The organism is Parvularcula sp. IMCC14364, from assembly GCF_030758415.1.
Taxonomy (GTDB): Bacteria; Pseudomonadota; Alphaproteobacteria; order Caulobacterales; family Parvularculaceae; genus Aquisalinus.
In genome coordinates this window covers 2843553-2900896 of sequence record NZ_CP132334.1, presented here as the reverse complement: position 1 = coordinate 2900896, position 57344 = coordinate 2843553, and the positions used below count along the sequence as shown (strand labels likewise).

At 52.1% G+C, this 57344-nt stretch carries 56 protein-coding genes, 2 tRNA genes and 1 pseudogene (2 of these 59 cut by a window edge); 36 read left to right on the top strand and 23 right to left on the bottom strand.

Translation table 11 applies throughout. From position 1 onward, the window contains the following. A protein-coding gene (locus RAL90_RS13540) for a carboxylesterase/lipase family protein (RefSeq protein WP_306251517.1) crosses the window boundary here: on the top strand, positions 1–1315 show its 3' portion. The gene continues 389 nt to the left of window position 1, outside the view; only the last 1315 of its 1704 coding nucleotides appear in the window; its start codon lies beyond the left edge, outside the window; its stop codon occupies positions 1313–1315. A gap of 85 nt (positions 1316–1400) precedes the next feature. Beyond that, on the top strand, positions 1401–2330 hold the full coding sequence (locus RAL90_RS13535) for a GNAT family N-acetyltransferase (RefSeq protein WP_306251515.1): 930 nt from the start codon (positions 1401–1403) through the stop codon (positions 2328–2330). Here RAL90_RS13535 and gcvA read toward each other — a convergent pair. Next, positions 2321–3253: a transcriptional regulator GcvA gene (gene gcvA, locus RAL90_RS13530; RefSeq protein WP_306251514.1), complete on the bottom strand. Its 933-nt coding sequence runs from the start codon at positions 3251–3253 to the stop codon at positions 2321–2323. The genes RAL90_RS13535 and gcvA overlap by 10 nt on opposite strands. 215 nt (positions 3254–3468) lie before the next feature. Between gcvA and cysG the strand changes: the two genes are divergently transcribed. The 12 genes from cysG to RAL90_RS13470 all read left to right on the top strand — a co-directional run bounded on the left by cysG (position 3469) and on the right by RAL90_RS13470 (position 14639). Beyond that, positions 3469–4896 carry a siroheme synthase CysG gene (gene cysG, locus RAL90_RS13525; RefSeq protein WP_306251512.1) on the top strand — a complete coding sequence of 476 codons (1428 nt, stop codon included), beginning with the start codon at positions 3469–3471 and terminating at the stop codon, positions 4894–4896. A gap of 2 nt (positions 4897–4898) precedes the next feature. Continuing rightward, the gene (locus RAL90_RS13520; protein WP_306251510.1) at positions 4899–5240 is read left to right on the top strand and encodes a DUF2849 domain-containing protein; all 342 of its coding nucleotides are present in this window, start codon (positions 4899–4901) and stop codon (positions 5238–5240) included. Between the two features lie 8 nt (positions 5241–5248). Then, positions 5249–5866 (top strand): glutathione S-transferase family protein, encoded by a 618-nt coding sequence (locus RAL90_RS13515; RefSeq protein WP_306251508.1) that lies wholly within the window; start codon positions 5249–5251, stop codon positions 5864–5866. Then, entirely contained in the window at positions 5866–7515 is a 1650-nt protein-coding gene (locus tag RAL90_RS13510) for a nitrite/sulfite reductase (protein WP_306251506.1), read from the top strand. Before RAL90_RS13515 ends, RAL90_RS13510 begins: the two co-directional genes overlap by 1 nt. Continuing rightward, positions 7505–7930 (top strand): DUF934 domain-containing protein, encoded by a 426-nt coding sequence (locus tag RAL90_RS13505; RefSeq protein WP_306251504.1) that lies wholly within the window; start codon positions 7505–7507, stop codon positions 7928–7930. Before RAL90_RS13510 ends, RAL90_RS13505 begins: the two co-directional genes overlap by 11 nt. Positions 7931–7948: 18 nt before the next feature. Then, positions 7949–8683 (top strand): phosphoadenylyl-sulfate reductase, encoded by a 735-nt coding sequence (locus RAL90_RS13500; RefSeq protein WP_306251502.1) that lies wholly within the window; start codon positions 7949–7951, stop codon positions 8681–8683. A 48-nt stretch (positions 8684–8731) separates the two neighbouring features. Beyond that, the gene (rbfA, locus tag RAL90_RS13495; protein WP_306251500.1) at positions 8732–9124 is read left to right on the top strand and encodes a 30S ribosome-binding factor RbfA; all 393 of its coding nucleotides are present in this window, start codon (positions 8732–8734) and stop codon (positions 9122–9124) included. 167 nt (positions 9125–9291) lie between these two features. Next, positions 9292–9894, top strand: coding sequence for a hypothetical protein (locus RAL90_RS13490; RefSeq protein WP_306251498.1), 603 nt, complete (start codon positions 9292–9294; stop codon positions 9892–9894). Positions 9895–10008: 114 nt separating this feature from the next. Next, a complete protein-coding gene (gene truB / locus RAL90_RS13485; protein WP_306251496.1) occupies positions 10009–10974 on the top strand; it encodes a tRNA pseudouridine(55) synthase TruB in 966 nt (321 codons plus the stop codon). 135 nt (positions 10975–11109) lie between these two features. After that, positions 11110–12561: an amidohydrolase gene (locus RAL90_RS13480; protein WP_306251493.1), complete on the top strand. Its 1452-nt coding sequence runs from the start codon at positions 11110–11112 to the stop codon at positions 12559–12561. After that, positions 12558–13856: an amidohydrolase family protein gene (locus RAL90_RS13475; RefSeq protein WP_306251491.1), complete on the top strand. Its 1299-nt coding sequence runs from the start codon at positions 12558–12560 to the stop codon at positions 13854–13856. Before RAL90_RS13480 ends, RAL90_RS13475 begins: the two co-directional genes overlap by 4 nt. 72 nt (positions 13857–13928) lie before the next feature. Then, positions 13929–14639, top strand: coding sequence for a Crp/Fnr family transcriptional regulator (locus tag RAL90_RS13470; protein ID WP_306251489.1), 711 nt, complete (start codon positions 13929–13931; stop codon positions 14637–14639). 38 nt (positions 14640–14677) lie between these two features. Here RAL90_RS13470 and RAL90_RS13465 read toward each other — a convergent pair whose 3' ends face one another. After that, a complete protein-coding gene (locus RAL90_RS13465; protein WP_306251488.1) occupies positions 14678–14992 on the bottom strand; it encodes a polyhydroxyalkanoic acid system family protein in 315 nt (104 codons plus the stop codon). 84 nt (positions 14993–15076) lie between these two features. Beyond that, positions 15077–16441 carry an MATE family efflux transporter gene (locus RAL90_RS13460; protein ID WP_306251485.1) on the bottom strand — a complete coding sequence of 455 codons (1365 nt, stop codon included), beginning with the start codon at positions 16439–16441 and terminating at the stop codon, positions 15077–15079. Positions 16442–16628: 187 nt separating this feature from the next. On the opposite strand from RAL90_RS13460, the gene RAL90_RS13455 reads away from it, so the two are divergent. Both RAL90_RS13455 and RAL90_RS13450 read left to right on the top strand, forming a co-directional pair. Continuing rightward, complete coding sequence (locus RAL90_RS13455; protein WP_306251483.1) at positions 16629–17444, top strand: outer membrane lipoprotein carrier protein LolA; 816 nt, start codon at positions 16629–16631, stop codon at positions 17442–17444. A gap of 267 nt (positions 17445–17711) precedes the next feature. After that, positions 17712–18314: a hypothetical protein gene (locus RAL90_RS13450; protein ID WP_306251482.1), complete on the top strand. Its 603-nt coding sequence runs from the start codon at positions 17712–17714 to the stop codon at positions 18312–18314. A 28-nt stretch (positions 18315–18342) separates the two neighbouring features. Here RAL90_RS13450 and RAL90_RS13445 read toward each other — a convergent pair whose 3' ends face one another. After that, on the bottom strand, positions 18343–19107 hold the full coding sequence (locus tag RAL90_RS13445) for a sulfite exporter TauE/SafE family protein (RefSeq protein WP_306251480.1): 765 nt from the start codon (positions 19105–19107) through the stop codon (positions 18343–18345). 70 nt (positions 19108–19177) lie between these two features. Between RAL90_RS13445 and xth the strand changes: the two genes are divergently transcribed. Beyond that, the gene (gene xth, locus RAL90_RS13440) at positions 19178–19978 is read left to right on the top strand and encodes an exodeoxyribonuclease III (protein ID WP_306251478.1); all 801 of its coding nucleotides are present in this window, start codon (positions 19178–19180) and stop codon (positions 19976–19978) included. 78 nt (positions 19979–20056) lie between these two features. On the opposite strand, the gene RAL90_RS13435 is transcribed toward xth, so the two are convergent. Next, complete coding sequence (locus tag RAL90_RS13435) at positions 20057–20683, bottom strand: MarR family winged helix-turn-helix transcriptional regulator (protein WP_306251476.1); 627 nt, start codon at positions 20681–20683, stop codon at positions 20057–20059. A 254-nt stretch (positions 20684–20937) separates the two neighbouring features. On the opposite strand from RAL90_RS13435, the gene RAL90_RS13430 reads away from it, so the two are divergent. After that, entirely contained in the window at positions 20938–21471 is a 534-nt protein-coding gene (locus RAL90_RS13430) for an NUDIX hydrolase (protein WP_306251474.1), read from the top strand. On the opposite strand, the gene RAL90_RS13425 is transcribed toward RAL90_RS13430, so the two are convergent. From RAL90_RS13425 to ccmA, 10 genes are all read right to left on the bottom strand, one after another. Then, positions 21446–22240 carry an inner membrane-spanning protein YciB gene (locus tag RAL90_RS13425; RefSeq protein WP_306251472.1) on the bottom strand — a complete coding sequence of 265 codons (795 nt, stop codon included), beginning with the start codon at positions 22238–22240 and terminating at the stop codon, positions 21446–21448. The genes RAL90_RS13430 and RAL90_RS13425 overlap by 26 nt on opposite strands. Next, the gene (ftsY, locus tag RAL90_RS13420; protein WP_306251470.1) at positions 22237–23718 is read right to left on the bottom strand and encodes a signal recognition particle-docking protein FtsY; all 1482 of its coding nucleotides are present in this window, start codon (positions 23716–23718) and stop codon (positions 22237–22239) included. The genes RAL90_RS13425 and ftsY overlap by 4 nt, the downstream gene beginning before the upstream one ends. After that, positions 23715–25046 carry a tRNA (N(6)-L-threonylcarbamoyladenosine(37)-C(2))-methylthiotransferase MtaB gene (gene mtaB, locus RAL90_RS13415; protein WP_306251468.1) on the bottom strand — a complete coding sequence of 444 codons (1332 nt, stop codon included), beginning with the start codon at positions 25044–25046 and terminating at the stop codon, positions 23715–23717. The genes ftsY and mtaB overlap by 4 nt, the downstream gene beginning before the upstream one ends. Positions 25047–25100: 54 nt before the next feature. Next, entirely contained in the window at positions 25101–25955 is an 855-nt protein-coding gene (gene dapF / locus RAL90_RS13410; protein WP_306251465.1) for a diaminopimelate epimerase, read from the bottom strand. Further along, a complete protein-coding gene (locus RAL90_RS13405; protein WP_306251463.1) occupies positions 25952–26674 on the bottom strand; it encodes a hypothetical protein in 723 nt (240 codons plus the stop codon). The genes dapF and RAL90_RS13405 overlap by 4 nt, the downstream gene beginning before the upstream one ends. Before the next feature lie 262 nt (positions 26675–26936). Then, complete coding sequence (locus RAL90_RS13400; protein WP_306251461.1) at positions 26937–28475, bottom strand: glycosyltransferase family 2 protein; 1539 nt, start codon at positions 28473–28475, stop codon at positions 26937–26939. 163 nt (positions 28476–28638) lie between these two features. Beyond that, positions 28639–29424, bottom strand: a complete 786-nt coding sequence (locus RAL90_RS13395) for a hypothetical protein (protein ID WP_306251459.1) — start codon at positions 29422–29424, stop codon at positions 28639–28641. A gap of 76 nt (positions 29425–29500) precedes the next feature. Then, a complete protein-coding gene (locus RAL90_RS13390) occupies positions 29501–30004 on the bottom strand; it encodes an invasion associated locus B family protein (RefSeq protein ID WP_306251457.1) in 504 nt (167 codons plus the stop codon). Between the two features lie 109 nt (positions 30005–30113). Continuing rightward, the gene (locus RAL90_RS13385; protein ID WP_306251454.1) at positions 30114–30767 is read right to left on the bottom strand and encodes a heme exporter protein CcmB; all 654 of its coding nucleotides are present in this window, start codon (positions 30765–30767) and stop codon (positions 30114–30116) included. Continuing rightward, on the bottom strand, positions 30764–31429 hold the full coding sequence (gene ccmA / locus RAL90_RS13380; protein WP_306251452.1) for a heme ABC exporter ATP-binding protein CcmA: 666 nt from the start codon (positions 31427–31429) through the stop codon (positions 30764–30766). Before ccmA ends, RAL90_RS13385 begins: the two co-directional genes overlap by 4 nt. A 176-nt stretch (positions 31430–31605) precedes the next feature. On the opposite strand from ccmA, the gene acnA reads away from it, so the two are divergent. The 4 genes from acnA to lepA all read left to right on the top strand — a co-directional run bounded on the left by acnA (position 31606) and on the right by lepA (position 37593). Beyond that, a complete protein-coding gene (gene acnA, locus RAL90_RS13375; RefSeq protein WP_306251450.1) occupies positions 31606–34284 on the top strand; it encodes an aconitate hydratase AcnA in 2679 nt (892 codons plus the stop codon). Between the two features lie 142 nt (positions 34285–34426). Continuing rightward, entirely contained in the window at positions 34427–35158 is a 732-nt protein-coding gene (locus tag RAL90_RS13370) for a DUF1223 domain-containing protein (protein WP_306251448.1), read from the top strand. Positions 35159–35267: 109 nt separating this feature from the next. Then, positions 35268–35666 (top strand): large-conductance mechanosensitive channel protein MscL, encoded by a 399-nt coding sequence (mscL, locus tag RAL90_RS13365; RefSeq protein WP_306251446.1) that lies wholly within the window; start codon positions 35268–35270, stop codon positions 35664–35666. Between the two features lie 127 nt (positions 35667–35793). After that, on the top strand, positions 35794–37593 hold the full coding sequence (lepA, locus tag RAL90_RS13360; RefSeq protein WP_306251444.1) for a translation elongation factor 4: 1800 nt from the start codon (positions 35794–35796) through the stop codon (positions 37591–37593). 3 nt (positions 37594–37596) lie between these two features. On the opposite strand, the gene RAL90_RS13355 is transcribed toward lepA, so the two are convergent. Together RAL90_RS13355 and RAL90_RS13350 are read right to left on the bottom strand one after the other, a co-directional pair. After that, positions 37597–37965: a hypothetical protein gene (locus RAL90_RS13355; protein WP_306251442.1), complete on the bottom strand. Its 369-nt coding sequence runs from the start codon at positions 37963–37965 to the stop codon at positions 37597–37599. A gap of 17 nt (positions 37966–37982) precedes the next feature. Beyond that, positions 37983–39815, bottom strand: a complete 1833-nt coding sequence (locus RAL90_RS13350; RefSeq protein WP_306251440.1) for an MBL fold metallo-hydrolase — start codon at positions 39813–39815, stop codon at positions 37983–37985. A 141-nt stretch (positions 39816–39956) separates the two neighbouring features. Here RAL90_RS13350 and RAL90_RS13345 point away from each other — a divergent pair, with 141 nt between their 5' ends. From RAL90_RS13345 to RAL90_RS13335, 3 genes are all read left to right on the top strand, one after another. Then, positions 39957–40439: a hypothetical protein gene (locus RAL90_RS13345; RefSeq protein ID WP_306251438.1), complete on the top strand. Its 483-nt coding sequence runs from the start codon at positions 39957–39959 to the stop codon at positions 40437–40439. An 82-nt stretch (positions 40440–40521) separates the two neighbouring features. Continuing rightward, complete coding sequence (locus RAL90_RS13340) at positions 40522–40869, top strand: hypothetical protein (protein ID WP_306251436.1); 348 nt, start codon at positions 40522–40524, stop codon at positions 40867–40869. 217 nt (positions 40870–41086) lie between these two features. Further along, complete coding sequence (locus tag RAL90_RS13335) at positions 41087–41452, top strand: hypothetical protein (protein WP_306251434.1); 366 nt, start codon at positions 41087–41089, stop codon at positions 41450–41452. Positions 41453–41463: 11 nt separating this feature from the next. On the opposite strand, the gene RAL90_RS13330 is transcribed toward RAL90_RS13335, so the two are convergent. Then, positions 41464–41730: a hypothetical protein gene (locus RAL90_RS13330; RefSeq protein ID WP_306251432.1), complete on the bottom strand. Its 267-nt coding sequence runs from the start codon at positions 41728–41730 to the stop codon at positions 41464–41466. Positions 41731–41908: 178 nt separating this feature from the next. Here RAL90_RS13330 and RAL90_RS13325 point away from each other — a divergent pair. Then, positions 41909–41998, top strand: a tRNA-Ser gene (locus RAL90_RS13325). Between the two features lie 718 nt (positions 41999–42716). Here the strand turns inward: RAL90_RS13325 and RAL90_RS13320 are convergent. Both RAL90_RS13320 and RAL90_RS13315 read right to left on the bottom strand, forming a co-directional pair. Continuing rightward, complete coding sequence (locus RAL90_RS13320) at positions 42717–44183, bottom strand: cryptochrome/photolyase family protein (RefSeq protein ID WP_306251429.1); 1467 nt, start codon at positions 44181–44183, stop codon at positions 42717–42719. 167 nt (positions 44184–44350) lie between these two features. After that, positions 44351–45069: pseudogene (locus RAL90_RS13315) on the bottom strand (IS5 family transposase); the annotation flags it as partial. A gap of 62 nt (positions 45070–45131) precedes the next feature. Here RAL90_RS13315 and RAL90_RS13310 point away from each other — a divergent pair. From RAL90_RS13310 to RAL90_RS13300, 3 genes are all read left to right on the top strand, one after another. Beyond that, positions 45132–46763, top strand: coding sequence for a calcium-binding protein (locus RAL90_RS13310; protein ID WP_306251427.1), 1632 nt, complete (start codon positions 45132–45134; stop codon positions 46761–46763). Next, on the top strand, positions 46733–47137 hold the full coding sequence (locus RAL90_RS13305) for a hypothetical protein (protein WP_306251425.1): 405 nt from the start codon (positions 46733–46735) through the stop codon (positions 47135–47137). Before RAL90_RS13310 ends, RAL90_RS13305 begins: the two co-directional genes overlap by 31 nt. A gap of 249 nt (positions 47138–47386) precedes the next feature. Then, a tRNA-OTHER gene (locus tag RAL90_RS13300) sits at positions 47387–47458 on the top strand. A 121-nt stretch (positions 47459–47579) separates the two neighbouring features. On the opposite strand, the gene RAL90_RS13295 is transcribed toward RAL90_RS13300, so the two are convergent. Beyond that, complete coding sequence (locus RAL90_RS13295) at positions 47580–49004, bottom strand: MATE family efflux transporter (RefSeq protein WP_306251422.1); 1425 nt, start codon at positions 49002–49004, stop codon at positions 47580–47582. 51 nt (positions 49005–49055) lie between these two features. On the opposite strand from RAL90_RS13295, the gene RAL90_RS13290 reads away from it, so the two are divergent. From RAL90_RS13290 to RAL90_RS13275, 4 genes are all read left to right on the top strand, one after another. After that, entirely contained in the window at positions 49056–50063 is a 1008-nt protein-coding gene (locus RAL90_RS13290; protein WP_306251421.1) for an NAD(P)-dependent alcohol dehydrogenase, read from the top strand. Positions 50064–50120: 57 nt separating this feature from the next. Then, positions 50121–51296, top strand: a complete 1176-nt coding sequence (locus RAL90_RS13285; RefSeq protein ID WP_306251419.1) for a dipeptidase — start codon at positions 50121–50123, stop codon at positions 51294–51296. A 76-nt stretch (positions 51297–51372) separates the two neighbouring features. Next, complete coding sequence (locus RAL90_RS13280; RefSeq protein WP_306251417.1) at positions 51373–51582, top strand: hypothetical protein; 210 nt, start codon at positions 51373–51375, stop codon at positions 51580–51582. A 72-nt stretch (positions 51583–51654) separates the two neighbouring features. Next, positions 51655–52626, top strand: a complete 972-nt coding sequence (locus RAL90_RS13275; protein WP_306251415.1) for an oxidoreductase — start codon at positions 51655–51657, stop codon at positions 52624–52626. 106 nt (positions 52627–52732) lie between these two features. Here RAL90_RS13275 and RAL90_RS13270 read toward each other — a convergent pair whose 3' ends face one another. Both RAL90_RS13270 and RAL90_RS13265 read right to left on the bottom strand, forming a co-directional pair. Beyond that, positions 52733–54931, bottom strand: a complete 2199-nt coding sequence (locus RAL90_RS13270) for a prolyl oligopeptidase family protein (protein ID WP_306251413.1) — start codon at positions 54929–54931, stop codon at positions 52733–52735. 81 nt (positions 54932–55012) lie between these two features. Next, the gene (locus tag RAL90_RS13265; RefSeq protein WP_306251411.1) at positions 55013–55372 is read right to left on the bottom strand and encodes a DUF1428 domain-containing protein; all 360 of its coding nucleotides are present in this window, start codon (positions 55370–55372) and stop codon (positions 55013–55015) included. Positions 55373–55470: 98 nt separating this feature from the next. Between RAL90_RS13265 and RAL90_RS13260 the strand changes: the two genes are divergently transcribed. The 3 genes from RAL90_RS13260 to RAL90_RS13250 all read left to right on the top strand — a co-directional run. Further along, the gene (locus RAL90_RS13260) at positions 55471–55689 is read left to right on the top strand and encodes a hypothetical protein (RefSeq protein WP_306251409.1); all 219 of its coding nucleotides are present in this window, start codon (positions 55471–55473) and stop codon (positions 55687–55689) included. Between the two features lie 232 nt (positions 55690–55921). After that, positions 55922–56347, top strand: coding sequence for a fasciclin domain-containing protein (locus RAL90_RS13255; protein WP_372340480.1), 426 nt, complete (start codon positions 55922–55924; stop codon positions 56345–56347). A gap of 163 nt (positions 56348–56510) precedes the next feature. Continuing rightward, positions 56511–57344 carry the 5' portion of a fatty acid desaturase gene (locus RAL90_RS13250; protein WP_306251405.1) on the top strand. Its footprint extends 39 nt past the window's final position, so 834 of the gene's 873 nt are visible here — the first part of the coding sequence; the start codon lies at positions 56511–56513; its stop codon lies off the right edge, out of view.

The following is a 57344-nucleotide window of genomic DNA, read 5'->3' as shown; positions in this document are numbered from 1 at the left end:
ATCTTTGCCGGTAATGCTCTGGATACATGGCGGCGGCAATGTATGGGGTAGCGCAGAGACCTATGATGGATCCCGGCTCGCAGATAATGAAAACGTCATTGTCGTGACGGTTCAGTATCGGCTGGGCCCGCTTGGCTGGCTGGCCTGGGATCCATTGCGTGAGGCAGCAGCGACTGAAGCTGACCGGGGGGCGAATTTCGCGATCCTTGACCTGATTGCGTCTCTTGAATGGGTGCAGGAGAATATCAGCGCCTTTGGCGGTAACCCCGACAGTGTCACGATATTCGGAGAGAGTGCCGGTGGCCATAATGTTGTATCGCTGCTGGCGTCTCCGTTGGCAGAAGGGCTGTTCCATAAGGCAATCATTCAGTCTGGCAGTTTTGACAGTGTTTCTGTGGCTGAAGCAGAAGGGCTTGAAGGTGATCTGCCAAACCCATCGCGCGATATACTTGGCGGGTTGGGCGTAACAACAGTGGATCAGCTACGCGCGTTGCCGGTGGAAGAATTCCTCGCACCCTACTGGAGTGAGTCGGGCGGCTTTCTGGACGCGCCGCGTATCATTGAAGACGGTGTGGTGCTACCGGCAGCGGCCATGCGCGCCGCTTTTGGCAGTACAGAGAATTTCAATAATGTTCCGATCATGACCGGCACCAACCGGGATGAAATGAAGCTGTTCTATCTCGGAAATGAAGACCTGACCAAAACCATATTTGGTGTTTTCTTTGTTGCCAGAGATCAGGATCTTTATGACGCAGCGTCGGATTATGCCAGTCGTGTCTGGCGTGTGCGCGCAGTGGACCAGCCTGCCAGTCTCATGGCGCAGGCCGGCCACAGGGATGTTTATGCATACCGGTTCGACTGGGATGATGGCGGACGTTTCCTGTTCATGGACCTGAAAAAAATGCTGGGTGCTGCACATGCCATGGAAATTCCATTCGTGTTTAACGTCTTCAGCCTGCTGGGTCAGGCTGACAGCATCATGTTTCAGAAAAAAACCGAAGAAGATCGTCAAAAGCTGAGCCGCACTATGGGCAGCTACTGGGCGTCTTTTGCCCGCAATGGCGTACCTTCTGCAAATGGCGCGCCGGCCTGGCCTGTTTATTCAGCGGAGGGAACAAGTGTTCTGCGCCTTGATGCTGTCAGTGATGGCGGTATCGAACTATTGCGTGAGCCGGACAGTATTGACCAGGTCGTGAATGATCTGCGGGCTGATACGCGTGTCAATGACGAACAGAAATGTCTGATTGGTGAAAGTATCGCGGAGTGGGTTCCAACGCTGGAAACGGAAGTCATGGGCCGCCTCGGCTGCCGTTGATCCGTACGACGTTTTTATCCTCAAGGGCGCCGTGCCGGTCCACTATGGGGGGCGCGGTTGAAATAACATGGCAGGACTGTCACCCATGAAGATCTGCTGGAATGACCTGACGCTGGAGGAGTGGGACGCGACTTTTGCGCGTGTGCCACGCTCCAATCTTTTGCAGTCATGGCCCTACGCGCAGATGATGCGATCGGTCAAACAGATGTCCACCCGTTTCGGCCGACTGGTTGAAGGCACGGAAACGCGGGCTATTTTCCAGATTCACGAAGTGCGCCTGACACCACTCTATCATGTTGTCACGCTTGACCGTGGGCCTCTCTGGTTGGACGACAATGTCACAGAAGAACACTGGCAGGCATTCGTTGATCTGTTCACGGCTGAGTTTCCAAAGCGATTTGGTCGCCGCCGCCGCTTTATGCCTGAACTTTCTGTTCACTTGAATGCAGATTTCACGACGGCCGGTTTCGCCTATAAGGGTGTCGGCTATCAGTCTGTCTGGCTGGATCTGTCGCAGGATACGGATGCGTTACGCAAAAACCTCAAACAGAAATGGCGCAACGCCCTGAACCAGTCAGAGAAAAAAAATCTTGATCTGCGCGAACGCAATGGTCCGCTGAGCTTCCGCTGGTTGATGGAAGCATATAACAAGGACCGTCAGCGTAAACTTTACCAGGGCCCATCCGATAAAGTCCTGAAATCCCTCTACGGATTTTGCCGTCCCCGCGATGATGTCATGCTGCTGGTGGCAGAGCAGGACGGAGCGCAGGTTGCGGCGGTTCTGTTGTTTCTCCATGGCACCAGCGCCACCTATCAGGTTGGCTGGACGGGCCAGAAGGGCAGAGAGGCACGCGCCCATCAACGCCTGTTGTGGGAAGCAGTCTGTCTCCTGAAGGAACGCGGGATAAACTGGCTGGACCTCGGGGGCATTCACCCAGATCAGGCTGAAGGTGTGACAAAATTCAAGCGCGGTCTGGGCGGGGAGGAGTTTCAGCTCTCTGGCGTTTATGCCTGAACATTGCCAACGCCAGCGGCTGCCTGCAACCAGTCGATGAAAGACTTCACATGGGGCAGGGAGGCTTTGGCAGGCGGATAGACAAGATAATAGGCAAAGTCTGTCGGGGTCGAGACATCAAAAGGGATCACCAGGCGCGCGGCCTCAAGGTCGGCCAGGGCCAGCGCATATTTTGTCAGTGTGACGCCCTTTCCAGCAACGGCGGCTTCGATCGCGAGGCTTGACTGGTTGAAGCGTGGCCCGCGTGTGCCATCCAGCGGTTGACCATTCGCGTCAACCGCACCTGCCGCGCGCAGCCACATGGCCCAGGTTGGCGCATCCTGCACCTGATCAGAGCTGCCATCATGCAACAACGTATGCCGGGCAAGATCGGGCAGGTCTTTCAACGGCGGCTCCCCGGTGACAAGGCCCGGCGCGCAAACGGGGATGATGCGTTCTTCCATCAACTTTATGGTTGTCATACCCTCGTAATTACCGGCACCATAACGGATCGCCACATCCACATTGTCAGCCGCAAAATCAACAACGGCCATGTCAGCATGGACATACACATCCACTTCCGGGTTCTCGGTCTGAAATCCGTCAAGGCGCGGCACCAGCCACTTGGATGCAAAAGACGGCGCAACAGAAACCGTCAGTTGGCCACTATTGGTGCCGGAAGAAGCAAGGAGGCTCGCTGCCGCTGCCAGCTTGTCAAAGCCATCCCGCAGGATTGGCAGGCTCGCCTGTGCTTCGTCGGTTAACAGAAGCCCGCGTTTTTGGCGCTTGAAGACCGGTACGCCAATGAATTCTTCCAGTGTTCTGATCTGTTGCGATATCGCGCCGGGAGTCACATTCAGCTCATCTGCTGCCTTGGTGAAACTCAAATGCCGGGCTGCTGCCTCATAGGCGCGCAGGGAGTTAAGGGGAGGAAGTCTTCGCATGATTAGATTATCTTATCCATTTGGCCTTTTCTCATTCTCTGCCGCATCCGAAACACAGAGGCAAGCCCGAATGGCCATAATGGATAGATTATCTAATCTAACTGTCCGTTTTATTCGATTGCAGCCTGATCTTTGGCTGCATAAGTAGGTCAGGCGATCAATTTGACTGCTTTAAGCGCACAAAACTGCGCAGAATATCTAAAGGATAACGCGACATGCGATACTTTCCGGCCTTTTTCGATGTGAAGAACAGGCCTGTTCTGATTGCCGGGGGTGGCGAGGAGGCTTTGCGCAAGGCCAGATTGATTAGCAAAGCTAATCCATCTATCACTTTTGTTGCGCCAGATATTGCGCCAGCCATCATTGATGAGTTCGCTTCGACTGCACACCTGACACAACGGCACTTCAAGGCAAGTGATCTCAAGGGTGATGCAGCCAGCAGGCCTGCGGTTGTCATTGTTGCAACAGGCGATGCGGCAGAAGACGAACGCATCGCACTTAAGGCGCGTGCCAGGGGCATTCCCGTTAACGTGGTTGATCGCCCTGAGTTATGCGATTTTGTCGTGCCCTCCCTGGTGGAGCGCGGAGATCTTGTTATCGGCATTTCCACGGGCGGACAGGCACCGGTGCTCGGTCGCTCGTTGCGGGCGAAGATTGAGGCATTGCTGCCACAGCGCTTGTCAGCCCTGACCGCCTTCGCCAGTGATTTCCGTCAAGCGGTAACGGATGCATTGCCAAAGGAGAAACGGCGCAGTTTCTGGGAGAGCATTTTCTCCGGACCTGTCGCTGATATGGTTCTGGCGGGCCATGAAACGCAGGCGCGTGAGCAAGCGCTGCGGCTGCTCAATCAGCCTGATGCAACTCGTCAGGGCTTTGTTCATATTGTTGGTGCCGGTCCGGGCGATCCTGAATTATTGACCCTGAAAGCCCTCCGCGTTTTGCAGGAAGCGGACATTGTCCTGCATGATAATCTTGTCACAGACGGAATCATGGAACTGGTGCGCCGTGATGCTGAGCGCATCTATGTGGGCAAGAAAAAATCTGACCATGCTCTGCCCCAGACAGAAATTGCCGATCTTATGATCCGGTTCGCTCATGAAGGAAAAAGAGTTGTACGCCTTAAAGGCGGTGATCCGTTTATCTTCGGGCGTGGTGGCGAGGAACTGGATGCGCTGAATGCAGCTGGCGTGGCGGCGGAAGTCGTGCCGGGTATAACTGCTGCAACCGGTTGCGGGGCTGTTGCCGGCGTGTCCCTGACGCACAGGGATCATGCGCAGGCGGTCACTTTTGTGACTGGTCACGCAAAGGGTGAGGCTGCGCCTGATCTGGACTGGGCGGCGTTGACCAGACTCGGCCACACACTCGTCATCTATATGGGGGTTGGCACAGCTGCTCGCACATCGGCGCAGCTGTTACGGGCGGGCATGAAAGTGACCATGCCGGTGGCCATCATCGAAAAAGGCACAACGCCGGAACAAAAGATCGTCCGCACAGATATTACACATCTGCCACGTGATATCAGGCAGGCAGTTATAAAAGGGCCTGCAATTCTCGTTATTGGTGAGGTCGCTGCTAAGGCAACAGGGCGTGGGCTGATTGACCTCACGCGAACACATGAAATGCCGGAAAGGATGAGCGCCTGAAAATGACAGATGCAAAAATAAGTATTGGCGGCGTCAAGAAGGGCCGCAATGAAGGGCTGAAAGCCATCACTGCAAATCGCATCACAGATGGCGTGCCCGTCTGGTTGGCTGCTGATGGCCGATGGGCAGAAAGCCTCGCGGATGCCGCAATATATGAAGGTGCGCGCGCTCTTTCCGCGCTGGAATATGCTGCCGCGCAGGAGGCAATGGTTGTTGGTCCGTATCTGATGGAAATTGACCGGGCGGCAGGCAGTGTCCAGCCTGCCGGACGCACGATCTTGCGCGAAGCGATCCGTAATGCGGGGCCAACCGTTCCTTCTGATTACTCAGTACCAGTGGAGTAATAAAACTGATGGAACGTATAAAGATATATGGCTCAGCTATTAGTGGCAACTGCCTGAAGGTCAAGTGGACCGCTGACCTGCTGGGCATTACCTATGACTGGATCGAGACAGACATCCTGAAGGGCGAAACTAGAACGGAAACTTTTCTGGCGCTCAGCCCTGCCGGACAAATCCCGATTGTTGTGCTGGAAGACGGGCGTGTTCTTGAGCAGTCCTGTGCCATTATGCTCTATCTTGCAGAGCAGTCAGGCAGCAATTTGGTCCCTTCTGACCCGTTTGAAAAAGCGACCATGATAAGCTGGTTGTTCTGGGAACAGAATTTTCATGAATCCAGCATTGCGGTACGGCGTTTTCGCAAGCGTTTTGCGCGATTGAGTGATGACGATATCGACCCGACTTTGCTGACTCGCGGCAATGCCAGCCTTTCCCTGATGGAAAATCATCTGGCGGCGCAGGATTATTTCGGTGGCACGAGGCTCGGCCTGCCGGATATAGCCCTTGTCGCCTACACGCGTATGGCGGGTGAAGGGGGCTATGCCCTTGCAGATTATCCAGCTGTGCAGGCCTGGATTGCGCGTGTTGAGGCAGCCCTTGGTATCCCTTCCTATACCGAGGAGCAGGCCTGATGTATCGCTATGATGAATTTGATACACGCATTGTGCATGATCGCGTCAGTCAGTTTCGCGGACAGGTGCAACGGCGCCTGTCAGGTGACCTGACGGAAGATCAGTTCAAACCCCTGCGTCTGATGAACGGTGTATATCTTCAGTTGCATGCGTATATGCTCCGTGTCGCTATTCCCTATGGAACACTGTCCTCAGACCAGTTACGCAAACTCGCTTTTATTGCGGACAAATATGACAAGGGCTTCGGCCATATTACCACACGCCAGAACATTCAGTTTAACTGGCCGGCGCTGGTAGATATTCCTGAAATTCTCGACCACCTCGCAGATGTCGAAATGCATGCGATCCAAACATCAGGTAATTGTATCCGTAATGTTACTACGGATCATTTTGCGGGCGCGACGGCGGAAGAAGTTGAAGACCCGCGTGTCTGGTGTGAAGTTATCCGCCAGTGGTCAACACTGCATCCGGAGTTCACTTTCCTGCCGCGCAAGTTCAAGATAGCCGTCACGGCCTCAGCGCAGGATCGCGCAGCAATTCGCGTGCATGACATTGGCTTGCATCTGGTCAAAAACCTCGCAGGTGAGACAGGCTTTGAGGTTTTTGTTGGCGGTGGCCTCGGACGTACGCCCTATGTTGGTGATGTCATTCGCCCCTTTCTGCCAAAAGATCATCTGCTCTCTTATCTTGAGGCGATATTGCGCGTCTATAATCTGCAAGGGCGGCGCGATAATATGTACAAGGCGCGTATCAAGATTCTGGTCAACGCTTTGGGTATTGAGCAGTTTCGCGATCTTGTTGAAGCGGAATGGCAGAATACACGCAAGACAAGCGTAGATGTGCCGCAGGAAGAAGTTGATCGCATCAATTCATATTTTGCGGCGCCGCCATTCGAGCAACTGGCAGATGATATGTCTTTCGCAAAAGCGCAGCAAGATGATCCTGATTTTGCACGCTGGGTCAGGCAGAATGTCTCAGCACACAAACAGCCTGGTTATGCCATTGCTACAATATCTCTAAAAGCACCGGAAATGGCGCCTGGTGATATCACCTCCGGGCAGATGCTTCTCGTGGCAGATCTGGCAAAGGCCTATGCCTTTGACGAGATACGCACCACGCATGAACAGAATCTTGTTTTGCCACATGTCCGTCAGAAAGATCTCTACACGGTCTGGCAACAACTTGCAAAGAAAGGGCTCGGGACGGCAAATGCAGGGCTCGTGTCCGACATTATTGCCTGCCCGGGGCTTGACTACTGTAACCTGGCCAACACGCGCTCCATTCCCATTGCGAAGCGCATTCAGGAAAGGTTTTTTGCACCTGAAAAGCAAGAAGAAATTGGTGAGCTGAAGATAAAGATTTCAGGCTGCATCAATGCCTGCGGTCATCACCATGTGGGGCATATCGGTATTCTGGGTGTCGATAAAAAAGGTGAAGAATTCTACCAGATTACGCTCGGCGGTTCTGCTGCTGAGGATGCATCTATAGGTGAGATTGTGGGTCGTGGGCTGTCTACTGATGAAGTCGTCGATTCTATCGATCGACTGGTCGGTTATTACCTCAAAGCCAGACAGTCAGAAGAAAGATTTGTGGATACATATAAACGGCTCGGCAGTGAGCCGTTCAAGGAGGCACTTTATGTTGCTTAAACTGAAAGATAACAGGCTTGAGATTGTTGCTGGTGATGATGCCAGTCTGGTGACGATGGCGGTGCCGAATGATCAGCTTCTGGATGCTGAAACGCTCTTGATGGCCGATATTATTGAGCTCAGGTTTCCAACCTTCAAGGATGGCCGCGCCTATACGCAAGGACGCCAGTTGCGGGAACAAATCGGTTTTACGGGCGACTTGCGCGCGACAGGCGATATTGTCCGTGATCAGATACTTTATATGCTGCGCTGTGGTTTCACGTCTTTCGACGTACCAACAGAAACTGATGTGGATGGCCTGAATGCGGCGCTGTCTGAGTTTTCTGACTTTTATCAGTCGGCAGCGGATGCCGCCCAACCAATCTGGATGCGTCGTCATGCTGTGCAAGTTGAACCTGTGCGCCGTTTTGCCTGATAACCACGGAGACGGACCATGTCAGCGACTGTCCTTCAGTTGAAACCATATGACAATCTTGACCGGCATGATGGTCTTGCATCTTCTGTGCCTGAACTTACGGCTGCGTACCGTGATGCATCGGCCGAAGATGTTCTGCGGGCAGTTCTGATTGACAATGTTGTCGGTGACATTGCGCTTGTCTCCTCTTTTGGTGCAGAGTCTGTCGTATTGTTACATCTGGCAGCGCAAATCAGAGATGATGTGCCGGTGATCTTTCTGGAAACAGGAAAGCATTTTGCCCAGACAATCAGTTATCGGAGGAAGCTGATAAATCGACTTGGCCTCACAAACAATATAGAGGTCAAGCCGACACAATCTGCCCTCGAACAGGCTGACCCTGACGGCGGCCTCTGGCGGCGTGATACAAATGCCTGTTGTAACATGCGCAAGGTGCACCCCCTGCGACACGAGCTCGCAGGGTACGACGCCTGGATAACCGGGCGAAAGCAGTTTCAGGGCGGCGCGAGACTGCGCCTGCCGTTTTTTGAAGAGGCGGCCACCCATATCAAGGTCAATCCGCTGGCGCGCTGGTCGCCGGAAGATGTTGCGGCTTATATGACTGAGCATGATCTGCCGCAGCATCCGCTGGTCGCGCATGGCTTTCCCTCCATTGGCTGCTGGCCGTGCACGTATCCCGTGGCGGATGATGAGGACGCCCGGGCCGGACGCTGGCGCGGGCAGGCCAAAACAGAATGTGGCATTCATCTATAAGGCGGCGCGTGAGTTGCACTCTGTTCAGTGCGGTCTTAAGTGAGCGACATGGCAAAAAGATTTTCATCTTCAAAAGGTCCGTCACAGCGCCAGTTGCGCGCTGGTGAACTGGTGCGTCATACACTGGTCGACATTCTTCAGCGCGAAGAGCTGGAAGCGCCCGAGTTAAAGGGCGAATCGGTAACGATCACGGAAGTGCGCTGCTCTCCGGATTTGCGGCAGGCCACCGTATTTTGCACGTTGCTCGGTGGCGGCAATATCTCCCCGGGCGTTGCCGCATTGAACCGGCTTGCGCCGAAGTTTCGCGGCATTCTGGGGCGCCAGATCGAAATGAAATTCACCCCTGAACTCATCTTCAAAGTCGATAACAGCTTTGAAACTGCAGAGAAAATTGACGCTTTGTTGTCCAGAGATGATGTGCGCCGGGATCTGGATAATTAGGGCCAGGCATGTGACCTGAAAGGCGTCTGTTGCCACTGGGTAACCACAGCCAGACATTACAGCCTTGTCGCACAAATGGGCTGGAAATTTCATTCGCCTGTGCTAGTCTTGATTCCGTAATTGGATTCCTTGGAGAAATTCAGAATTTATAGAGTGGATGGGGTGCTATGAAGTTCTTTCAGTCAAAGAAAAAAATCACGACTCGCGATTTCCGGGCAACACCGGCGGATCCGACGTCAGCCTTGAAACAGGAACTGGATGCGGCAATCGTGCCGACATTGCGGTCACGGGCGAAAACGTCTGACGAAATTTCCGAGACCACGAAAGTGATCAAAAAAGCTGAGCCAGTAAAAAAAGCTGCTGCGGAAGCACCGGCAGAAGCGTCTGCGGCTGTTGAGAAAGCACCAGCGGCTGATGTGAAGACTGAGGCCAAAGGTGACGAGGCCGAGCGGCCTTCTGCCGCCACAACCACAGCTTCAGCTGCACAGATCGACAATATGCGCCTGTTCCCTGGCTTTGAAGACCAGGGTTTTGAGGTTGGCTACGCAGTCTATAATTCACAGTCCTATGGCCTGAGCGAAAAAGCCCCCATGCTTCTGATGCGCTGGAAGTCAGAAAACGCTGAAAGCGACTGGTTCCCGATCCCGCCAATGTTCAACAAGGTTTTGCTGGCCCGTATTCACGAGCGTGACCATGATCTTGATCGCCTGCTGCTTGATTACGGCTACGACGCCGACCAGCTGGCGTCTGCACGCAAATCACAAAGCTGAACACCGGCTTTAAGGCGACTCTTGACCATCACGCTCTGTGATGGTTGAACCTCGAAATTCAAATGGGCACCATCGTCCGAACCGGTGGTGCCCTTTTACGTTCTGAGGTGATATATGGGCAGACGCCGCAAGTCCGGCCGTGATGTACACGGCTGGCTCATTCTTGATAAACCATACGATTTTGGCTCAACGGAAGCCGTTTCCAAGCTCCGCTGGCTCTATAATGCCAGAAAAGCCGGACATGCGGGCACGCTGGACCCGCTGGCGACGGGTATCCTGCCCATCGCCTTTGGGGAGGCGACAAAGACAGTGCCTTTTGTGCAAGATGGATTGAAAACCTATCGTTTTACAGCGCGATGGGGCGAATCAACGTCAACAGATGACCGGGAAGGCGAAGTAATCGCGACCAGCCCCAAGCGTCCGCGTGCCGCAGAAATAGAACACATCCTGCCGGATTTTACCGGTGACATCGAGCAGGTGCCGCCCGTTTTTTCGGCCATCAAGGTAGACGGCGAGCGTGCCTACGACCTTGCCAGAGATGGGGAGATGCCGGAGTTGCAGGCGCGCACCATCACGATCAATTCGCTGCGACTGGTCGAGTGTCCGGACCAGGATCACACCGTGCTTGAGGCAATAACCGGCAAAGGCGCCTATATTCGGGCGCTGGTGCGGGATATTGCCCATGCCCTCGGTACGCAGGGGCATGTTGCCACGTTGCGGCGCACGGCTGTCGGCCCGTTTACCGAGGATATGAGTATTACCTTCGAGGAATTGCTCGGGCAGCCCGTATCGCGCGAGCTTGATCGGGAAACCCTGGACCGTGACAGCCTTGATGCCGAGCTGGTTGGTCTCGGTTCTGCCATGACGGCGTTACCCGCAACAGCTGTCAGCGGCGGTGATGCAGATCGCTTGCGACGAGGACAGGCCGTTGTCGTCGCCCCGCCTGTTGCCAAAGGCATCAGAGGCGAGCAGTCAGGCTTCATCCCGGTTGTCTTTGCCAGTTGCCATGATGATCCGGTTGCGATCTGTGCACTTGATGGCCTGAAGTTGAAGCCGACAAAAGTCTTCAATTTTGCCTGAAGCTGGACCCAAAAAACCGCGAAATCCGGCCAGCTGAAAAACTTGCGTGCCTCCCCTTGTGGTTGTGATATGTTGCAAGTCTTCTCGTCGGCGTTATGGTCGGCACGAAGAATTGATACTCGGACAGGAAGATTTATGGCTGCGACAAGATACTCTCTGGCAAAATACCTGCTTTGTGCAGGTGCTGCACTTGCTCTGACCGCGTGCGGTGGTGGTGGTGAAAAAAAACCTGACGGAGAGGCCGCTGAAGTTCAGTCCATGCTGACGAACCCTTTCCCGTCAACCTATGAGCCATACCTCTCGGCACCTACGCTTATCACGGGTGTGACAATCCTCACTGGCACTGGAGATAAAATCGAAGATGGTGATATCTTCTTCCGTGACGGCAAGATCGAATCCTTTGGCGCTGCCGGCGACATAGAAGCACCGCGCGGCGACATCCTCAGAATTGACGGGACAGGCAAATTCCTGACACCTGGCATCATTGATAATCACTCCCATCTGGGTGTTTATCCATCGCCCGGTTTTTCCTCGACATCTGATGGTAATGAAGCGGTTTCGCCAAACACGGCCAATGTCTGGGCGGAACATTCGGTCTGGCCACAGGATCCCGGATTTACGCGCGCACTTGCCGGCGGCGTTACCTCACTCATGGTTTTGCCGGGCTCGGCAAATCTATTTGGCGGTCGCACTGTAGTGCTGAAAAACGTGCCGTCACGCACTGTTCAGGGGATGAAATTTCCTGATGCGCCGCACGGGTTGAAAATGGCCTGTGGTGAAAATCCGAAGCGGGTCTACGGAGACCGGGGCGGCCCGGCAACACGGATGGCAAATTTTGCCGGCTATCGTTCTGCCTGGATTGACGCGGCCGAGTACAAGAAGAAATGGGATGATTACCTCGAGAAGGCGGAAAACGGTGAAGAAGCCGAAGCACCCGGTCGCGATCTGAAAAACGAGACCCTTGCAGCCGCCCTCAATGGCGACATTCTCGTCAATATGCACTGCTACCGCGTTGATGAAATGGTACAGGTGATCGATATGGCCGAAGAATTTGGCTACAAGGTTACCGCCTTCCATCATGTGGTCGAGGGCTATAAAGCCGCTGATTATCTGGCTGAAAATGGCATCTGTGCGTCTGTCTGGGCGGATTGGTGGGGGTTCAAGCTCGAAGCCTATGATGGTGTGCGCGAAAATGCAGCACTGATCCATAACCAGCCCGATTCATGTGTCATCATGCACTCGGATTCAGGGATCGGTATTCAGCGTCTCAATCAGGAGGTCGCCAAAGCGGTCGCAGATGGCGCACGTATTGGCATCGACATTCCACCGGAAGAGGCGATCAAATGGATCACCGCCAATCCGGCAAAAGCCATTGGTGTACTCGACCAGACCGGCACAATCGAAACGGGCAAAATGGCGGACCTCGTCCTTTGGGATGGTGATCCGTTCTCTGTCTATACCAAGGCCGAGAAAGTCTTCATTGATGGTGCCTTGATGTTTGATGCAAACGATCCGGCCCTGAGCCCTCGCATGGACTTTGAAATCGGGCAACAGGCCAACGGTACAACTGGAGGAGCAGGCCAATGAAAAATTTTCTGAAACTCTCCGCCGCGATGGCTGTGTGTGCTGCCAGTGTGCTTGCCTCTGCTGTTGCAGAGCCGATTGCGATCATCAATGCAGAGCTGCATGTGGCTGGTTCAGCCGATAATCCGCGCACTATTGAGAATGGTAGCATTGTTATCGACAATGGCCGTATTGTCTCTGTGGGGACCAATGTCGGGACGCCAGCCAATGCAACCGTGATCGATGCCAAAGGCCAGCCGGTTACACCCGGAATCTTTGCGGCAATTTCAGGTATTGGTCTGGAAGAAATTTCCCTCAACAGTGAGGGCACAGAAAGATCTGCGAGCGGAGACTTTCCCATCTCTGCCGCCCTTGACGCTGAAGATGCGCTCAATACAGACAGCAGCATTATAGCCATCAGTCGTGCGGCAGGCATCACAAGAGCCTATGTGTCGCCTTTGCCAGGCGGAAAGCTCTTTGGTGGCTGCGGGGCAGTGATTGATTTCACCGGCAGCCCGGATCCGGTAACAAAAAGCTGTTATGCCCAGAGTCTGACACTCGGGTTCTCAGGCACCAATCGTGCCGGTGGCACAAAAACGGGACTGATGTCCCTGTTGAAAGTCTATCTGGATGAAGTGCTTCTTTATGCAGATGATCCGTCTGAATACCGATATATGGCTGCGGCAAGTGACCTCACCCACGCGGACCTGAAAGCGCTGATCCCGTATGTGCGTGGTCAGAAGCCATTTCTGGTTCAGGTGCATAGCGCGCCTGATATTCGCCGACTGATTCAGGTGAAGGAAGATTATGATCTCGACATCATTCTGCTCGGAGCAGCAGAGGCCTGGCGTGTCGGGCCTGAACTGGCTGATGCAGATATTCCTGTCATTCTCAATCCAATGGCCAACCTGCCACGTCAGTTCGAGTCCATGGCGTCAACGCTGGAAAATGCTGCCCGTCTTGAAGCCGCTGGCGTGACCGTCAGTTTCTATGATGACGATGTGCACAATGTCCGGTTGCTGCCACAGCTTGCAGGAAATGCCGTTGCAAATGGCATGTCTCATTCTGGTGCCCTTGCCGCGATCACACTCAACAGTGCAAAGATGATGGGCCTTGAAGATCAGCTTGGTACGTTGCAGGCAGGCAAGATTGCCGATGTTGTTGTCTGGGATGGTGACCCCCTTGAGGTGACGTCCCGACCTGTCGCTGTCATTATCAATGGCAAAGAGACGTCGCTGGAAAATCGTCAGTCCATTCTGGCAAAACGCTATATGGACCTTTCCAGAGGTGACAAACCACATGCCTATCGTGGTGAATAAAAACCGGGCTCTTGCAGTTGCCATGGCACTGACAATGCCTCGCAAGACAGCTTGGGAACACAGGGCGGCTGCATGAGTGAGTTAAATGACAGCCTGAAATATGAGCTGAAAAAAAATGTTTTTTTCAGCGCGTATAGCGAGCAGGAACTCGAAGACCTGTTTTCGTTGGCCAAGACTGTCACGTTCAAAAGCCGGAAAGAAATTTTTGGCCAAGGCGATCAGGGAGACAGCATGTATATATTGCTGTCTGGCCGTGTAAAGATCAGTACATATTCTTCGGCGGGCAAAGAAACGGTGCTCAGCTTTTTCGGGCCGGGAGATATCCTTGGTGAGATCGCCTTGCTGGACGAAGGGCCGCGCACGGCCGCAGCCCATGTGTTGGAAGAAACACGTGCGTTACAGCTCTATCGCAAGGACTTCCTGCCATTTATTGAGAAGCATCCGCGCATCGCCTTGCAGATAATCAGTGTATTGTGTCAGCGCCTGCGTCGTACAGACATGTTTATTGAAGAGGTTGTGACCATGCAGGCGGCCCCGCGACTGGCGCGGGCGCTGTTGCGCCTGGCAGATGTTCATGGCAAGGAAGACCCTGATGGCAGTACGCGTATTCATTTGAAACTGTCCCAGGGCAATCTGGGTGCACATGCAGGACTGATGCGTGAAAACGTCAACCGGCAGCTCAAGATCTGGGAAGAAGGCGGGATCCTCTCAAACGATAACGGCATCATCGTTCTGCATAAAATATCAATGCTGGAAGAAGTCATCGCCGAGGCCACAAGCTGAACTTGTCACCGGGCTCTCGCTTTGCCGGGATGCTCAGCTTACTTCTTTTCCAGTAATATCTGGCCCTGTTTCTCAACACTGCCGGAGATGGATTCAGCAATGCCTGCAAGGAGCGACGGCAGCACAGCCACGATCCGCACATGCGCTTCGAATATGTCAATATCACCCTTGATATTCTGCCCAAGGCCCTTCGCCGTGAATGACAGTCTGTCACCCGACCATTCCTCGGTAAAACGAAACTTTATGCCGCCTGACATGGCAGATTTGATCTTGTCGAAATTTTCCTCAACCCGGCGACGAGCTTCTTCTTTGCCGAGGTCGTGGGACAGGGTGATCGTGACTGGACGCGCCATGGAAATAGTCTCCTTGTTCAGATCTCATATAGGAAGGGCGGCCCAATGTTACAAACGGACCGGCTCATGCCGTGGACATGCCTCCTAGTCAGCATGGACAATCTTGCCTGTGCGATAGCGCTCGATCAGGCGAAAAACGAGCAGGATACCGATCCCGGCAAAAATAATGCCGCCAATCGCCTGCCCCACCAGAACACCTGATGCATCGCCGACCGCAGAACCGATCATCACAAATGGCGCTACCCCAATGGTGTTTTTCCCCCAGTTCAACCATGTGGACCAGGTCGGTCGGCCCAGGTTGTTGAAGCTGGCATTGCCAATGAACAGAACCCCGTTGAAAAAAAACAACGGTGTTATGACAATGGCAAAAACCGAGACCAGGTTCTGTCCGGTCTGGTCGAGGCCGAACTGTTCGCCAATGAAGCCAGCGGAAACAAGCAAAACGCCCCAGATAAACAGGCTGTATGCTGCTGTAAAAATCAGGGCCTTGATGACCGTTTCGCGCACACGGGCATAGTTTTCGGCGCCGAAATTCTGCCCAATGATTGGCCCAACAGCACCAGAGAGTGCGTAAACGACGCAAAATGCCAGCGGTGTCAGACGGCCGATCACAGCATAGGCAGCGATAGCCGAGTCCCCATAAGGGGCAATGAAGCGTGTGACGATGAGATTGCCGATCGGTGTTGCAATGTTGGTCAACACAGCCGGTACCGCAATCTTGAGGATCGGCTGTAAGTGTTCCCGGAATTTGTCTCGCTCAAATGGGGCGAAGCCGCCATAATGTTTGAGGATTGGCGCGATGGCAAACCATGCCATCGCGAACCGCGCTGCAACCGATGCCATGGCGGCCCCTTCAAGACCGAAAGACAGGCCGAAAATCAGGATTGGGTCGAGGATGGCATTGACGATGCCGCCAGCAAGCGTTGCGTTCATGGCGCGACGCGCATCGCCGTGCGCACGCAGGATGCCAGAGCTGGACATGGCAAAGACAGCCACCGGCAAGGACGGCACGACAATTCTCAGATATCGGGTTGCGTGGGCTTTGGCATCGCCAGTCGCCCCGATCATGTCCAGCAGTTGTGGTGCAAATATCCAGAACAGGACAGCGATAACAATGCTGACCATAAGACCCAGCGCAACAGCACTGGTGGCGATACGCCGCGCCCCTTCCTCATCATCCCGGCCCAGCCGTCTGGCCGTCAGGGCACTCACGGCAATCATCAGGCCGATTGAGACGCTCATATTAAAAAAGATGAGCGTGCCCGCGAATCCCACACCGGCGGTAATCGCCACATCCCCCAAAAGGGAGATGAAGTATAAATCTATGAAATCCACTGCGAACATGGACAAAAGCCCCGCACTCGCGCTGAAGGCCATGATGGCCACATGGCGCATCAGATTTCCCTCGAGGAATTTCGCCGGGCGTTTGATGGGGACAGAGGTTTTCACGAACAAGTCTCAAAAAGAATGGGCTTTCTTAGTGCCTGATCTCATGCCGGTGAGCCATGTTTATTTTGGCTGGTGTGCCGCTGACAGTAACGTGAAGTGCGGCCTTATTCCTGCCAAAAGGTAACCTTCCTTTTGCTGCGTAGCCGTCTTAAGTACAGCAGCATCAGTTTTATGAATGGAATGGAACATGATTATCTCAGACATTTTCGCCCCTTGCATGAGCGTGTTTGCTGTCGCTGCAGTTGAAGCGGCACCCGTATCGCTGGAGCCGGCGGCTGTTGCCGCGCCCGTCATTGTGGCTCAGGTTACCGCAGATGATCTCAATGCTGCTCAGATCAGCGAGCCAGAGCCTCAGCCGCAGGGTATGCAAGCACCTTATTCAGCGGAAGTTCAGCCTCTGACTGTACCTACTGTCGAAAGTGATTTCAGCTATCAGACTGGGCCACTTGCTTATGAAGATCGCACGGATGAAGAAGTCTTTGCCATGGCAGTAACGTCTCTGCGCGGCATCGAAACAATGTCGGCAGACTTTATCCAGACGGCTCCCAGTGGCAATATCACTACTGGTCAGTTGCAACTGTCGCGTCCGGGTCGTTTGCGTTTCGAGTATGATGACCCCAACCCGACATTGATTGTTGCAACCCAGGGTCTTGTCTATGTTCATGACGCTGACCTTGAGACAACTGACAGCTATCCGGTAAATCGCACCCCTCTGAAATTCCTGCTTAACCGTAATGTGCAGACCGAAGATGCGCGCCTGAAAGAGGTTCTGCGCTCTGAGGCGGCTGTCAATCTGATCCTTGAATCAACAGATGTGGAAACGCAGGGCGAAATGGTCCTGACCTTTGACGCCCCTGACATGCAGTTACGGCGATGGGCCGTCGTCGATGAGGCAGGCAATTACACAGTTGTTGATCTCGATAATGTGCGCAATGGCGTTCGCATACCCAACAACGCCTTTCGGATCCCCGAGGCGGGTGGAAGCTTTGTCCGCGACCGCTAGGGGCCGATCAAGTCGAGGAATTTGCAACACGCAAGATTTTTTCGCAAATGTAACTTGAAAAGATGGGGTGTGATGCGTTATTGTCACATTACGCGATAATTGATGCAGCGATCAGCGTCGCCCCCCGCTTGCAGATCCGCATCTCGCGTCGCCGGACTTCCCCTCCCGGCGCAGGCGCTACAGCGCAAGATTGCGCCCGGCTCAGCCGGGCGCTTTTTTTTGTATGCGTGCTTGACTATCTGCCCCACAGGCATGACCTGTTGACCCATGAACAATGATGAAGAACTGGAGCAACTCGAGCGAGAGTTGCCCGTATTATCCTGCTTGAGACGTTTTGCTGACGGGTTGGAAGAAGTGCCCTGGTTTTCGCATCTGGGTGAAGCGTTGCACCCGAAAACACGTCTGGTGGCTGATCACTATCTCGATCAACTGGGATTTCCGGATACGGATATCGCGATCCTGGCTGACTGGGATGACGCAGCAGCTTCTGCAGAGACGTTCGATTGGTCAAACCCTGCCTGGGAGGCAGAGGAGCTTGTGCGGTCAGACCTGACGGGCCGGGCGTTGGAATTCCTCTCGGAAGAAGCGCTTCAACTTGGGCTTTCTGTTGTGGCAGACCGTGCGGGTCATGCGTCCAAGAGCGCGTTGCTGGATACAGCCGCACTCTGGGATATGGTTGACGAGAACGTACACAATCTTTCTGTGGGGGGAGCAGTACAGGCCGCTTATGGCGCGGGCCTGTTGCTGTTGGCAGCAGCAAATGATCCTGATTTTGATGCAGGCGGTCATGTCTTTGCGTTGAAGTTTCAGTTGTTCGAACAAGGACGCTGGCCGGTTGGGGTCGTGGGCAGCAGCTTCAATCTGTTTTGAAAAAAGACTGCCCGTCGCTCAGGCACTGTCAGAGTGAGAGGACCTCTATTGCGGCAAGTGTCAGTAGATAGACAGCCATGGCCGTCAGCAACCATTTCAACAGTTTACGGAATACTGCTTCGGAAAGATTGCCCAGAAGTTTCGTGCCCAGCAAAGTCCCGCAAAAACCGCTTACCAGCGCCGCCGCGATCAGGGGTATCCATGGCGCGTATATGAACCCGGCCAGAAAAAAAACGATCACTTTCAGACCATGTTGCAGGGTCATGCAGGCACCCGAGGAGGCAATGAGGCCCTGCCGTACCATGCCGGGAACTTTTGACAGGATTGTCGAAATAAAAGGACCGGTTGCGCCGACAAAAAGCGTCAAAAATGATGAGATGCCGCCTGCCACAATATATGATCTGGGACCAAATCCAAGATTGCGAAATTTCGGCCCCCATTGTGTGAAGATAATGAATGCCGCGATGGCGAAACGAAAGGCCCAGGCAGGCAGGTTGGTCACAACCTGAGATCCGATGCTCGCCCCGATGACGGCACCAATCGCGAACCAGCCAAGAATCGGCCAGTCGATATGCCGGAACAGAATGCTTGCACGGCCTGCGTTAGATCCGACCATCACAGCGCCGTGCACGGGGACCACAGCGATGGCAGGCATGACAGAACTCATAACTGCGATCAGCAGCAGGCCGCCGCCAATACTGAAAGCTGCTGTGAGGGCGGACCCAAAAAAACTGGTGAAGATGATAAGCGCTGCCTGCCACAGGTGTGGCATCTCAGGGGGAAGAAAACTCATCTGTTCCATTGCGCCATGGTCTATGGTGTAAACGCATGGTTGCCAAGAGAGACGCGCAGGAAAGGCCGATATGAAAATCACGACATGGAACATTAATTCTGTTCGCCTGCGCATTGGTCAGGTTGAGAAGTTTCTGAAGGAACACGCGCCTGATGTCCTCTGTCTTCAGGAAATCAAATGCGTCAATGACCAGTTTCCCTCAAAAGCCCTGCGGAAACTGGGGTATGAGCACATCGCTGTTCATGGGCAGCCTGGTTACCATGGGGTGGCGATAATCTCACGGCATCCATTTACAGCTGAGCAGGCGCACCAGTTCTGCGGGAAAGACGATACACGCCATATCAGTGTGCGCCTGAAGGGCGGTCTTGAGATACATAATTTCTATGTGCCTGCAGGTGGGGATGTACCGGACCCGGAAGTGAATGAGAAATTCGCACACAAACTGGCATTCATGCAGGAAATGGCAGGATGGTTCAGTGAGAACATTGCCCGAAAGTCTATTCTTGTTGGTGATCTGAATGTAGCGCCGACAGAGAATGATATCTGGTCGCACAAGCAACTGCTCAAAGTTGTCTCACATACGCCGGTTGAAGTGGAACATATGCAGGCAGTAATGGATAGCGTCGGCTGGATAGATGTGGCCCGCGAGTTGATCCCGGAGCCAGAAAAACTTTATTCGTGGTGGTCCTATCGTGCCAAAGACTGGCGTGCCTCCAACAAAGGGCGGCGGCTGGATCATATCTGGGTCACGCCCGCGCTTCGCAAGGCCGCACTGGATGGTGGTCGCGAGGCCTATACCATTCACGATGAGGCGCGTGGTTGGGAAAAAGCCTCCGACCATGCGCCAGTTACCCTGATACTGGATATCTGAAACGCATGAAAAATGCCGCCGATAAAAACCGGCGGCATTGTTTATCTCGTAAAGATCAGGCTGCGAGCAGCCAAACTCTTATCTTTTCTTGCGTGTCGCTTTCTTTTTCACCGCGCGTTTTGCTGGTGCTTTCTTCGCGGCAGCTTTTTTGGCTGGCGCTTTCTTTTTCACAACGCGTTTTGCTGGTGCTTTTTTCGCAGCTTTTTTGGCTGGCGCTTTTTTCGCAACTTTCTTGCGTGGTGCACGTTTCTTTGGTGCCATTTGCTCAGCTTCGATCTTGTCGAGAGCCTCTGCGTAAGTTGCCAGTGCTTTCATGAAAGCAGCCTGCTGTGTTTTAGGCAGTACATTCAGCGCCGCTGTTTCTGCATTCACAACTTTAGCTGTTGCTGATGTCAGCACTTTTTTACCGGCCGCAGTCAGCTTGACTGAATTGGCACGTGCGTCTGTTTTTGTACGTTGGCGAGCGAGGTAGCCTTTTTTGATCAGGCGAGAGATCATGTCTGCGAGTGTAGAGCGATCAATGCCAGTCTTGCGGACGAGATCAGTCTGGCTCAAGCCTTCATCTTCGGAGACAGTGTGCAGAACAGCAAACTGACGTGGGGTTGGGCCTGTTTTGCCAACTTCTTTGGCATACAGGTCGTATGAATATTGTTGGGCACGGCGAATAAGGTGGCCCGGTGATTTTTGCAGCGAGAATTTAGCCATTGTTTTCCTCTTGTCTGTTGTAGGGCAGCGCCTTACGACGTTGCTTGTGTATGCGGAGCAAGATGAGAAGGATTTCTTCAATAGCTCCTGGGTGCACTGTTTGCCTTTTATCTGTTAACAAACATTTGCAACCTGTCCAGTGTCGGCAGGTTTTGCAACATTTTTCCACAATTTTTGAAAAAAAATGGGTAAAACAAACTATCTGTGACCAGAATTACCCAAATTTCGATTTTCGGGCAAGGAGAAAAAGCACGGTGACTACCGATAATCTTGAACCAGAGTTTGCGCGAAGAGTGCCCGAAGATGATAACATGGAACGGTCCGTCTGTACGCGCTGTGGCTTTATTGATTACCAGAACCCTAAAATCGTTGTTGGTTCTGTCGCGGTTGCAGGTGAGCAGATTTTGCTCTGCAAACGTGCAATTGAGCCACGAAAAAGTTTCTGGACACTACCGGCCGGATTTATGGAGTTGAAGGAAACCCTTGAAGAAGCTGCCATGCGTGAGGCGCAGGAAGAGGCCTGTGCTGAACTTGCTATTGACCGTGTGTTGGCAACATACAGCGTGCCACATATCTCTCAGGTGCAGATTATGTTTCGTGCAAGGCTTATCAACCCTGAAACCATTGCAGCCGGGCCGGAAAGTGAAGCGGTGGGCCTTTTCAATTGGTCGGAAATCCCGTGGACGGACCTTGCTTTTCCCAGCGTCTACTGGGCACTGAAGCAGTATGATCAGTCAAAAGACAACGATGATTTTGCGCCGTTCACGAACCCTCCGGGCGGTCTTTAGCATTAGGTATGCCCTGTTGTTCGCGTGAGGTTCCTTGTCCTGTCTCGCCCATATCTTTCAACTGCAGGTTATCACCGGGTGCTGAGGGGGCACCTTCTGGGGCGTCTTCTTCAATCAGGTGTTTCGAAATGAAGGGTGTTTGAGCAATGATGAACAGGAAAATAAGTACCATGAAACCGAAGGTTTCAATCCGTACATACCAGGCTTCCCCGTCACATGGCACGTCAGGCAAGCAACCTGGCGTCATGGTTCTCCACAAGATCTCATTACCAACTGCCAATGCGAGGTAAAGCCAAACAAACCGCCATGTTAGGGTGCGCCATGCCGTATCCGGTAAATTCAGGGCCTCTCCCATGATCATTTTCAGGAATATCCGTTTGATCATGAGGCCGCCGCCCAGTAGGCCAGCAAACAGCAGATACACAAGTGTGGATCTCACATAATAGAAAATCTTGCTTTGAAAGATCAGTGTCAGTGACCCAAAGCCTATTACCAGTATGCCGGTTAGGACCAGCATCGGGGAAATACTGCGTTCCTTCCAGACCGAATAGACACTTGCGACCATCCACACAGGGATGAAAAGTGCGGTAGCGACGAATACACCATCGCCCCCTTCACTGAACATCTGCGTGCCGAAGGTCCGATCAAGCACCGGGCCAATGCGGCCGCCCATGAAATATCCAATAAAAAATGCTGCCAGCGGACCAAGCTCTACCAGCATTTTAGGTGTGCCGGTCAGCTTCTCTCTTTTGGGTTTTGATTCTGTCATGACTTTACCGTCAGTTCCTCGATGCCTGTGAGCGCTCTTGTAAAGTTTTCAGCGCTGAATGGTTGCAGGTCTTCGACACTTTCGCCGACGCCAACATAATGTACGGGCAGGCTGAATTTGTCAGCCAGAGCCACAAGAACGCCGCCGCGCGCGGTGCCGTCCAGTTTAGTCATGATCAGGCCGGATACGCCTGCGATCTGGGTGAATACCTCAGCCTGGCTAATGGCATTCTGGCCAACCGTGGCGTCGAGCACGAGAATGGTGTCGTGTGGTGCCGTCTCATCGAGTTTGCGGATCACACGGACAATTTTGGCCAGTTCATCCATCAGTTCGGTGCGATTCTGCAAACGCCCTGCGGTGTCAATCATGAGCACATCGATATTCTGTGCCCGTGCTTCCTGCAATGCGTCATAGGCAAGGCCAGCGGCATCCGCGCCAACGGCACGGGAAATAACTGGTGCACCGACGCGCGCTCCCCATACAGCCAGTTGTTCGATCGCTGCTGCCCGGAATGTGTCACCGGCTGCCAGCATGACAGACTTTCCTTCACCAGAAAACTTCCGGGCCAGTTTGCCAATAGTCGTTGTCTTGCCTGCACCATTCACGCCTGTCATCAAGATCACATGAGGCCGGTTGGCTGGATTGATGATGATGTCTTTTTCAAGGGGCAGAAGGCTACCGGCGATTTCTTCGGCCAGGACCTTTCGTACTTCAGTATCGCTGATTTCCTTGTCGAACTTGTCCTTCGCCAGCGCCGTGGTGATGCGTGTTGCGGCTGGCACGCCAAGATCTGCCGTAATCAGCAGATCTTCCAGTTCTTCCAGCGTGTCGTCATCAAGTTTGCGCTTGGTGAAAATAGCGCTGACACCACCCGATAATTTTGCAGATGATTTAGACAGGCCTTGAGTCAGGCGTCCAAAGAACCCGCGTTTCTTCTCCGGCTCTGGTTCTTCCAGCTCCGGCATATCGGGCAGATCCGGCGCTGTTTCTTCGGCCTCAATTTCTATTTCAAACTCATCAGCAGTTTCTGTTCTCTCCTCCTGGATGAGCGGCGGGATTGTTTCTTCTTGCAATCTAGCTGTGAACTTTTCTGCGTTTCCGGCGAAAGCCGTTTGCAGTTCATGACGTACCTGCGTGGTCAGTTTCTCTGCCACCTCGCGACGTTCTGAGATAATCGCAGCCTCATCAATAGATGGCGCGTCGCTTTTAGTTTCTTCTGTGTTGCCCCCGTCGCCAAAAAGACCGCTGAAAAATCCGGGTTTTTCCTTTGCAGGCTCTTCGTCGAGCGAAGATGTTGTTTGAGTTGCAGGTTCGGGAGCGGGATCTGCCTCGCTCGAAGTATGAGTCGTATCGTCCGCTGGCAGCTGTTCTACACCCTGCGTGTCCGCATCGTTTTCAGGCGTATGGCCCTGTTCTTCGGTGTCTGGTTTCTTGTCCCGGCCAAAGAGGCGTCCGAGAAACCCTTTTTTTTCGCTCACTGTACTGTTTTCTCCACTGGCGATCCTGTCAAAATACGCCCGTCATGACCGGTCAGCATCACTTTGACGAGATGCCCGGGGTCCAGAAGGCTCATGTCGCCTTTCGGATCAAATGTCACTTCCGCAAAATTTGCCAATCGACCGCGTGCCAGTTTTGCTGTGTCTGTCGCTTTCTCAGTCAGCACTTCAAACGAACGTCCTGCGAGGCTGTCGAGATGTTTTGACAAAGCGGCATCTCCTGCTGCCCTCAAGCGCCGCGACCGGTCTTTAATTGTTTCGCGATCCAGCTGTGGCATACGGGCAGCTGGTGTCCCCTGCCGGGGGGAGTACGGGAAAACATGCAAATACGACAGGTCGCACGCGCTCACGAGTGAAACAGAGTTTTCAAACATTTCTTCAGTTTCCGTCGGGAAACCGGCAATAATATCTGCACCAAACGCCATTTCCGGGCGGCACGCGCTGATTTTGCGACAGAACTCGATCGCCTGCTCACGCGTATGCCGTCGTTTCATGCGTTTAAGGATCATATTATCGCCGGATTGCAGCGACAGGTGAAGATATGGTGTGATGCGTTCTTCAGTCACGAGCAGCTCAAAAAGTCGCTCGTCTATTTCTGCCTCATCAATGGAGGAGAGCCGCAAGCGCGGCAGATCCGGAACGGCTGCCAGCAGGCGTGCAACAAGCGTGCCGAGATCTGGTTCTCCCGGCAGGTCTGGCCCATAAGAGGTTATATCCACGCCTGTGAGTACCACTTCTCGAGTGCCAGCCTGAGTGAGCTGGCGCACCTCTGAAATCACCTCTTCAATCGGTACAGAACGGCTGTTGCCGCGCCCATATGGAATAATGCAGAAAGTGCAGCGGTGATCGCAGCCATTTTGAATCTGGACATATGCACGGGTGCGTTTCGATGCTGAAGGGTCAGGTTGTGCGGTGGTTAGTGTGGTTTCTGCCATAATGTCAGAAACCAGAGAAGTTTCAGCAGGCTTGTGGCCGAGTGTTTTCCATATATCGGCCTGCATTTTTTGGGCATTTCCGATTACAGCACTTACTTCCGGCATCAGTTCAAAACTGCCAGGATCAATCTGCGCAGCACACCCTGTGACGATAATTTTTTTATCAGGGGTGTTTCTTTTGGCTTGCCTGATTTTCTGCCGGGTCTGACGCACCGCTTCATTGGTGACAGCGCAGCTGTTGATAATGACAGCATCCTGTAACCCGGCATTTTTTGCGTGAGCGGCCATTTTCTCGGACTCATAACCATTCAGCCGACAGCCCATGCTGACGACTTCGGTTGCTGCTCCGTGATTGCTGGTTGGTCGATCACTCATCGGGGATACATGCGGTATCAGATTGCAGTGTGCAAGTCTTGGCGGGTGGACAGTTTAACGACTGAGAGTCCCCTGATGCTCCAACTCTACCGGCCCGGCCATGATGACATGATCGTCGCTCTCCCGCCATTCAATCGCCAGTGTGCCGCCATCAAGTTCCACGCTAGCCTTGCGCGCTGTAAGGCGTCGCCTGTTTGCAGCAACAAGAGCGGCACATGCTGCCGTGCCGCATGCTCTGGTGATGCCAGCGCCACGCTCCCAAACACGCAGACGGATATCATATTGTCCGCGCACCTGTGCGATTGAAATATTGGCCCGCTCCGGGAAAAGCGGATGATGCTCAATCATGGGCCCGAATTTATCGAGTTGATGGGCGCTCACATCATCTACAAAGAAGATGCAGTGCGGATTACCCATGTTGACCGCAGACGGCCCCCAGAGAACCGGGTTATCGATAGGCCCCAGCTTGATATCAATGAAACGTGTATCATCCATTTGTTCTGCCAGGGGAATATCCTGCCACTTCAGGCGTGGCTCGCCCATATCAACGCTGATACGTTCGTTGCCAATCCATTGCGCTTCAACCTCACCTGCCGGGGTCAGGAAGGCTACACCCTGGGCGCCACTCTCTTTCATCAACAGCCAGCCAATGCAGCGTGCAGCATTGCCGCAGGCACCTGCCTCCGAACCATCAGCATTCCAGATACCCATGTAAGGCTCACCGGCGCGACTCTCCAGCGTAATGATCTGATCGCATCCATAGGCGCCGTCACGCGCGCCAAGGGTGATCGCCGCTTCCTCGGTCATCCTGTGGCTGGTACGGCGCAGGTCTACAATGACGAAATCATTACCAAGACCATTCATTTTCCAGAATGGGAGGCCAGTGAGATCAAATAACGCGTCGGTCATGGGGTATAATACCAGATAGCAAGATAGCTCCCTAGCCATGAAACATAGTGTCCGGCAAGAGCGTGGTAAGGCTTCAGCACGCCGGACATCCAGATATGTGCTGTGGCCAGCATCGCCAGATGAGGAAGGGGCGTTGGGAGTGCATGAAAATCACTTCCGATTGCGGCGCCCAATACAGGTATGAGAACAAGGCAGCCACAAAGCCTTTTCTTCAAGGCCGATGGTGCCTGAAACAGGCCAAGCACAACAAGGGGGCATATCAGCAACGCCCAGCACGCCATCTCTGCCATGGCTGAGGCGAAGCGGCCTTCATGGCGTATCTCCCAGATTGTGCTGGTATCGCGGACGTTGGTGAAGAAGCGCCACAGATCAGATGCCTCGCCTGTACTCCAGAACCAGTAATAAAAGCCAGCACCAGCGAAAATCAACGGCATCATGATAATCAGGAAGGGTGTCAGTTGATGTTTTATCAGAAGGCGCGGTGAGATCAGGACTGTAAGACTGGCAAGTACTGGCAGTACAAGCCAGAAAAAAGGCATTGCAGCAGAAAACAATACCAACAGTGAGAGGCCGACAATGACGGCGTTGCGTGAGAATGTGCGTTGCTGAAGTGACGCGCATAATGACCACAGGATCATCGACAGGCAGGGTATCAGATAAGTTTCAGAACTTGTGAAGCACCATAATAACAACGGGTTCGTCAGACATAAGGCTAACATGACCATGTTCGATAAGGACAGTCGCACTAAAGGTTGCCTTGTGTAAGTAATGGTAACAGCCGTGCTTATACTGAAAAAAGTGAGCAGCAGAATGGTCGACACAGCGATCGGTATGGTTGATTGCAGGTATGTCAGCAAACTGATGGCCCAACCATACCCAGAAGGCTGCTCTTGGGATAATGGCGAGAACCCGAATAGCAGTATGGCCATTGCAACGAGCAAGCTTGCTGAACCCATAACGAGGGCTGACGGAAATTTACTTTCAATAGGGCGCATCAGTCGGGATTTCTGTTGTCGGGTTGTGATGCGTTTTTTCCCAATAGAAGGGATTTCGGCATAGCTGCCACAGTGCCATATATCCGGCGATGCTTTGCAACAGCCAGTAAAGCGGCAACAGCAGGGCATAAGGCGTATGCTGAAGCCACCGTCTGTTCAGGGGAGCAATCATGTAGAGATATACCAGCAGGAAATTCCCGAGCAGAAAGCTTGTGACGGCCAGACCGCCGAGAGGTTCAGGAAAGAAGCTGGACTCAATTCCCTGGAAGCCTGCAAGCCACAGCACGAACAGCAGCCAGAATATCGGGTTAATCAAAGCAGCAACAATAACGGATGCGACGACGAAGTGGAGGGTGACCTGTTTGCGCCAGAATTGACCACTCATCAGGGATCCGCCTGGCTGGCGCAAATGTACCAGCCATTTCTGTATATAGCCCTTGATCCAGCGTGACCGCTGGCGCAGCCAGCCTCTCATGTCTGGGGTCGCTTCTTCCCATGTCGTAGAATTCAGCATTGTAGTCCGATAGCTGGAATCGCTCAGTCTCAGACCAATATCAGCATCTTCGGTCACATTATAAGGATCCCAGCCACCTATTTCCTGAAGCACGTGTGTGCGGAAGAAATTTGATGTTCCCCCCAACGGTATCGGCATGTTGTGGCGGCAGAAAACAGGCAGCAGCGTATCAAACAGGAAAGTGTATTCCAGAGTAAACAGTCGTGTGAGGCCGTTACGTTCCGGGTTATAATAATTCAGACGTGCCTGTGCGCAGGCAACCTGCTCTGGTGCAGTGGCAAATAATTTTGCTGCTATGCGGAGTTGGTCAGGGTCCGGTCTGTCTTCCGCGTCGTAAACGACAACAAGGTCACCACGTGCAAGCCACAGACCATAGTTACAGGCTTTAGGTTTAGTCTGTGGCGCGCTATCGGGCACAACTATCAGATGATACTGCGTATCGAGAAAATATTGTCTTGCAGCTTTTTCTGTGCCTAGATCATTTTCTTCGAGAAGAATTTTTATATCCAGCTTGTCCTGCGGATAATCCAGCGCGGACAGGGCTTCATGTATATAGGGAACGCTTGCAGCTTCTTGATATAGTGGAACCAGTATGGTGATGACGGGCAGCTCATAGTCTGCTTTATGCTCAGGGGGCGCCGCCCGGGCTTCCGGCACTCTGACGGATTCCAGCAAAAGCCAGCAGCGCAGAAGTGCAAGCACCAGACAGTAAGTTATATAAGCAGTACTGATCATTGGAGGCAATATCTCGGGTGAAAGATATGCCATCACAGCCAACCATACCGCGATTGCAATAAAGCTGTATGTTTGGGGCCTCGTCAGAATGTTTGAAGCGCTTTGGATTGGATATGTCGCCTGAAAATATGACACAGCTTTTTCCAGGAGGTGCATTTCATATTTCGCGGTAATTTCTTGAAGTCTGGACTGGCGTTCGCGTGGCTCAATGCCGTCTTCATTGAGTTCAAGAATGAGGGGTGAAATTTCCGCAGACAGGTCTGGTGTGGCAGTCACTTTCGCCTCCGGTGACGCAAAAACTTTATATAGAAAAAGGGAAACAGGACAAAAAGCAGGAGCCAGAGGGCACCCGGCTCCGTGTAGGTTATTTTCTCCAGCAACGACGGATCAGGTAATGGCGCACTGATATTTTCCTGGTTAAATAAAAACATTCAGACCGTTAGAACCTGTTCCATATACTGAAAAAAATACTATTCCCAGTTTGGAGGTTGCGCCCGTAAATATCGTAACTACCGCCAATAGCATATGAGGCGCGATCATTGCGGTGATAGACAATAGTTGGCTCCAGCCTGGCTATATCATAATCAACGCCACCTGAATCATTTTGCAGACTGATAGAATTGAGTGATTTGGCAAGAATCATCCATCGCGCCAGTGGCTTTATACCTGCGGTAAATTCAAAGTTCACCAGGTCGGCATCATCGCCAAGTGCGTGTCTGACACCGGTCTGGGTGGTGAAAAACACAGTGCCTTCATTATTGAAGCTCCTGCCTGTCAGGATGGAAATCTCAACAGCATTACCGTAGGTAATAGGAGCGAACCTCACATTGTCGGACTGTTGAATACGATCCATGTTTGTTTTGGCAGCGTAAGATATCTGGCCTGAAAAAACTGATCTGTCAGTGCGTTTGAATTGCTGCTGCAGTGAGATTTCCGCGGCGGTCAGTCCTTGCGTCGCAGCCGGGAACTGCCCACCATATTCTTGTGTTGCATATGCCAGTTTGCCCGTAAGGGTTGCTGTGGGGGTTAAGCCATATTCCGTGTACATGCTAGTGGTGAGTTGTCTGAATGTGGGTGAGGTGAAGCTTTCAGTTCTGGTTATCGTCTGGCCTTCCCCCTCTGGCATTGGCCAAGGGGATGCTTTCGCGGCCATCGGGTTTGCGATGGCCACAAAACATACCAGAAAAAAAGTGCCGCAGCATTGCGCTGATTTTATATACCCCATGAAACCCGCCCCATCATGCAGGCAGGTTAGTCTTCAAGTAGTATTATTTCAACATAAGCTGGCGAAGTTGAAGCTTTTAGCAGTCTTTCTCAATGCGATTCAGGGAGTCGGTAATACCCAGTAATGAGAACGTATAATTTGTCGCTGTTCCGCGTTCTGAAATGGCTGAGACATGCATGTCGCTGCCCCGTTTCATTGCCGATACGAGACGGCGTTCATCGGTGTCCCGTTCAACAAAGCCTTCCTGCTCTGAAGTGTACATTTCCCACTTGTCAGAGCCGATACGCACCACAGGTTCAGGTGCATCACGCAGTTCATATCCGGCGATAAAACTTGGTTGCCCCTCCGCAACGCCTGATGACCAGGTTGAGACCATAAAGAAAACATCGCCATGATTGACTGAGCGGGGCGATTTGTCAGTCGGCTCTGTAACGGCATAACACACAGTATCGCCGCCCAGATCCAGCTTGTAGACAATCCAGTCTTTATAGGTCGCAATGACTGTGGGCTGTTGTGCAGCAGCGGGCAGGGCAGCTGACAGGATAAAGGCAAGAATACTGGTCGAAATTACTTTGTTCATTGTCACTTCCGAAAGTCCGGGCAAATCATTTGCCTATCACGCTACGCTTGGAAGGTTAACTAGGCATAACCATTTGTCAGAAATACGACAAGACAGCTGGAAATTAAAGCTATTCCATATTTTGTCTGATGGCGGCTGCCGCAATGAAAGGGCAGGTGGCAACGGCAATCAGGCTGAAGGCCGAGAGGAACATGAACGCAGAGAGCATGTCGTCTCCGCCTGTCGCGGCTCTGGCGCCGAAAATCAGGGCTGGGGCAAAGAAAGGCAGAGCAAGGAAAATGACAAGGCCCGTTCCTCTTGGCAGGCCGGCGCATATGGCAGCCAGGCAGGCACCGATAAAAGCCAGGGATGGTGTGCCTAACGCAAGTGACAGAGACAGCCGCAGGGTGGTCGACATATCAGCGCCGAGCAGGAAGCCAAGCGGTACCGCAGCCAGCAGGACCGGCGCGCAGACGACAAGCCAGTAAGCGACCATCATGACCAGCAAGACCAGCCAAAGCGGCTGTGACGTTAGTCTCAGGACAGCGAAACGCCCTTCCGAAAGATCATCCTGAAACAGGCCTTCAAGGCCAAGCAACGCGGCAAGGCAGGCAAATATCCATAATAGGCCAGGAGCAATGGTGCTCAGCAAAATGTCATCAGTCCCCAGTGACAGGGGGGCAAGGGCACCTGCAAGGATGAACAACCCTAATGCTGCTGGCCCGGCACTGCCGCGAGTCCTCAGCATTATTTCCTGTCGAAGAAGCGTCAGAGCGTTTGTCATGCGGGGATCCCAACAGCCAGATGGAGCCCTTGGGCATTTGGCAGGGTGAAGCCTTCGTGAGCGGTCAGGACGATAATACCACCTTTTGCCCGGTGCTGCTGGCAGACGTCTTTGAGCAGTTCCTGTCCTGCGGCATCCAGCGCTGTGGCTGGTTCGTCCATCAGCCAGACAGCCCTTGGCGCGATCAGCAGGCGGGCTAAAGCCAGCCGCCTTTTCTGCCCGGCGGACAAGCGGCTGGCGCGCTCGCTTGCCATCAGAGAAAGACCAACCTGCGCAATGATATCGGCGGCACGATGGCGGTTGCGTGGTGCCAGTAACTGAGACCAGGAGATGATATTCTCCAGAACGGTGAGTTTGAGGGAAACGCCATTTTCGTGCCCCAGATAGTGCATGTGGGTCGCGGCAATATCTTCCCGATGGATGATATCCGGGCCATCCAGAAACCGGATTTCACCTTCCTGCACACGGGCGAACCCGGCAAGCGCCCGCAATAGACTTGTTTTGCCAGCGCCGTTTGTGCCGCGCAAAACCAGCGCATCGCCGGGCACAACGCTGAAATTGACCCCCGCAAGAATGTGCCGCCCGGCGCGTTCAACGCCAAGGTCATGTATTTGCAAGGAAATCTGGAATGTCTCTGTCCCCATCCCGGTTTCATAAAACAATTTTTGCCACCACTGCCAGTGTAGATTGTTGGTAAAAGCGTCATGAAGAATTTTTGCTGCACAGCCCGATTGATTGCGGCCTCTGGTTCGGTCATAACGGCCCAAAATTATGCCGGTATGGCCTTTCGGCTCGCCCCTCCGGCTAGTCCCAGTAGTCATTTTCAGAGGAGAGACCCATGATCCCAGGTCAGGACAGTCTTGGCACAAAATCCAAGCTTAACGTCAACGGCAAAAGCTACAGCTATTACAGCCTCAAAAAAGCGACTGAAAAAATTGGGGATGTTTCACGTCTGCCTTTCTCTTTGAAAGTGCTTCTGGAAAATCTTCTCCGATTTGAAGATGGCCGTTCTGTCACGACAGAGGACGTGAAGGGTTTCTCTGACTGGTTGACCAATAATGGTGACAACAAAAAAGAGATCGCTTATCGCCCTGCGCGCGTATTGATGCAGGATTTTACAGGCGTGCCGGCGGTTGTTGACCTTGCCGCCATGCGTGACGCCATGAAAAATCTCGGGCAGGATGCCGAGAAGATCAATCCACTGGCACCTGTAGATCTGGTTATCGATCACTCGGTTATGGTCGATTATTTCGGGGCGGATGATTCCTTCGCCAAGAATGTGGCGGTGGAATATGAGCGTAATAACGAGCGCTACACTTTCCTTAAATGGGGCCAGGGTGCTTTTGACAACTTCCGCGTTGTTCCTCCTGGCACGGGTATCTGCCATCAGGTTAATCTTGAAAACCTGGCGCAAACGATCTGGACGGCTGACGCCGGGGGCGAGACATACGCTTATCCTGACACGCTGGTGGGTACGGACAGTCACACGACCATGGTCAATGGCCTGTCTGTTCTTGGTTGGGGTGTTGGTGGCATTGAGGCCGAAGCTGCAATGCTTGGCCAGCCGGTTTCCATGCTTATCCCGGAGGTTATCGGTTTCCGGTTTACAGGCAAAATGCCTGAGGGCGCGACTGCGACCGACCTTGTGCTGACAGTTGTACAAATGCTGCGCGAGAAAGTCGTTGTTGGCAAGTTTGTGGAGTTTTATGGCCCGGGCCTGGACAACCTGACCCTGGAAGACCAGGCAACGATCGCAAACATGGCGCCGGAATATGGTGCGACCTGTGGGTTCTTCCCGATTGATGAAGAAACACTGCGTTATCTCAGAGCTACCGGCCGGCCGGAAGACCGCGTTGCCCTGGTTGAAGCCTATGCCAAGGAGCAGGGCATGTGGCGGGAAACAGGTACACCCGATCCGGTCTTTACCGACACGCTTGAGCTTGACCTGTCATCAGTTAAACCATCTATCGCTGGCCCCAAAAGACCACAAGACCGGATTCTGCTTGAAAATGGTCCAGAAGGGTTCGCTATTGCTCTGGATAAGGAGTATGGAAAAGCGGATGAAGCCGGCAAACGTGTAGCTGTTGAAGGGGAGGATTTCGACATCGGGCATGGCGACGTGACAGTTGCTGCGATTACGTCCTGTACGAACACATCCAACCCTTCCGTTCTCATCGCAGCGGGTCTTGTGGCCCAAAAAGCCAACGCTCTAGGCCTCAAGGTCAAGCCATGGGTGAAAACATCCCTCGCGCCCGGCTCGCAGGTTGTAACCGATTATCTAGAAAAAGCAGGCCTGCAGGATGAACTCGATAACCTCGGCTTCAATCTTGTTGGATATGGCTGCACAACGTGTATCGGTAACTCCGGTCCACTGCCACCTCCGATTTCCAAGGCAATCAATGAACACGATCTGGCCGTGGCCTCTGTTCTGTCAGGTAATCGCAACTTCGAGGGCCGTATTTCGCAGGATGTGCGCGCGAATTTCCTGGCCTCCCCGCCGCTGGTCGTTGCTTATGCCATCGCCGGGTCCATGAATGTCAATCTTGCATCCGATCCGATTGCTCAGGATAAGGATGGCAATGACGTTTTCCTGAAGGACATCTGGCCGTCCAATCAGGAAATTGCTGATATTGTGCGTGGTAGTGTGACACCAGCAATGTTTGAAGCACGTTACGCCAATGCCTTTGATGGTGATGAGCAATGGCGGGCGATCAATACCGGTAATGACGAGACTTATTCCTGGCCGCATTCAACCTACATCGCCAACCCACCATACTTTGACGGTATGGAGATGGAGCCGTCAGAGACAAAACCTATTGAGAGCGCGCGCGTCCTCGGTCTGTTTGCTGACTCGATCACAACGGATCACATCTCTCCGGCCGGTGCAATCAAGGCGGATGGTCCGGCGGGTGAATATCTGCAGGACCATCAGGTTGCGATTGCCGATTTCAACTCCTATGGCTCGCGCCGGGGAAATCACGAAGTAATGATGCGTGGCACTTTCGCCAATATCCGTATCAAGAACGAAATGGTGCCTGGTACAGAAGGTGGCGTGACCAAATACGCCCCGACCGGCGAAGAAATGTCGATCTATGACGCGGCTATGAGATACAAAGCCGATGATGTTCCGCTTGTCGTTTTCGCTGGCGAACAATATGGCACGGGGTCTTCTCGCGACTGGGCTGCCAAGGGCACAAGATTGCTCGGTGTGCGTGCTGTTGTGGCTGGGTCATTTGAACGTATTCACCGTTCAAACCTTGTTGGCATGGGTGTTCTGCCATTGCAGTTTACCGGTGATGACAGCTGGAAATCTCTTGGTATGACCGGGACTGAGCAGGTCACAATCCACGGCCTCGAGGATATGGGGCCGCGCGATACACTCAAGGCAACGATCACTTTTGCTGACGGTGCCGTGAAAGAGATCGACCTTCTCTCGCGCATCGATACAGGCGATGAACTGGATTATTTCCGCCATGGCGGCATCCTGCATTATGTGATCCGCAAGCTGGCTGCCTGAACCGGGCAACCAGATTATTCAGCGCTTTTTAGGGCCGGGGTTGTTGTCAATCCCGGCTTTTTTTATGTTGGGGCGTGAATAAGGCATATTTCTCACGCGCGTTTGATATGTTTTCAGTCAGTTGCTGTGCAATATAAACACTATGAACAAAACTGTATTGCGTATCCTTGCTGTCGTTCCAGCCCTTGCCTTGACCTTCGCTGCTCTGGCGCACCCGGTGCGAGCGCAGGATCAGTCTGCCTTGTTGACCGTCGTTGAGCTATTTACCAGTCAGGCTTGTCCTCGGTCTCCTGCCGGAGATCATAACCTCTCGGCCATTGCGCAGCGGCCGGATGTTCTCGCGCTTACGTTTCCTGTGACATACTGGGACTATCTTGGCTGGGCAGATACCTTTGCTCTGGAAGAGTTTACGCAGCGCCAGAAATTCTACATTGAGCGGCTGAAGGACCAGTGGCTCTATACGCCGCAGGCTGTGGTACAGGGACAACAGGGTGTGTCTGCCGAAGATGCCGAGGCGCTTGAAGTGGCAATCGCCAATACAAGGCAGTTATCGCAATCCCTGCCAACGCCGCGCCTGTCTGATGACAGATCAACACTTACCATTATGCAGGACAGATTGACTGAGCAGGCTAATACTGTTTTGCAGGTTGTTTTCTTTGAGCGTGGACCCATTACGGTGGAAGTCACCTCCGGAAAGAATGCCGGCAAGACTTTATCTTATGTGAACGTGGTTCGTTCGCTGGCGGAAATGAACTCTGATATGCTGGCTGTACCAGAGAGCCTGCGGGACCTTTCCTGCGCTGTTCTACTGCAGGATCAACGTGATGGCACCATTTTGGGGGCAAGTGTCTGCCCTCCGGCTGACATCAATTAAAATATTAACAACTCCTTTCCCTGCACCGAATCTGTGATAGCGGACTGCTATTATAGACAAGCGATGTCGCGTTTTCCCGTTTGTCTGGGCACATTGAAAGGGAACAAACATGTTGAATGAATTCAAGGAATTTGCCGTTAAGGGTAACATGGTCGATATGGCTGTCGGCATTATTTTAGGTGGTGCTTTTGGTACTATTGTCAAGTCACTGGTAGATGACATCCTCATGCCGCCAATCGGATTGCTTATGGGCGGAGTAGATTTTGCAGACATCAAATTGACTTTGAAGCCGGGTGACGCGGCGGCAGAGATTGATCCTGTGACTATGAACTTTGGCCTGTTTTTTAATGCCTTTATTGCTTTCCTGATCGTTGCAATTGCACTGTTTTTTGTGATCAAGGCCATCAATGAGCTGAAGAAGAAGGAAGAAGAAGCACCAGCAGCGCCAGCTGAGCCGCCACGTCAGGAAGTCCTGCTTGAAGAAATCCGCGATGCGTTGAAAAAATAAACAGGATTTACATCTTCGCGACAAACCCGGCCCTTATGGCCGGGTTTTTTGTAGCCCGGTTTTTTGTGGCCAAGAGGCGATAATGTAATTGCCGCAGCCAGCTCTCACCTCTATATCGCCAAGACTTATGAGCACATTATCCAGAATTCGAAATTTCTCCATCGTCGCGCATATTGACCATGGCAAGTCAACGCTGGCTGACCGGTTGATTCAGGTGACAGGCGGCTTGACCGACAGGGAGATGAAGGAGCAGGTGCTCGACAATATGGAGCTGGAGCGTGAGCGCGGGATCACGATCAAGGCGCAGACTGTTCGTCTTGAATACAAGGCACTCGATGGCGAGACCTACATCCTCAACCTGATCGACACGCCGGGCCATGTGGATTTCGCCTATGAGGTTAACCGCTCGCTTTCTGCTTGTGAGGGGTCCCTGCTGGTTGTGGATGCCAGTCAGGGCGTTGAGGCGCAGACGCTGGCAAATGTCTATCAGGCGATTGAAGTAGATCATGAAATTGTGCCTGTACTGAACAAGGTAGACCTTCCTGCAGCAGAGCCGGACCGTGTCCGTGAGCAGATCGAAGATGTGATCGGGCTTGATGCAAGCGACGCAGTGGAAATATCTGCGAAGACGGGCCTTGGTATTGGCGATGTGTTGGAGGCGATTGTGACCCGGCTGCCAGCTCCCGAGGGAGATGAAGCAGCGCCGCTGAAAGCGCTGCTCGTAGACAGCTGGTATGACAGCTATCTGGGAGTGGTTGTTCTGGTACGCATCATTGATGGCACCCTTAAAAAAGGCATGAAAGTCAAGATGATGCGCGCCGGTGCAACATACACCATAGACCAGGTCGGCGTTTTCACACCCAAACGTATCAATCTTGATCAGCTGGTGCCCGGTGAGATTGGTTTTTTGACAGCATCCATCAAGGAAGTGGCGGATACCCGCGTGGGTGATACGGTTACGGAGGAACGGCGCCCGACAGATGCACCGCTCGAAGGCTTCAAGCCCGCGCAACCGGTTGTATTCTGTGGCTTGTTTCCAGTAGACAGTGCCGAATTTGAAGATTTGCGCGAAGCCATCGCCAAGCTGCGGCTGAATGATGCATCCTTCGAATTCGAAATGGAAACGTCTGCTGCCCTCGGTTTTGGATTCAGATGCGGGTTTCTCGGTCTGTTGCACCTGGAAATTATCCGGGAGCGACTGGAGCGTGAGTTCAACATTGACCTGATCACGACGGCACCCTCAGTTGTTTATCATATGTATCTGACTGATGGCTCCATGCAGGAGCTGCACAATCCCGCAGATATGCCTGACCCGGTTAAAATTGACCACCTTGAAGAGCCATGGATCAAAGCCACCATTCTGGTTCCAGATGAGTTTCTGGGGGGTGTGCTGAAGTTATGCGAAGAGCGTCGTGGTATCCAGCAGGATCTCACCTATGCTGGTTCACGCGCAATGGTGGTGTACGAATTGCCACTGAACGAAGTTGTGTTTGATTTCTATGACCGCCTCAAATCAATCACCAAAGGGTACGCCAGTTTTGATTACAGCATAATTGGCTATCGCCAGGACAATCTGGTGAAGATGCAGATTCTTGTGAATGAAGAGCCTGTCGATGCCTTGTCAATCATCGTCCACCGGGACAAGGCAGAGGCGCGGGGGCGCTCCATGTGTGAGAAGCTGAAAGACCTAATTCCGCGTCATCTGTTCAAAATACCGATTCAGGCTGCAATCGGCGGACGTGTCATCGCGCGCGAAACGATTGGGGCCATGCGCAAGGATGTGACAGCAAAATGCTATGGTGGTGACATTACACGTAAGCGTAAGTTGTTGGAGAAGCAGAAGGCGGGTAAGAAGAAGATGCGCCAGTTTGGCCGCGTCGAAATACCGCAGGAAGCCTTCATCAAAGCGCTAAAAATGGACGACTGATTGTCAGTCAGACAAAGCTGTAAGAGGTGTATTGTTGATATATTCTTCAATACGGACGATTTTTGTTTTCTCTACCCTGACGATGCAACAGGCATATGCTGTCAGTTCCTGTCCACTCAACGTAGTCAGCTTCAGTGTATGTTGCTGGAGATAGCCTCCAGTAATCGCCTCTAGTCGGGTAATTTCATATTGCCGTTTCTTTGTTTTAGAGACGAGCCAGAAGAACAGGGCCATGTTCTCATCAGCAGTCTGTGTCTTGTTATCAAAGTCATGCCAAATCTCTGCGTTGGCGTCCAGGCACCCCCGTGCACCATCAATGCTCCCATCTTCCAGCTGCCTTACAAAATGCCGTGCGAGTTCCAGTGTTTCCATGGTCGTTTCCTAAATCCTCAGATATGCTCTGTAACGATTTCCTCACGAGCCAGTTCGTGTTCCACCAAAGTTGCAAAATCTTGCAGCGCATTGATCTCGTCATTACTCAGAGTTCTGGCTTCTGTGTCATAGATGCAGATAGTCCCGACGGCATTGCCACTTGGCAGGTAAACCGGCGCACCAGCATAGAATCGCAGATGATGCTTCCCCGTTACCAGAGGGTTTTTGGCAAAGCGTGCATCTTCCAGCGCGTCCGGTATGTGTAACACTTCACTTTTGAGAATGTTATGGGCACAGAAGGACTGATCGCGCGGTGTTTCGTCAAAGTCCAGGCCAACATTCGACAGGAACACCTGCTTATCAGCATTCACGATTGTGATCAGACAAATTGGCGCACGAAAATATGTGCCAACCAGTCTGGTAAGCCGGTCATATTTGGCTTGCCCCTTTTTATCTATCAGGCCATAGCGCTGAATGTCGGCGAGCCTTGCACTTTCCCCGGGTATGCGCGGGGCACGCGCAGATTTTCCAGCTTCCTGCAGGAGGGTTGACCTGATCCGGGTGCGGAGATATTCATTTGAGAAGGGCTTGATGATCCAGTCTTTCAGTTCCGGATAATCTGCATCTTGTGGCATTTCCTGCGAAGATACTGCAATGAGCGGCAGAGGAGCTGCTCCTTCTTCTGCGCGTGTGGGGATGGCGTCTATCAGCGAGGGCAGGTCAAATAGATCAAGGTCCATGTCAACGACGAGCAGCGAGATGGGCCGTTCCTTGATGGCGAGTAAGATCTCCTCTTTGGTATCTGCAACCATGATCTTGATCGCATCGGTCTTCATGATGTCGGTCACATTTACCACCTCCAAGGAGGAGCCAAATGTCAGCAGTACCGCATATGTGATTATATCAGAAAGTGGTTTTGAAAGTGCGTCGATCTGACTGTCGCTGACAGGTTTTACGGAGACTGGCGCTATCTTGTAAGTATCAGAGTTGCCGGTAAGGTCGATGACAGAGCCTTCCGAAGCGGCCCGACATTCAAGTTTACCGTTCGCCTGTCTTTTTTGCATATCGCCCACAATCGTATTGATCTGGTCATCCGAGCGCGTTGGGTCATGATGCGTAAAGAGGAGTTGCTTTACATCCGCATAGGCACAGATTCTGTGTGCATATTCATAGGTGCTATGGCCCCAGCCAATCTTGGACTCATATTCTTCCGCGATATATTGCGAATCATGAATGACAAGGTCAGCTTCGCCCAGAAATTCAGCGTGATCATGGTCGTTCCCGGTGATATGGCCGTGACCCATCGCACATTCATGAGAGAAAGGTTCATGGTCGCAGGCATAAACCAGCGACACGCCATCTGCCTCAAGCCGATATCCCAGTGTCAGGGCGGGATGGTTCAGATACTTGGCTTTCACCGTGATGTCACCAATCCTGAAGGTACCTTCGGTCAGGTCATGGAATTTCAGTTGTGCCCCAAGATAATTCATGGAAATCGGAAAGTATGTATACTGCATTTGTCCCGACAGAGCCTGATTTAATGTCGGCCCAAACCCGCTCGGGCCATAGATATGCCATTCATTGGAAGGAACGAAATAGGGCGCAAAGAACGGAAAGCCCTGTATATGATCCCAATGCGTATGTGTGATGAGCATATGGCCGTTTACCTGACCATTGAATTCACCCATCAATTTGCGCCCAATCCTGTATGAGCCGGTGCCGCAGTCGATAACGATCAGGGTGCCGCTTTTGGAGCGTACCTCAACGCAGGAAGTGTTACCGCCATATTTGACTGTTTCTGGTGTGGAAGCGGAAATGGACCCTCGTGTGCCCCAGAATTTCACCTGCATCTTATTCTTCTTTTCGTGTTGCTGTGTTCGTGCGTAAAAGCATTCTAGCCTGCCGCGCTTCGATCGTCACGGGCAGAGTGTGATGATTATGTTTGCCTGGTTTTGTTGACCTACAGCAAGTGTTGTAGCAACCTCAAACTCATGACGCGCGACTCAAAACGGTATGGCTTTTGGCCGCAGATCGGCAGGCCGGTTGCTTCATGGCTTCTTGCCTGTCTGGCAACAGGCTTCCTGACGGGTGGGTCGCTTGCTGAAAATGCATTCAAGAGCGAGTGGAAGCACCTTCATAAGATCAGCTGGGGAGAATTGCTTACCGGCGAGAAGGGGTTTCTGCTTGAATGGTGGCTTGCGTCCACAGCGGTGATTGCTATCGTATCAGCAATTCCGGCGTTGCTGATAACACTCACTGTTCGTGCCTTGCATCTGCCTCGAGGATGGACGGATATTGGCATAATGGCACTCCTGCCCTTCTTCATCGTCACCTTACTGATTAAGCCGGAAAATATTTCAGATGCGACGGCGCAATTTCCGGTCATGGTTGATCTGATCCCTGTCGGTGCCATTGGCGGACTTCTGTACTGGCTGGGTGTCGGCACGCCGAAAGTGTCTGACTATGGCCGCTAGGCGTCAACGGCATTTGTGGCGCAGCCTGTTCAAGCCATTTGCAGCCTGGTTTGCGGCATGTTGCGGGGCAAGCCTCATTCTTTTGTTGACCTATCTTGTTGCAGATCAAGGTGTGGGACACGGACTGGCAAAGAGCGATCTGCGCCTGATTGATATTGTCTTGGCGATGATATTACTCTTGCCTTTCGTGTTGGTCGTGACAGCTTTGCCCGTGATGTTGCTGGTGTTTCTGGCGCGCCGTCATAACTGGCATCGACCACAAGCAGAACTTCTTGCCGCTTTTCTTCTTTGGTTTGTTCTTTGCGTCTCAATACAATTTCTGGGCAACAGCCTATCGCGGCGTTCTGACGGCGCTCACGTTCGTTCCGGCGGGGTTGGTCGGTGGAGCAATTTACTGGTATATCACTGGTCGATTAAAACAGACCTGTGATAATGAGGCGATACAAGAATGAGAGTTGTGCGCTATACTGATGAAGAGCTTGTTATTTCAACATTCTCACGTTGGACGTGGGCAGTTGTCATCCTCTTGGGCACAGTCACTTTAACCGGTTTCTGGTACGTGTTGGTGACGGAAACAAAACCTGCTCTGTATGCTATGATACCGCTCACTCTGCTATGGGGGGGGGTCTGTTCTCGCAGCTCTGTTAATGAACAGCCGTGCATATTTCTCCACTGTTACCGGAGAGGTTACACTGAAGAGCCGAAACTTCCTGTCAGAAAGCTATCGCACATATAATCTCGACTTTTTTCGATACGCAAAAATTCACACATTGCAAAAACCGGATCCGGTTTTTGAAGTCGTCCTGGTCTTCAGTGAGCAGATTTTATATGATCAGGATCAGTTTGATGCCGATGCTTTGGTCCGTCACAGGCAGCAATCACGCAAAGCCGGCCGTGAAGCATATGAGATATCCATGACCTCAGGTGCCGACAGCATCTTCAGTTTCCGTCGCAAGCAGGAGATCGTTACGGTTATCAATGATTGGCGAGGCGTGTCAGTGCCACAGGCTTAGATGGCGCCTTTTCAGGTCAATGGCCGGAAAATCAGCGTCATGATCAGGCCAATGCCACCGATAATTGCCCAGAAAGCTGACCGCAGGAAAAAGTTTGCCACAGTTGCTACACCGCCGTCACTTTCCAGGGGCGACACGCCGATGCCAAGCAGGTTCATAACCTCGGCAGTGGACCGCATGACCGGCTCGCCCTGTTCAAGTGTAGAAACACCATCAGCCCCGAGAAGCATCAGGCCCAATGCCACAAAAACCCAAGCCAGAAGACGAAAAAACCCCATTATCATGCCCCGTATATAAGCCGTCGTTACTAAAATCATGCAGTGATCAGGCCGGGGCTATCCCCACACGAGACCTGCAAGACAAATACCAGACTATCCAAAAGCGGCAGCGCTCGCAACAATCTGTTTGCTCTTGTATTGCAGGCAAGCATCGCTATAATCCCGCCTTCCTTGGTAAGGGCAGGTGGCCGAGTGGTCGAAGGCGCACGCCTGGAACGCGTGTAGGCGGGCAACCGTCTCGAGGGTTCGAATCCCTCTCTGTCCGCCATGCTATTGAATTAAAGTCCTGAAATCAAAGAGAAAATGAATGGCGGATTTTTGGCGTACCCACACTCATCCCCACATTTTTTAGGTCTTTGCCAGATGACAGCTCCACCTCAACCTGCCGCAGCACCTTCAATATATCTTCGTCTGAAAACCGTTTCCGAGCCATCACCAAAACCTCCAATTCAAGCAAAAATGCTAAACAGATTCTGGCCGCATATTAGGGGGCTAGGACAGACGTGGTTGTGAAGAACAGGTTCTTGCAGTTCTTGCGCTAAGTCAGAGCAATAAGGTCTTTCACATTATATGGCATGGTCCAGTTGCGAACTCCAAACTCACTCAATAAGCATATTTAATCAGTTTAAGACGGAGTCGTCGAAACTGAATGGATGATGCCAATCGAAAGAAGCCGTTCTTCACAAAAACTTTACTTTTGCAAGCTGGCCATTTTAGCAGAATGCTCCATTTCAATGCATATAAATGCTACGGAGATTTTATATGCAAACTGCAGTCAGTAACCTTGTTGTGACAATCGTAACAGCGTCTTTCGTGTTATCTGTTGGCCAAATCGTTTAGCCAATGGTGTTAGGTTTTCTTCGGTCGGTATGCGGCCGGAGTTCACCATATCGCGTATGGGAAATGGCGGGGTCCAAATTGCAATATCGCAAGCTTCCAGATTGCTTTGCGCCTCCATGCAACTCGGTTTTGGCGCTTGAGGGCGTTCAGGCCGGGTCCGCTGACAGCTTTCTCAAAAACTCCGCTGAGATAGTAAAATGAGCATCACGTTTCGCTCCGTCCATTCGAGCCAATGTCTTAGGCATCATTGAAAGTCGGTGATTTTTTTGAAAGACTTCTTGGTGGTCATGAACGAAACGCCAATACAGCGCTGTCCAGACGTTTTCCCACTCACCACCAGGAAAGTCAGACATTTTCCTGATGTAGTTTGAGCCACTGATATAGGGTTTTGTTGCAAAAGTCCCTCCGTCAGCAAACTGGCTCATTCCGTATACGTTTGGCACCATCACCCAATCATATGCGTCTAAATACATGCCCATAAACCATCTATAAACGTCATGTGGGGAGATACGAGACAATAACATAAAGTTGCCCATTATCATGAGGCGCTCAATGTGATGGGAGTATCCAAAGTCAAGCGCTGTTTTTATGACATGGTCAACAGGGGCTATACCCGTTCCTGCGGTCCAGAAAGATTTAGGCAATCGGTTATGATTCTTCCAAAAGTTACTGGTGCGCATGTGAGAACCATCAACCTCATAACTCGCGCGAATAAATTCACGCCAACCCAAGATCTGCCTTACAAAACCTTCGAGAGAGTTGAGCGGTATTTGGTGTCTGTCAGCGTGTGTAATTGCCGTTTCCAGCACTTGTGACGGGGTTAGCAGTCCATTGTTTAGAAGAGATGATAACCCGGAATGCCAAAGGCGGATATGGTGATTTGCCATTGCATCTTCAAATGGGCCAAAATCACGAAATCGAACAATTAGGAATTCCTCGAGATACCGTGCTGCCTCATAATGCGTGTACGGTGCCCAGCACATAGCTCTTCCATAAGTATTTGGCGCAATGTTTTCAGACCAAGAAGCGGCGGCATGCGTTTCTGCATTCTCGTAGACAGTCAAGTCTTGCGGAAATGAAACTCCCTTTGGGACTTTTTTCCGGTTTTCCTTATCAAAACTCCACTGACCTCCAACCGGTTTTCCTGTACCCTCAATAAGGATATCTTTGTCTCTCCGCATATTCCTATAGAAGGCTGCCATAAGCTTTCTACTGTCGACAAAACGGTTCTTTGCATCATCTTTAGAGAGCAAGAACAATGGAGTTTCGTACCATACTCGATCGATCCCACAATTTCGAATTTCTCTTTCCAGGTAGTTGTCTACAGTGTCGATAATATGCACTTTCTCGACACCGAAATCCTTTAGCGCGTCAAAGATATCAGATGATCGCGGGTGCTTACTAATCGTCAATCGAGTAATCAAATACCCTTCTTGCTCGAGCATACCTTGGTATGCATCCATCGTAAGCTTGTGAAACATCAGCTTACCGCGGTGGATCGGGTTGTAGGTAAGGATGAGAGGTTCTTCCACCAAATACAAACGCATTCGTTTAAATGGTGCCGGAAGCTGCTTGAATAGTTGGTGGGGATAGATCACCGCAACTTCGGTCAAAATTTCGGTCCTCCTTATTTTATTTTTCAGTATCCCAAGAGAACTTAGGACAAAGCCTTGGATCGCAAAATTCGAGCAAATTTTTGAATTGTCCCAACTGGCTGATGAACTAGTTTTGCTGGATCAAAGGTCAAATTTAATCCCTTGTTGCCTAGGGTGTGGACTCAATTGATCCAGCATTTTGCTGCGAAGAGATATATCATGTTGATGAAGTTCCTTCGAGATTTCTCGAACCGTGTAGCCAGCCGTCTCATGTCTTTCATTTTGCAGAAGAACCGCTCGACAATATTACGCATGGCGTAAAGGCTGGTGTCATGCGGGACCGGATTGCGCGCATTGGACTTGGCGGGAATAACCGCCAACGCACCTTCATCGGCGATATCGCGCCTGATCTTCGCACTGCCATAGGCTTTGTCCAGGACCATCGCCAGAGGCGGCATCTCCCAGTCGAGGAAGACATTCATCACCTGGCTGTCATGAACATGGCCGCCAGTGACCTCAATGCGCAATGGCCTGCCATTTTCATCTACGGCCACGTGAACTTTGCTTGTGCGACCGCCCCGTGAGCGTCCAATATCTTCCGCCAGTTCCCCCTTTTTGAGCCACTCGCTGCGCGGTGAGCTTTGACAATCGAGGCGTCTATGAAGATCAGACTGTCCTCACATTCTTCAGCGAGCGCATCGAATATGCCCTTCCAGACGCCGCGCTCGCCCCACCTGTTATACCGATTGTAAGCAGTCGTGTACGGTCCATATCGTTCCGGCAAGTCCCGCCATGGCGCGCCTGTGCGCAAAATGTAAAAGATGCCGTTCAGGATCGTACGATCATCTTTGCGCTTCGGGCCGCGGCTAACCTTTGGCAACAACGGTTCAATCACCGCCCATTCTTCATCCGACAAATCAAACCGCGCCATTTAAGACTCCCTTTCGGAAATCCCTGAATCACGCTTTGCACAAACAAATCAATCAGTTAAATTGGGTACAGACCCTAATTGACGTTGGAGGTGATTTAAATGGAGACGGGTTTGCCGATCTGATTTTCGAAGAGTACTACAATGGTACTAGAGTTGTGTTTGGTACACAGATAGAAAATGATGTTCAGAATCAGCGGTTGGTAGATGATCTATACTCATCGGGGATATATTATTCAGTTGGTGCTCGATTTGTTGGTGACGTTAATGGTGATGGTTTTGATGATGTTCTAGTAACTGATTATGAGAACAATGAGTATGTTGTGTTCGGTTCTTCTGAGGGTGCTTCGGTAACATCATTAAGTGAATTCAACCAATTCAGTAATGAGAATGGGTTCAATCTAGATGCAAATAAACTCGTTGAATCGGGTTTTGATTTTAATGGAGATCAATTTGATGATTTATCTCTCGTAGATGGGGGCAATCACTACGTAATATTTGGATCTTCTGATATTCAGGCGCGATCTTTAGAAATCTCTGAACTAAACGGTATTAACGGCTTTCATCTTGATACGGAAGTTGTCAATAGTGGCGATTTAAATGGGGACGGCTACGATGACCTTGTCTTTGAGAAAGACGATCAAACAATAATCTTGTTTGGCACTAGCAGTGCTCTGCCTATGGAGGTGAATGTATTAGAGGCTTCCTCACTGAATTTAGGCTCAATAGACTCCGTCTTTGATGTGTTCGACCAAAATGGGGATGGGGTTGATGATGTCATTTTTGAGAATGGTTTAGTTTTTCGTGGCGGTGGTGAAATCGACCAATTATCGTTTTCATCCGCAGAAATACGAATTACAATTGTGGGTGAGAATGACGCACCGATTGCTGTTATGGATCGTTTATTCATTTGTAGGGAGCAGATCTCCCCATTGACTTCGAACTTGCTATCCAATGATTCAGATGCAGACTTGTCCGATACATTGACTGTAAATCAACTAAATGGAAATATGTTCGAAGGCGAAATTTCCGAGACCTTGGCGTCTGGCGCAAGCATTACAGTTTCATCCGACGGAATACTTTCTTACGAATTAAATGATGCGTTTGGTGGTTTGACAGATACTGGACGTGGGCGGGATGTAGTCGATTACGCAATCATAGATTCTCAGGGCGACACCAGTGAAAGCCAAGTGGAAGTCATTGTTGTATCCGGCGCAATAAACAACGGAGTGATTGATCAAATTACTGAATTCTCGGATGCAATATTCGGTATTAGTGGCCGTGTGAATATCTCGGCTTTAGGTGGTGACGACTTTGTTGATTCTGGATCGGGTAGAGATAAAGTTTTTGGTGATGGCGGTGACGATTTGATACTTGGTCGTGGCGGCAATGACATTTTGAGTGGGGGAGAGGGTTCAGATGAAATCGATGGCGGCGGCGGTCGAGATTTCATTGACGGTGGCATCGGTAATGACGAATTGATTGGCGGAGATGGTGCTGACGTTATTTCAGGTGGGGATGGTGCTGATACGATTTCTGGCCGACGGGGATCAGATACAATTGATGCTGGAGCTGGAAACGATGTTGTCTCTGGTAGGGGGCTGTCCGACGTAATCTCTGGTGGTAAAGGGATGATGAATTGCGAGGGAATGGTGGCAACGACACCCTAAATGGCGATGAAGGGAATGATCTGCTTGTAGGTGGTCAAGGCGGCGATATTCTCAAAGGCGGTGACGGTAATGACGTTCTTGATGGGCGAAAGGGGGATGACTTACTACACGGTGGTGCAGGAACAGATATTCTTTCAGGTAAAGCTGGGGCAGATACATTCATTTTTGCGGTGGGTGATGAAGATGATACCATCACTGATTTTCAAGATGATCAGGATAAGATCGATCTAACGAGTTTTGGTTTTGCTGCAGTTTCCGAGGCTACGGCACTGATGGGCGAGATTGATGGTGATGTCACTTTCGCAATTGGAAGCGATATCCTCACTATTCGGAGCACCACAATTTCTGCATTGGAAAACGACATTTTGATTTAGTGGTTGGATTGAAATCCTTCTTTCTGATAGATATGCGCTATGCTGCGTTAGGCATCTATAACTGGTTAATTGCAGCTGCAATCCAGCAATGAGTGTCAATTGAAATTCCACAATTCCTACTGTTCAGCAAGCGAATCAGTGCCTGGAGCGAGGGTGTCTGGGAGCTCTAATTGAGTATGAAGTTAATCATCAATTTGCTACTAAATGTGCTACCAATTATCTCATCTAATGCAGGTCATGATTGCATAAGCCATTGATTATAAGGTTAAATAATTTGGCTGACGAAGTTGGTGGGGAGTTCAAATCTCTTCAGCGGCACCAGACTTTGATGTGCACAGTGTGCAGGCGTCTTTCAGGACGTGCGTCGGCGATAAAAGTATCTCGCTATACGGAAGAAGTAAGCAAGCTTGACCCTAGTCTGAAGCAGATTGTCTGTCACTGTTTAGTCAGTTTGCTGCGGGGAGCGGGTTGGCAGTCGATGGTGAATGAGTAAAGCGCCAGTGAGGCCTGCAATGATCCAGGCGATTGCGCCCGCGGTAAAAACGCCGACCGGGCCAGTGAGGCTGTCCAGAACTGCGCCTGAGGAAAACAGCCAGGCAAGACCAGCGTACAGAACAATATAACGAAAGAAAGAGAGGCCAGCACCGAGATTTGGAAAGCCAAGGGGATTCAGAACGCCAATGCTCAGATGAAACACGCCTGCAAAAATATATCCGAATGAAACAATGAAAAGATACTGGTCTGTCAGGGCAATGATTTCCGGATCGTCCGTGAACAGGCTGCCAAGGGCACCACCAAAACTGATCAACAGGACAGCGCTGATGACCCCCCAGAATAGTGCAAATTTCCATATCCAGTTTTCAGCCTGTGCCAGCCGGTCCGGCAGGTTCGCCCCCACATTCTGACCGATAAAGGGGCTGATCCCCACCTGAAAGGCAAAGAAGGGGACGAGCGAGAGCGTTTCAATCCGAGCACCAACGGTAAAGCCCGCGACGGCATCCTGTCCGTATCCGGCCAGCAGGATCACAATCAGGGCAGTTGCAAGCGGGGTAACCATCTGGGCCAGCGCCGCAGGCACCGCAAAGCGCATGATTTCCTGGATATGCCGTGGCAAGACTTGAACAGCCCGCAGGGAAACTTCCATCATGTTGTGACGAAAGCCGAGATAATAAATGGCACTCACGGCAATTGTTCCCCGGGCAATAATGGTCGCGAGGGCGGCACCGCTTATGCCCATTTCAGGAAAGCCGAGCAGGCCAAACACCAGCAAGGGAGAGAGCACAGCATTGATCGCGGCTGCCCCCAGCATCAGTACGGAGGACGCGATTGCTTCCCCATTGGCGCGGATGAGATAATTTGCAGCAACAGGCGTGATAAGGAACCAGAGACCTGCATACCAGACATCCATATACTGATCGACATATGGCATCAGGTGATCTGGCGTTCGCAGCAGGGAGAATATTTCATCCGAGAAGATATACATAAAACCGGTCAAAACGAAGCTCAGCAGACTGACCAGAACCATGGTATTGGTTACCAGACGGCGCGCCCTGTCAGGGCGCCCTTCGCCGATTGCCCGGGAAAGGATCGAGAGGCTGCCATTCCCCAGGCCGATAGCCATTGAACCCATGATGAAGATGACGGGAAAACAGAAGCCCATGGCGGCAAGTTGATCAGCACCGAGCTGACCGATGTAGAATGTATCGACAATATTGAAGGCGATGACCGAAATCAGCCCCATGCTCATGGGCCAGCTGTTCTGCCACAGGGTGCGGCCTACAGGACCTGTGGTCAGCTTTGCCTGAGAGGTGACAGCAGTTGGGGAAGGGGCTCGCATGAACCGGGTATAAGTGCTGTTCCCGGGCATGGCCAGCGCTGTTGATCTGCCTTATTGTCCGGTAAAACAGGGAGACAGTCTATGACAGGCATTAACGCATGGGCAGCGAAAAAAGCGGGCGGGAAGTTGGAGCCGTTTTCCTATGAGGTGGCTGAACTTGCAGCAGACGAAGTCGAGATCGAAGTAACCAGCTGTGGTATATGCCATTCAGATCTGTCGATCCTGAATAATGACTGGGGTGTTACGCGCTATCCGGTTGTGCCCGGGCACGAGGTGATTGGCAAAATTGCCGCCGTCGGTGCTTCTGTCATTCACCTTGAGGTAGGGCAGACCGTGGGGATTGGCTGGAATGTGCGCTCCTGCCTGACATGTCATCAGTGTATGTCGGGAGCACATCATCATTGTGCGAAAACACAGGCAACTATCGTTGGCCATCATGGGGGGTTTGCTGATCGCTTGAGAGCGCAGGCGGCGTGGGCTGTGCCTGTGCCGGACGGTATTTCTGCTGAGGAAGCGGGACCACTGTTTTGCGGTGGCATAACGGTTTTCTCTCCGATTGAGGAGTATGACATCAAGCCAACGGACAGGGTTGGCGTGATTGGTATCGGTGGTCTTGGCCACCTGGCACTTCAGTTTCTGCGCGCCTGGGGGTGCGAGACCTGGGCGTTTACAACGAGTCCGGACAAGTCAGAAGAATTGAAGAAGCTGGGTGCGCATCATGTGGCTGATACGCGCGATGATGCAGGGCTGAAAGCCTTGCGGGGAAAGTTTGATGCGATCATCTCTACGGTCAATGTTTCCTTGCCGTGGGGGCGTTACATCGCAGCCCTTGCGCCGGAAGGAAAGTTCATTTCTGTCGGGGCGATTACCGAGCCTATGGACCTGCCGCCACAGGCGCTGATATCCGGACAGAAATCCATAGGGGGGTCTGATATTGGCCCACCAGCACGTGTTGCCAGAATGCTCAACTTCTGCGCGCGTCACGGCATCGCGCCGCAGGTTGAAACCTTTCCGATGGACGAGGTGAATGAAGCAATCGCTCACTTGGAGAGCGGCAAGGCACGTTACCGGGTGGTGTTGACGCGATAGGTTGACAGCAAGCGGCCCTGTTTTGCACCCTGTATGAAAATATAAGAGGAGGTTGCGATGTCCGGACTGCTAAAAGGACTGACGGGTGCATTATTGCTGGCTGTTGTTGTAGCCGCTTACGTGGTTTTCTGGCACCTGCCGGTTACAGCTGATCGTGACATGAATGTCGTCAAGCGCGACGCGCCGATTGAAGTATCAGATACAGTCACTTCCTTTCACGATGACCTGCGGGTTGCTGATCTGCATTCCGACATGCTTTTATGGATGCGCGACCCGACAAAACGGCATGACCGTGGGCATACGGATTTGCCGCGTCTGCGCGAAGGCCGCGTGGCTGTGCAGGTTTTTGCCAGTGTTACCAAAACGCCAGCCGGTCAGAACTATGAAAAAAATACGGCGGAGTCGGATCAGATCACACTGCTTGCAATTGCCCAGCGTTGGCCACGCAGAACCTGGAATTCCCTGTTCGAACGGGCACGCTACCATGCTGAGCGTCTAACGGACCTCGAGGCAGAATCAGATGGTCGTTTTGTGGTTGCTCGCACGAAACGTGATCTGGAAAAGGCGCTGGTTGAGCGGCAGCAGGACAAATCCGTATTAGTGGGTATTCTGGCAACGGAGGGGGCACATCCACTAGAGGGAGATATTGCGAATCTTGAAGAGCTTTATGATGCCGGGTACAGAATGGTCGGCTTGCAGCATTTCTTTGATAATGAGCTCGGTGGATCCCTTCATGGCACCAGCGGCGCAGGGCTGACGCCATTTGGCCGAGAGGTTGTGCGCAAACTGGTTGAGATGGATATCATGATTGATGTGGCGCATTCCTCGCACCAGGTTGTGCGTGATGTGCTGGAGATGACTGATGAACCGCTAGTGGTCTCACATACTGGTATCTATTCGGCCTGTAACGCGACACGGAATATCCCTGATGAGTTGATGGCGGAGATCGCTGCGCGTGGAGGCTTGATAGGGATAGGCTTTTGGGCTGATGTTACCTGCGAAGATGCACCCATAGGGATTGCCAATGTTATCAAATATGCCGCCGATACATTTGGAGTAGAGCATATTGCACTCGGCTCGGATTATGATGGTACCGTGACAACCACGTTTGATGCCTCGGAGCTGTCGGTCCTGACCGAAGCCCTACTCGAAAAGGACATGAGCGAGCAGGAAGTGCGCCAGGTGATGGGGGAAAATGCCATCCGTTTTTTTGCAGCACATCTGCCGGATTAAAAAGATCGCTCCAAGCCATTCTCACATTAGCCTTATTAGAGTAGTCTTTATCAGCACAAAGGGCAGGAGGCTTCGGATGGGTAAGAATATCAGCGTTATTATCGGTATCGTGCTGATCGCCTTTGGAATACTTATGCCGGTGGGGCTAATTGTCGTTGCAGAATCCGTTATTGCGTTTGCTTCGCTTATCGGTGGTGAGCAGAGTGGCAGTACATGGGTCTATTTTCTCTATGGTATACCGTTTCTTCTAATTGGTGCCTTCATTCTGTTCCGGGGTAGAAAGTGATGCACTGTTGAATTGCATTCTTGCTGTTGCCTTTGTGGCCTGCCACGATGGTAAAAAATGGAGAAGCAACGCATGGCAGTATCAGATCAGGTGCCTGTAGAATCAGGCCTTCATGCAAAATCAACTGCACTGGATGTGATCGAGGGAGTCGATCTCAGCGGTAAGATTGCGATTGTTACCGGTGGATATTCAGGTATTGGCACGGAAACGACACGGGCGCTTGTCAGTGCGGGGGCAACTGTTGTTGTGCCGGCGCGGCGCAAGGAAGCTGCCGAAGCAGAGTTGAAGGATATGGCTGGCCAGACCATCGTCATGGAAATGGACCTGGCAGACATTGCCAGTGTGCGCCGCTTTGCTGACGCTTTTCTGGAAACCAACCGGCAGCTTGACCTGTTAATCAATAATGCCGGCATTATGGCCTGCCCCTTAACGCGCATAGGACCGGGATGGGAAAGCCAGTTCGGGGTCAATCATCTGGCGCATATGGAACTGGCGCGATTGCTGGCACCAGCGCTTGTGCGGGCGGAGCGCGCGCGCGTTGTAGCGCTCTCTTCAACGGCGCACGCCATGTCAGACATTTTGTGGGATGATCCGCACTTCAATCATCAAGAGTATAATAAGTGGGTTGCCTATGGGCAGGCGAAGACAGCGAATAGTCTTTTTGCGGTTGGCTTTGACGCAAAATACAAGGCTGAGGGCGTGCGAGCCTTTGCTGTACACCCCGGCGGCATTTTTACCCCCCTGCAACGTCATTTGCCGGAAGAGGAAATGGTGGCGCTTGGCTGGAAGAATGCTGATGGCACTATTCCGGATGCCGTGCAGGCGATGTTCAAAACGCCAGAGCAGGGCGCTTCAACAACAATCTGGGCGGCAACATCGCCTCAACTGGCAGGGCGGGGCGGCGTATATTGTGAAGACTGTGACATTGGCAGGCTGGCCGATGAAAACTCTCAGCGGTGGGAGCATGTGCGCCCTTGGGCCTGTGATGATGAAGCGGCCCAACGCCTGTGGGAAGTGAGTGAGAAGATGCTGGCTGAAGCCTGACCTGAACCGAATATGTTGGCTTGGGGATGATAAGAAAATTGTCGGCGTGACGAGGCTTGTATAGCCACCATCACGCCGACAAAATTTGATGTCTTAGATGCTCCGGTTATTCACCATAACCTTCTGGCAGGGTGAGGCCTGTATGATGGGCGATGAAGCCCCACATATCCGCATATTCTTCAATGATCTTCTCTGTTGGCTTGCCGGAACCATGCCCCGCCCTTGTCTCGATGCGGATCAGTTTTGGTGCGCTACCTGTTTCGGCTTCTTGCAGCGCAGCAATATATTTGAACGAGTGTCCAGGCACAACACGGTCATCCGTATCGGCTGTGGTCACGAGCACAGCAGGATAATCAGTGCCATTCTGTATGTTGTGATATGGTGAGTAGCTATAATTGTTCCTGAAATCCGCCTCGTTCTCGGAAGGCTTGCCATAGTCATCTGTCCAGAAACGACCTGCTGTGAATTTGTCAAAGCGCAACATATCCATCACGCCCACAGCAGGCAGGGCGGCAGCGAACAGGTCCGGTCGCTGATTAACGACAGTCCCCACCAGAAGGCCTCCGTTTGAGCGACCGTAGATCGAAAGTTGGTCGTTGGAGGTGTAACCCTCAGCGATCAGATATTCACCTGCGGTTATAAAGTCATCAAACACATTCTGCTTTTCCAGCAGGCGCCCGGCATCATGCCACTCCTTGCCGTATTCACCGCCGCCCCGAAGGTTGGCAAGTGCGAAGACGCCGCCCATTTCCATCCAGGCAAAGTTGGTGATGGAAAAGGAAGGGCGCAGGGAGATGTTGAACCCGCCATAACCATAGAGCAATGTCGGTGCGCCATTGGAAATGTCCAGCCCTTCCTTATGGGCGATGAACATGGGGATTTGTGTGCCGTCTCTGGATGGATAAAAAACCTGACTGACCACATACGCAGATGGATCAAATGGTGTTTCGGGTTGTTTGAAGACGGTACTTTCACCAGTTTCCACATCAAAGCGGTAGATGGTGGTCGGACGATTATAGCTTGAGAACGAATAGAAAGTCTCTGATTCGTCTTGTGCAGCTTCAAAACCGCTGGCGCTGCCGAGGCCTGGCAGGTCCACAACGCCGGCTGGTGTGCCGTCCAGTTCGTACATGCGCACGACTGACTTCACATCTTCCATATATTCAGCGACCAGTTTGCCGCCAACAATGGACGCATCAACAAGCACATTGTCTGATTGCGGTATAATTTCCTGCCAGTTTTCCTCAGCAAAATTATCGAGATCTATGGCGATAATGCGGCCACGCGGCGCGTTGCGATCCGTCTGGACAAACAATGTGCGGTCTGAGGCTCCCACGAAGATGTAATCGTTCTCGAAGCCTTCAATAATCATCACCGGCTCAGAGGCTGGATCATTCAGATCCTTAACGGCAATCTCGTAGACATCGTCTGTCCCCTTGGACATGGCGATAATGAGAAAGCGCTGGGCGGCGACATAGGCCCTGACGGAAATTTCCGGATTGTCCAGGCGCTCAAAAACTAGCGTATCGGCAGCCTGCGCATCGCCGATCTTGTGAAAATACAGCTTCTGGTCGAAGTTCAGGGACTGGAAGGTTTCACCTTCTTCCGGTGCTGGATAGCGTGAATAGAAAAAGCCTGATCCATCGGGTGCCCAGGCAAGGCCGGAAAACTTGACCCATTCTATTGTGTCTTCGAGTGTTTCCCCGGTTTCCACATTCAGGACCTTGAGCGTACGCCAGTCCGTGCCGCCATCCTGAATGGCGTAAAGCACATGGCTGCCATCCGGGCTTGGCACAGTGGAGGAGAGGGCCGTAGCGCCGTCTTCAGACCAGTCATTAGGGTCTATCAGTACACGCGGTTCCTCATCCAGGGCGTCCTGCACGTAATAGACATACTGATTTTGTAACCCGTCATTACGGCGGAAGAAATACTTGCCCCCTTCCCGGTTTGGCAGGGTGAACTTCTCATAATCCCAGAGCTGGCCGAGGCGCGTTTCAATCGCTGCCCGGTTGGGCAATGTGCCAAGATATTCGTCGGTTACAGCATTCTGTGCATCGACCCAGGTGGCGACGTCTTCATTCACGCGTACATCATCTTCAAGCCAGCGATACGGGTCAGCAACGCTGACACCGAAAAAGTCATCAGTTTGATCCACAGTAACAGTTTCCGGATAATCAAGGGTTGTGGTGATGGCGGTTTCAGCCGCTTCTGGGGCTGCCGCAGCAGTAGGCGTTTGTGTGTCAGCAGTGTTGTCAGCACAGGCAGCAAGTGCCAGCACAGCGGCGCTCATCATCAGTTTCTTCATTTTGCACTCCTCACGCGTAAATTTTGCGACACCCTAACGGACCTGCCAGTGCCCTGCAAATTTATACGGTTGGAATATGCCTCAGGCGGACAGCTCAACCAGTGGCTGAAAGCCACCAAAAATCATACGTTTGCCGTCAAATGGCATCTTGCTTCCCTCTTCTTCCATGCGGGGGTCGGCCATCATTTTTTCAATGGCACCATCGCGCACTTCTTTCGAGGGCCAGATGACCCAGGAAAAGCAGATGGCTTCACCTTCCTGCCGCTTTACAGCAAGCGGAAAGGATGTAACTTCGCCTTCGGGCACATCATCTTCCCAGCACTCGACGACTTTGAGTGCACCATATTCGATGAAAAGCGGGTCGATTTGCAGCGCGTGTTCGCGCAGTTTTTCCTTGTTGGCGGTTGGTACAGCGAACACAAAACCATCTACATATGTCATGGGTTTCTCCTGAGTTGACGCTTTTGCAGCCTGGGCCCTCTGGCTCTGATTGGCAAGAGGCCGTATATTGATATGAATGGCAAGTGAAGGAACAGTCGATGCGATATGACGTGCATTTCCGGCGCAACAAGGACGCGCTGATGTATCAGGATGTCGAAGTACAGACGATCAGTTACAAGGGTGAAGGGGCGGTTTGGGTCGATTTCCAGCAGGACCCTGACTTTTCCAACGACAAGTTCCTGCGCATTGTGCAGGAGGGCGGCGCGTTCTCTTTCGTCAACATTGATTATGTCTCGGAAATTATTCCGTGTGACTGAGAAGGTTTGGCTGTCGGAAATCCTGACCAAAAGGTAATGCGCGCGCGGTGATCCTCTTTGCCAGCGGGTACGTATCTGGGGACGTAACTAAGTTGCTCGCTTCGCGGGCTTCACTGGCGTTATTTTAAGGAGGTATCCCATGAAACGCGTACTCAAACTCACGGCAGCAGCCATTGCTGCGGCCGGCCCGACGACTGTTGCCTATGCTGGCAATTATGAAAGCAAATCTGAAATGTCTGCCAAGGCCGACATTGTTGACACAGCTGTGGCCAATGGGTCGTTCAATACACTGGTTGCTGCCGTGCAGGCTGCAGGCCTTGAGGCGACATTGCGTTCAGAAGGGCCGTTCACCGTGTTCGCGCCAACTGATGCTGCCTTTGCCGCGCTGCCATCTGGCACTGTTGAAACGCTGCTGAAACCTGAAAACAAGGATCAGCTTGTTTCTATACTGACGTATCATGTCGTTGCCGGAAAAGTGCTGTCAACGGACTTGCAGGATGATATGCAGGCGGCAACCGTGAACGGCGCAAAAATCAATATTGATCTCGACAACGGCGTGACCATCAATGATGCGGATGTCGTGATCGCTGATGTAAAGACGTCCAACGGCGTTATCCACGTGATCGACAAGGTGCTGTTGCCTCCAAAGCATCACTAATATTGCCAGCGCGGGCAGTCGGCAATGTCGGCTGCCCGTTTCTTCCTGATCTCTGATTATCAGGACTGTTAAAGCCGAGACTATGCCTGCGGTAAATTTATGTGTACTATCAAAGAGTATTGAATTTATCGATAACGATGTTGCGCAGGAATAGAGTTGGATAGTGAGTAATCTTGGCCTTCTCGTAAATTTGAGAGCCGATGCCAAACAGGAAACCGGGCGCTTTGCCTGGGTCACATTCTGGCTTGGGGTCGGTACCCTGCTAGTGATCATCACAGCCACGGCGCTGGCTTTGTCCGGCGTTATGCCGTTATGGCTTGCTGGAATGATCAACCTGGCAGCTTTTGTTGCGGGTTATACTGTGGGACATGAAATCATCCATGACAGTCTCATTGGTCGTCACACGCATCTTTCATGGCTGAATGTTTTTTTTGGAACCCTGTTTTTTTCTGTACCATTCCATTCGCTTACCATGCACCGTTATATTCACCTGCGCCATCATTCCCATACAAATGATCCGGAAAAGGATCCGGATGCCTGGATATCAGGTCGTAATTCTTTTGCGCTTTTGTTACGCCTGCTGACGCATTATCCGCATTATCAATACCATGTTATCAAGTGGACACGAGACATGCCGGCGCGCGCAGCTTTTCTCACCCGCTGTCTGCTTGAGCAAACCGTGCCTATGGCCATCGCGGCAGTGTTGATACTGAGCGGCTATGGCGCTGAGGTGTTCTGGATGTGGATACTGCCCTCGTTTCTTGTGTATCCTGTATTGGCATTCATCCTCGACTGGGCGCCACATCATGACCTAGAGGTGGGCACGCCGCTGGATAATTCACGCCTGCTGGGTACGCCGCAAGGGGTGCGCGGTCAGTTGTTTACCTGGCTGTATCTGTTTCAGAACTATCATCTGATTCATCATCTCTACCCCAAAGTGCCCTTCTACCGATACAAAAGCCTGTATGAGCGGCATTCCGAAGAACTAATAGCTGCG

What these genes read in the sequence shown, in the direction of transcription:
- RAL90_RS13535 (WP_306251515.1), top strand. Translation starts at nt 1,401, where the DNA reads ATGAAGATCTGCTGGAATGACCTGACGCTGGAGGAGTGGGACGCGACT.
- gcvA (WP_306251514.1), bottom strand. Translation starts at nt 3,253, where the DNA reads ATGCGAAGACTTCCTCCCCTTAACTCCCTGCGCGCCTATGAGGCAGCA.
- cysG (WP_306251512.1), top strand. Translation starts at nt 3,469, where the DNA reads ATGCGATACTTTCCGGCCTTTTTCGATGTGAAGAACAGGCCTGTTCTG.
- RAL90_RS13520 (WP_306251510.1), top strand. Translation starts at nt 4,899, where the DNA reads ATGACAGATGCAAAAATAAGTATTGGCGGCGTCAAGAAGGGCCGCAAT.
- RAL90_RS13515 (WP_306251508.1), top strand. Translation starts at nt 5,249, where the DNA reads ATGGAACGTATAAAGATATATGGCTCAGCTATTAGTGGCAACTGCCTG.
- RAL90_RS13510 (WP_306251506.1), top strand. Translation starts at nt 5,866, where the DNA reads ATGTATCGCTATGATGAATTTGATACACGCATTGTGCATGATCGCGTC.
- RAL90_RS13505 (WP_306251504.1), top strand. Translation starts at nt 7,505, where the DNA reads ATGTTGCTTAAACTGAAAGATAACAGGCTTGAGATTGTTGCTGGTGAT.
- RAL90_RS13500 (WP_306251502.1), top strand. Translation starts at nt 7,949, where the DNA reads ATGTCAGCGACTGTCCTTCAGTTGAAACCATATGACAATCTTGACCGG.
- rbfA (WP_306251500.1), top strand. Translation starts at nt 8,732, where the DNA reads ATGGCAAAAAGATTTTCATCTTCAAAAGGTCCGTCACAGCGCCAGTTG.
- RAL90_RS13490 (WP_306251498.1), top strand. Translation starts at nt 9,292, where the DNA reads ATGAAGTTCTTTCAGTCAAAGAAAAAAATCACGACTCGCGATTTCCGG.
- truB (WP_306251496.1), top strand. Translation starts at nt 10,009, where the DNA reads ATGGGCAGACGCCGCAAGTCCGGCCGTGATGTACACGGCTGGCTCATT.
- RAL90_RS13480 (WP_306251493.1), top strand. Translation starts at nt 11,110, where the DNA reads ATGGCTGCGACAAGATACTCTCTGGCAAAATACCTGCTTTGTGCAGGT.
- RAL90_RS13475 (WP_306251491.1), top strand. Translation starts at nt 12,558, where the DNA reads ATGAAAAATTTTCTGAAACTCTCCGCCGCGATGGCTGTGTGTGCTGCC.
- RAL90_RS13470 (WP_306251489.1), top strand. Translation starts at nt 13,929, where the DNA reads ATGAGTGAGTTAAATGACAGCCTGAAATATGAGCTGAAAAAAAATGTT.
- RAL90_RS13465 (WP_306251488.1), bottom strand. Translation starts at nt 14,992, where the DNA reads ATGGCGCGTCCAGTCACGATCACCCTGTCCCACGACCTCGGCAAAGAA.
- RAL90_RS13455 (WP_306251483.1), top strand. Translation starts at nt 16,629, where the DNA reads ATGATTATCTCAGACATTTTCGCCCCTTGCATGAGCGTGTTTGCTGTC.
- RAL90_RS13450 (WP_306251482.1), top strand. Translation starts at nt 17,712, where the DNA reads ATGAACAATGATGAAGAACTGGAGCAACTCGAGCGAGAGTTGCCCGTA.
- RAL90_RS13445 (WP_306251480.1), bottom strand. Translation starts at nt 19,107, where the DNA reads ATGAGTTTTCTTCCCCCTGAGATGCCACACCTGTGGCAGGCAGCGCTT.
- xth (WP_306251478.1), top strand. Translation starts at nt 19,178, where the DNA reads ATGAAAATCACGACATGGAACATTAATTCTGTTCGCCTGCGCATTGGT.
- RAL90_RS13435 (WP_306251476.1), bottom strand. Translation starts at nt 20,683, where the DNA reads ATGGCTAAATTCTCGCTGCAAAAATCACCGGGCCACCTTATTCGCCGT.
- RAL90_RS13425 (WP_306251472.1), bottom strand. Translation starts at nt 22,240, where the DNA reads ATGACAGAATCAAAACCCAAAAGAGAGAAGCTGACCGGCACACCTAAA.
- mtaB (WP_306251468.1), bottom strand. Translation starts at nt 25,046, where the DNA reads ATGAGTGATCGACCAACCAGCAATCACGGAGCAGCAACCGAAGTCGTC.
- dapF (WP_306251465.1), bottom strand. Translation starts at nt 25,955, where the DNA reads ATGACCGACGCGTTATTTGATCTCACTGGCCTCCCATTCTGGAAAATG.
- RAL90_RS13405 (WP_306251463.1), bottom strand. Translation starts at nt 26,674, where the DNA reads ATGTTAGCCTTATGTCTGACGAACCCGTTGTTATTATGGTGCTTCACA.
- RAL90_RS13395 (WP_306251459.1), bottom strand. Translation starts at nt 29,424, where the DNA reads ATGGGGTATATAAAATCAGCGCAATGCTGCGGCACTTTTTTTCTGGTA.
- RAL90_RS13390 (WP_306251457.1), bottom strand. Translation starts at nt 30,004, where the DNA reads ATGAACAAAGTAATTTCGACCAGTATTCTTGCCTTTATCCTGTCAGCT.
- RAL90_RS13385 (WP_306251454.1), bottom strand. Translation starts at nt 30,767, where the DNA reads ATGACAAACGCTCTGACGCTTCTTCGACAGGAAATAATGCTGAGGACT.
- acnA (WP_306251450.1), top strand. Translation starts at nt 31,606, where the DNA reads ATGATCCCAGGTCAGGACAGTCTTGGCACAAAATCCAAGCTTAACGTC.
- RAL90_RS13370 (WP_306251448.1), top strand. Translation starts at nt 34,427, where the DNA reads ATGAACAAAACTGTATTGCGTATCCTTGCTGTCGTTCCAGCCCTTGCC.
- mscL (WP_306251446.1), top strand. Translation starts at nt 35,268, where the DNA reads ATGTTGAATGAATTCAAGGAATTTGCCGTTAAGGGTAACATGGTCGAT.
- lepA (WP_306251444.1), top strand. Translation starts at nt 35,794, where the DNA reads ATGAGCACATTATCCAGAATTCGAAATTTCTCCATCGTCGCGCATATT.
- RAL90_RS13355 (WP_306251442.1), bottom strand. Translation starts at nt 37,965, where the DNA reads ATGGAAACACTGGAACTCGCACGGCATTTTGTAAGGCAGCTGGAAGAT.
- RAL90_RS13350 (WP_306251440.1), bottom strand. Translation starts at nt 39,815, where the DNA reads ATGCAGGTGAAATTCTGGGGCACACGAGGGTCCATTTCCGCTTCCACA.
- RAL90_RS13345 (WP_306251438.1), top strand. Translation starts at nt 39,957, where the DNA reads ATGACGCGCGACTCAAAACGGTATGGCTTTTGGCCGCAGATCGGCAGG.
- RAL90_RS13335 (WP_306251434.1), top strand. Translation starts at nt 41,087, where the DNA reads ATGAACAGCCGTGCATATTTCTCCACTGTTACCGGAGAGGTTACACTG.
- RAL90_RS13330 (WP_306251432.1), bottom strand. Translation starts at nt 41,730, where the DNA reads ATGGGGTTTTTTCGTCTTCTGGCTTGGGTTTTTGTGGCATTGGGCCTG.
- RAL90_RS13295 (WP_306251422.1), bottom strand. Translation starts at nt 49,004, where the DNA reads ATGCCCGGGAACAGCACTTATACCCGGTTCATGCGAGCCCCTTCCCCA.
- RAL90_RS13290 (WP_306251421.1), top strand. Translation starts at nt 49,056, where the DNA reads ATGACAGGCATTAACGCATGGGCAGCGAAAAAAGCGGGCGGGAAGTTG.
- RAL90_RS13285 (WP_306251419.1), top strand. Translation starts at nt 50,121, where the DNA reads ATGTCCGGACTGCTAAAAGGACTGACGGGTGCATTATTGCTGGCTGTT.
- RAL90_RS13280 (WP_306251417.1), top strand. Translation starts at nt 51,373, where the DNA reads ATGGGTAAGAATATCAGCGTTATTATCGGTATCGTGCTGATCGCCTTT.
- RAL90_RS13275 (WP_306251415.1), top strand. Translation starts at nt 51,655, where the DNA reads ATGGCAGTATCAGATCAGGTGCCTGTAGAATCAGGCCTTCATGCAAAA.
- RAL90_RS13270 (WP_306251413.1), bottom strand. Translation starts at nt 54,931, where the DNA reads ATGAAGAAACTGATGATGAGCGCCGCTGTGCTGGCACTTGCTGCCTGT.
- RAL90_RS13265 (WP_306251411.1), bottom strand. Translation starts at nt 55,372, where the DNA reads ATGACATATGTAGATGGTTTTGTGTTCGCTGTACCAACCGCCAACAAG.
- RAL90_RS13260 (WP_306251409.1), top strand. Translation starts at nt 55,471, where the DNA reads ATGCGATATGACGTGCATTTCCGGCGCAACAAGGACGCGCTGATGTAT.
- RAL90_RS13255 (WP_372340480.1), top strand. Translation starts at nt 55,922, where the DNA reads ATGTCTGCCAAGGCCGACATTGTTGACACAGCTGTGGCCAATGGGTCG.